The 57,671-nt window shown below is 60.8% G+C and carries 51 protein-coding genes (2 of these 51 running past the window's edge); 31 read left to right on the top strand and 20 right to left on the bottom strand.

Annotation, left to right across the window (positions count from 1 at the left end):
• The 3 genes in view from ACR0DO_RS11445 to dld are tightly spaced (at most 18 nt apart) and all read left to right on the top strand, a layout consistent with a single transcriptional unit that may run on beyond the window.
• A protein-coding gene (locus tag ACR0DO_RS11445; protein ID WP_480558824.1) for a TRAP transporter large permease subunit crosses the window boundary here: on the top strand, window positions 1-508 show its 3' end. The gene continues 1,556 nt to the left of window position 1, outside the view; only the last 508 of its 2,064 coding nucleotides appear in the window; the start codon falls outside the window, past its left edge; the stop codon is at window positions 506-508.
• A gap of 11 nt (window positions 509-519) precedes the next feature.
• Window positions 520-1,671, top strand: a complete 1,152-nt coding sequence (locus ACR0DO_RS11440) for an alpha-hydroxy acid oxidase (protein WP_480558822.1) — start codon at window positions 520-522, stop codon at window positions 1,669-1,671.
• Window positions 1,672-1,689: 18 nt separating this feature from the next.
• The gene (dld, locus tag ACR0DO_RS11435; protein ID WP_480558820.1) at window positions 1,690-3,384 is read left to right on the top strand and encodes a D-lactate dehydrogenase; all 1,695 of its coding nucleotides are present in this window, start codon (window positions 1,690-1,692) and stop codon (window positions 3,382-3,384) included.
• Here the strand turns inward: dld and ACR0DO_RS11430 are convergent.
• Window positions 3,381-4,466, bottom strand: a complete 1,086-nt coding sequence (locus ACR0DO_RS11430; RefSeq protein WP_480558818.1) for a LacI family DNA-binding transcriptional regulator — start codon at window positions 4,464-4,466, stop codon at window positions 3,381-3,383. The genes dld and ACR0DO_RS11430 overlap by 4 nt on opposite strands.
• 42 nt (window positions 4,467-4,508) lie before the next feature.
• Here ACR0DO_RS11430 and ACR0DO_RS11425 point away from each other — a divergent pair, with 42 nt between their 5' ends.
• The 4 genes from ACR0DO_RS11425 to ACR0DO_RS11410 all read left to right on the top strand — a co-directional run bounded on the left by ACR0DO_RS11425 (window position 4,509) and on the right by ACR0DO_RS11410 (window position 10,466).
• Window positions 4,509-6,824 carry a DUF1989 domain-containing protein gene (locus tag ACR0DO_RS11425; RefSeq protein ID WP_480558816.1) on the top strand — a complete coding sequence of 772 codons (2,316 nt, stop codon included), beginning with the start codon at window positions 4,509-4,511 and terminating at the stop codon, window positions 6,822-6,824.
• A 34-nt stretch (window positions 6,825-6,858) separates the two neighbouring features.
• Window positions 6,859-7,827: an ABC transporter substrate-binding protein gene (locus tag ACR0DO_RS11420; protein WP_480558814.1), complete on the top strand. Its 969-nt coding sequence runs from the start codon at window positions 6,859-6,861 to the stop codon at window positions 7,825-7,827.
• Window positions 7,828-7,888: 61 nt separating this feature from the next.
• Window positions 7,889-8,938, top strand: coding sequence for a betaine/proline/choline family ABC transporter ATP-binding protein (locus ACR0DO_RS11415; RefSeq protein ID WP_170446724.1), 1,050 nt, complete (start codon window positions 7,889-7,891; stop codon window positions 8,936-8,938).
• 10 nt (window positions 8,939-8,948) lie between these two features.
• Entirely contained in the window at window positions 8,949-10,466 is a 1,518-nt protein-coding gene (locus ACR0DO_RS11410) for an ABC transporter permease (protein ID WP_480558812.1), read from the top strand.
• A gap of 35 nt (window positions 10,467-10,501) precedes the next feature.
• Here ACR0DO_RS11410 and ACR0DO_RS11405 read toward each other — a convergent pair whose 3' ends face one another.
• Complete coding sequence (locus ACR0DO_RS11405; protein WP_170446720.1) at window positions 10,502-11,170, bottom strand: cupin domain-containing protein; 669 nt, start codon at window positions 11,168-11,170, stop codon at window positions 10,502-10,504.
• A 114-nt stretch (window positions 11,171-11,284) separates the two neighbouring features.
• Window positions 11,285-12,172: a LysR family transcriptional regulator gene (locus tag ACR0DO_RS11400; protein ID WP_480558810.1), complete on the bottom strand. Its 888-nt coding sequence runs from the start codon at window positions 12,170-12,172 to the stop codon at window positions 11,285-11,287.
• Window positions 12,173-12,297: 125 nt separating this feature from the next.
• Between ACR0DO_RS11400 and ACR0DO_RS11395 the strand changes: the two genes are divergently transcribed.
• The 13 genes from ACR0DO_RS11395 (at window position 12,298) to ACR0DO_RS11335 (ending at window position 27,529) form a co-directional block, all read left to right on the top strand.
• Window positions 12,298-12,921, top strand: a complete 624-nt coding sequence (locus ACR0DO_RS11395) for a glutathione S-transferase family protein (RefSeq protein ID WP_480558808.1) — start codon at window positions 12,298-12,300, stop codon at window positions 12,919-12,921.
• Window positions 12,922-12,981: 60 nt separating this feature from the next.
• Window positions 12,982-15,036: an FAD-binding oxidoreductase gene (locus ACR0DO_RS11390; protein WP_480558806.1), complete on the top strand. Its 2,055-nt coding sequence runs from the start codon at window positions 12,982-12,984 to the stop codon at window positions 15,034-15,036.
• Window positions 15,037-15,123: 87 nt separating this feature from the next.
• Entirely contained in the window at window positions 15,124-16,203 is a 1,080-nt protein-coding gene (locus ACR0DO_RS11385; protein ID WP_480558804.1) for a PLP-dependent cysteine synthase family protein, read from the top strand.
• A gap of 98 nt (window positions 16,204-16,301) precedes the next feature.
• Complete coding sequence (locus ACR0DO_RS11380; protein WP_480558802.1) at window positions 16,302-18,602, top strand: fatty acid cis/trans isomerase; 2,301 nt, start codon at window positions 16,302-16,304, stop codon at window positions 18,600-18,602.
• A 92-nt stretch (window positions 18,603-18,694) separates the two neighbouring features.
• The gene (gene trhA / locus ACR0DO_RS11375; RefSeq protein ID WP_480558800.1) at window positions 18,695-19,363 is read left to right on the top strand and encodes a PAQR family membrane homeostasis protein TrhA; all 669 of its coding nucleotides are present in this window, start codon (window positions 18,695-18,697) and stop codon (window positions 19,361-19,363) included.
• A gap of 195 nt (window positions 19,364-19,558) precedes the next feature.
• Window positions 19,559-20,959 carry a DUF4856 domain-containing protein gene (locus tag ACR0DO_RS11370; RefSeq protein ID WP_480558798.1) on the top strand — a complete coding sequence of 467 codons (1,401 nt, stop codon included), beginning with the start codon at window positions 19,559-19,561 and terminating at the stop codon, window positions 20,957-20,959.
• Between the two features lie 62 nt (window positions 20,960-21,021).
• On the top strand, window positions 21,022-22,023 hold the full coding sequence (locus tag ACR0DO_RS11365) for a sterol desaturase family protein (protein ID WP_480558796.1): 1,002 nt from the start codon (window positions 21,022-21,024) through the stop codon (window positions 22,021-22,023).
• 123 nt (window positions 22,024-22,146) lie between these two features.
• Complete coding sequence (gene bioB, locus ACR0DO_RS11360; protein ID WP_480558794.1) at window positions 22,147-23,127, top strand: biotin synthase BioB; 981 nt, start codon at window positions 22,147-22,149, stop codon at window positions 23,125-23,127.
• The gene (locus tag ACR0DO_RS11355; protein WP_480558792.1) at window positions 23,124-24,257 is read left to right on the top strand and encodes an 8-amino-7-oxononanoate synthase; all 1,134 of its coding nucleotides are present in this window, start codon (window positions 23,124-23,126) and stop codon (window positions 24,255-24,257) included. The genes bioB and ACR0DO_RS11355 overlap by 4 nt, the downstream gene beginning before the upstream one ends.
• Window positions 24,254-24,874, top strand: a complete 621-nt coding sequence (bioD, locus tag ACR0DO_RS11350; protein ID WP_480558790.1) for a dethiobiotin synthase — start codon at window positions 24,254-24,256, stop codon at window positions 24,872-24,874. Before ACR0DO_RS11355 ends, bioD begins: the two co-directional genes overlap by 4 nt.
• Window positions 24,871-26,157, top strand: coding sequence for an adenosylmethionine--8-amino-7-oxononanoate transaminase (gene bioA / locus ACR0DO_RS11345; RefSeq protein WP_480558788.1), 1,287 nt, complete (start codon window positions 24,871-24,873; stop codon window positions 26,155-26,157). Before bioD ends, bioA begins: the two co-directional genes overlap by 4 nt.
• Entirely contained in the window at window positions 26,154-26,774 is a 621-nt protein-coding gene (locus ACR0DO_RS11340) for a pimeloyl-ACP methyl esterase BioG family protein (protein ID WP_480558786.1), read from the top strand. The genes bioA and ACR0DO_RS11340 overlap by 4 nt, the downstream gene beginning before the upstream one ends.
• Window positions 26,771-27,529, top strand: coding sequence for a methyltransferase (locus tag ACR0DO_RS11335; protein WP_480558784.1), 759 nt, complete (start codon window positions 26,771-26,773; stop codon window positions 27,527-27,529). Before ACR0DO_RS11340 ends, ACR0DO_RS11335 begins: the two co-directional genes overlap by 4 nt.
• 6 nt (window positions 27,530-27,535) lie before the next feature.
• Here the strand turns inward: ACR0DO_RS11335 and ACR0DO_RS11330 are convergent, their stop codons facing one another.
• A complete protein-coding gene (locus ACR0DO_RS11330) occupies window positions 27,536-28,144 on the bottom strand; it encodes a GntR family transcriptional regulator (RefSeq protein ID WP_480558782.1) in 609 nt (202 codons plus the stop codon).
• 209 nt (window positions 28,145-28,353) lie between these two features.
• Here ACR0DO_RS11330 and ACR0DO_RS11325 point away from each other — a divergent pair, with 209 nt between their 5' ends.
• Window positions 28,354-29,595 carry an acyl-CoA dehydrogenase family protein gene (locus ACR0DO_RS11325; RefSeq protein ID WP_480558780.1) on the top strand — a complete coding sequence of 414 codons (1,242 nt, stop codon included), beginning with the start codon at window positions 28,354-28,356 and terminating at the stop codon, window positions 29,593-29,595.
• Window positions 29,596-29,599: 4 nt separating this feature from the next.
• Here the strand turns inward: ACR0DO_RS11325 and ACR0DO_RS11320 are convergent, their stop codons facing one another.
• The 3 genes from ACR0DO_RS11320 to ACR0DO_RS11310 all read right to left on the bottom strand — a co-directional run bounded on the left by ACR0DO_RS11320 (window position 29,600) and on the right by ACR0DO_RS11310 (window position 33,662).
• Window positions 29,600-30,379 (bottom strand): carnitinyl-CoA dehydratase, encoded by a 780-nt coding sequence (locus tag ACR0DO_RS11320; RefSeq protein ID WP_480558778.1) that lies wholly within the window; start codon window positions 30,377-30,379, stop codon window positions 29,600-29,602.
• 3 nt (window positions 30,380-30,382) lie between these two features.
• Window positions 30,383-32,398, bottom strand: a complete 2,016-nt coding sequence (locus ACR0DO_RS11315; RefSeq protein ID WP_480558776.1) for an acetate--CoA ligase family protein — start codon at window positions 32,396-32,398, stop codon at window positions 30,383-30,385.
• Window positions 32,399-32,501: 103 nt separating this feature from the next.
• Window positions 32,502-33,662, bottom strand: a complete 1,161-nt coding sequence (locus ACR0DO_RS11310) for an acyl-CoA dehydrogenase family protein (RefSeq protein ID WP_480558774.1) — start codon at window positions 33,660-33,662, stop codon at window positions 32,502-32,504.
• A 98-nt stretch (window positions 33,663-33,760) separates the two neighbouring features.
• Here ACR0DO_RS11310 and ACR0DO_RS11305 point away from each other — a divergent pair, with 98 nt between their 5' ends.
• Together ACR0DO_RS11305 and ACR0DO_RS11300 are read left to right on the top strand one after the other, a co-directional pair.
• The gene (locus ACR0DO_RS11305) at window positions 33,761-34,678 is read left to right on the top strand and encodes a GlxA family transcriptional regulator (protein WP_480558772.1); all 918 of its coding nucleotides are present in this window, start codon (window positions 33,761-33,763) and stop codon (window positions 34,676-34,678) included.
• 101 nt (window positions 34,679-34,779) lie between these two features.
• The gene (locus ACR0DO_RS11300; protein ID WP_480558770.1) at window positions 34,780-35,814 is read left to right on the top strand and encodes an NADP-dependent oxidoreductase; all 1,035 of its coding nucleotides are present in this window, start codon (window positions 34,780-34,782) and stop codon (window positions 35,812-35,814) included.
• 66 nt (window positions 35,815-35,880) lie between these two features.
• Here the strand turns inward: ACR0DO_RS11300 and ACR0DO_RS11295 are convergent, their stop codons facing one another.
• Genes ACR0DO_RS11295 through napF form a run of 8 tightly spaced genes read right to left on the bottom strand, consistent with a single transcriptional unit; the run spans window position 35,881 to window position 42,386 of the window.
• Window positions 35,881-36,138, bottom strand: a complete 258-nt coding sequence (locus tag ACR0DO_RS11295) for a hypothetical protein (RefSeq protein ID WP_170446678.1) — start codon at window positions 36,136-36,138, stop codon at window positions 35,881-35,883.
• A 12-nt stretch (window positions 36,139-36,150) separates the two neighbouring features.
• Window positions 36,151-36,852, bottom strand: a complete 702-nt coding sequence (locus ACR0DO_RS11290; protein WP_170446676.1) for a NapC/NirT family cytochrome c — start codon at window positions 36,850-36,852, stop codon at window positions 36,151-36,153.
• Window positions 36,853-36,881: 29 nt separating this feature from the next.
• A complete protein-coding gene (locus ACR0DO_RS11285) occupies window positions 36,882-37,319 on the bottom strand; it encodes a nitrate reductase cytochrome c-type subunit (RefSeq protein WP_170446675.1) in 438 nt (145 codons plus the stop codon).
• Between the two features lie 12 nt (window positions 37,320-37,331).
• Window positions 37,332-38,249: a quinol dehydrogenase ferredoxin subunit NapH gene (gene napH / locus ACR0DO_RS11280; RefSeq protein ID WP_480558768.1), complete on the bottom strand. Its 918-nt coding sequence runs from the start codon at window positions 38,247-38,249 to the stop codon at window positions 37,332-37,334.
• The gene (gene napG / locus ACR0DO_RS11275; RefSeq protein ID WP_480558766.1) at window positions 38,246-39,064 is read right to left on the bottom strand and encodes a ferredoxin-type protein NapG; all 819 of its coding nucleotides are present in this window, start codon (window positions 39,062-39,064) and stop codon (window positions 38,246-38,248) included. The genes napH and napG overlap by 4 nt, the downstream gene beginning before the upstream one ends.
• Window positions 39,065-39,091: 27 nt before the next feature.
• The gene (napA, locus tag ACR0DO_RS11270) at window positions 39,092-41,584 is read right to left on the bottom strand and encodes a nitrate reductase catalytic subunit NapA (RefSeq protein WP_480558764.1); all 2,493 of its coding nucleotides are present in this window, start codon (window positions 41,582-41,584) and stop codon (window positions 39,092-39,094) included.
• Window positions 41,581-41,874 (bottom strand): chaperone NapD, encoded by a 294-nt coding sequence (locus ACR0DO_RS11265; protein WP_170326570.1) that lies wholly within the window; start codon window positions 41,872-41,874, stop codon window positions 41,581-41,583. The genes napA and ACR0DO_RS11265 overlap by 4 nt, the downstream gene beginning before the upstream one ends.
• Entirely contained in the window at window positions 41,871-42,386 is a 516-nt protein-coding gene (gene napF / locus ACR0DO_RS11260) for a ferredoxin-type protein NapF (RefSeq protein WP_480558762.1), read from the bottom strand. The genes ACR0DO_RS11265 and napF overlap by 4 nt, the downstream gene beginning before the upstream one ends.
• A 483-nt stretch (window positions 42,387-42,869) precedes the next feature.
• Between napF and ACR0DO_RS11255 the strand changes: the two genes are divergently transcribed.
• The 3 genes from ACR0DO_RS11255 to ACR0DO_RS11245 are packed head-to-tail and all read left to right on the top strand — an operon-like array spanning window position 42,870 to window position 47,846.
• The gene (locus tag ACR0DO_RS11255; protein WP_480558760.1) at window positions 42,870-45,293 is read left to right on the top strand and encodes a DUF3141 domain-containing protein; all 2,424 of its coding nucleotides are present in this window, start codon (window positions 42,870-42,872) and stop codon (window positions 45,291-45,293) included.
• Window positions 45,290-46,684: a bifunctional enoyl-CoA hydratase/phosphate acetyltransferase gene (locus tag ACR0DO_RS11250; RefSeq protein WP_480558758.1), complete on the top strand. Its 1,395-nt coding sequence runs from the start codon at window positions 45,290-45,292 to the stop codon at window positions 46,682-46,684. Before ACR0DO_RS11255 ends, ACR0DO_RS11250 begins: the two co-directional genes overlap by 4 nt.
• On the top strand, window positions 46,677-47,846 hold the full coding sequence (locus tag ACR0DO_RS11245) for an acetate/propionate family kinase (protein WP_480558756.1): 1,170 nt from the start codon (window positions 46,677-46,679) through the stop codon (window positions 47,844-47,846). Before ACR0DO_RS11250 ends, ACR0DO_RS11245 begins: the two co-directional genes overlap by 8 nt.
• 6 nt (window positions 47,847-47,852) lie before the next feature.
• Here ACR0DO_RS11245 and ACR0DO_RS11240 read toward each other — a convergent pair whose 3' ends face one another.
• The 5 genes from ACR0DO_RS11240 to ACR0DO_RS11220 form a co-directional block, all read right to left on the bottom strand.
• Window positions 47,853-48,326 (bottom strand): hypothetical protein, encoded by a 474-nt coding sequence (locus ACR0DO_RS11240; RefSeq protein ID WP_480558754.1) that lies wholly within the window; start codon window positions 48,324-48,326, stop codon window positions 47,853-47,855.
• A gap of 10 nt (window positions 48,327-48,336) precedes the next feature.
• Window positions 48,337-48,594 (bottom strand): hypothetical protein, encoded by a 258-nt coding sequence (locus tag ACR0DO_RS11235; RefSeq protein ID WP_480558752.1) that lies wholly within the window; start codon window positions 48,592-48,594, stop codon window positions 48,337-48,339.
• Window positions 48,595-48,707: 113 nt separating this feature from the next.
• Entirely contained in the window at window positions 48,708-49,379 is a 672-nt protein-coding gene (locus tag ACR0DO_RS11230; RefSeq protein ID WP_480558750.1) for a D-lyxose/D-mannose family sugar isomerase, read from the bottom strand.
• A 16-nt stretch (window positions 49,380-49,395) separates the two neighbouring features.
• Window positions 49,396-50,322: a carbohydrate kinase family protein gene (locus ACR0DO_RS11225; RefSeq protein ID WP_480558748.1), complete on the bottom strand. Its 927-nt coding sequence runs from the start codon at window positions 50,320-50,322 to the stop codon at window positions 49,396-49,398.
• Between the two features lie 18 nt (window positions 50,323-50,340).
• Window positions 50,341-52,308, bottom strand: coding sequence for a family 1 glycosylhydrolase (locus ACR0DO_RS11220; protein ID WP_480558747.1), 1,968 nt, complete (start codon window positions 52,306-52,308; stop codon window positions 50,341-50,343).
• A gap of 332 nt (window positions 52,309-52,640) precedes the next feature.
• On the opposite strand from ACR0DO_RS11220, the gene ACR0DO_RS11215 reads away from it, so the two are divergent.
• The 5 genes from ACR0DO_RS11215 to ACR0DO_RS11195 form a co-directional block, all read left to right on the top strand.
• A complete protein-coding gene (locus tag ACR0DO_RS11215; protein ID WP_480558745.1) occupies window positions 52,641-53,348 on the top strand; it encodes a sugar phosphate isomerase/epimerase family protein in 708 nt (235 codons plus the stop codon).
• The gene (locus ACR0DO_RS11210; protein ID WP_480558743.1) at window positions 53,348-54,394 is read left to right on the top strand and encodes a LacI family DNA-binding transcriptional regulator; all 1,047 of its coding nucleotides are present in this window, start codon (window positions 53,348-53,350) and stop codon (window positions 54,392-54,394) included. Before ACR0DO_RS11215 ends, ACR0DO_RS11210 begins: the two co-directional genes overlap by 1 nt.
• Before the next feature lie 22 nt (window positions 54,395-54,416).
• Complete coding sequence (locus ACR0DO_RS11205; protein WP_480558741.1) at window positions 54,417-55,166, top strand: basic amino acid ABC transporter substrate-binding protein; 750 nt, start codon at window positions 54,417-54,419, stop codon at window positions 55,164-55,166.
• A 65-nt stretch (window positions 55,167-55,231) separates the two neighbouring features.
• Window positions 55,232-56,875 (top strand): amino acid ABC transporter permease, encoded by a 1,644-nt coding sequence (locus ACR0DO_RS11200; RefSeq protein ID WP_480558739.1) that lies wholly within the window; start codon window positions 55,232-55,234, stop codon window positions 56,873-56,875.
• On the top strand, window positions 56,872-57,671 hold the start of the coding sequence (locus tag ACR0DO_RS11195) for a beta-galactosidase (RefSeq protein WP_480558737.1). 1,165 nt of this gene lie beyond the right edge of the window; only the first 800 of its 1,965 coding nucleotides appear in the window; its start codon is at window positions 56,872-56,874; its stop codon lies beyond the right edge, outside the window. The genes ACR0DO_RS11200 and ACR0DO_RS11195 overlap by 4 nt, the downstream gene beginning before the upstream one ends.

Genomic DNA, 57,671 nt, shown 5'->3' with positions numbered 1-57,671 from the left:
GACCTTCAACACCACCGCTTACATTTTCGCGATCTTCCTTGGCGCGACCGTGTTCTCATATGTCCTGCGTGAGCTGGGCGGGGATGAGCTGATCGAACATGTGGTGCAGTCCACAGGGTTCGGGGCCAATGGCACCATCCTGTTCATCCTGTTCATCGTCTTCCTGCTGGGCTTTGTGCTGGACTGGATCGAGATCACGCTGATCGTGCTGCCCCTGATGCGCCCGATCGTGAACGGGCTGGGCATCGACATTCCGGGCTTTGGCGTTCTGGACGAGCCCGCGCTGGTCTGGTTCGTGATCCTGGTTGCGGTGACGCTGCAAACCAGCTTCCTGACCCCGCCGGTTGGCTTTGCGCTGTTCTATCTGAAAGGCGTCTGCCCGCCCGAGATCAAGCTGACGCACATCTACAAGGGCATCATCCCCTTCGTGCTGCTGCAGCTGACCGGTCTGGCGTTGGTCTTCCTGTGGCCGACCCTTGCCACTTGGCTGCCCTCGGTCGCTTACTAAGGAGCTGCACCATGCGTCTGAACCAATGTCATAACTTCCACGACTTCCGGCGGCTGGCCAAACAGCGGTTGCCGGGGCCGATCTTCAACTACATCGACGGTGGCGCGGATGATGAGGTGACCTATCGGGAAAACACCCATTCGTTCGACCGCTGCGACCTGTTGCCGTCGGTGCTGCGCGGGGTGAAGGACGTGGACATGTCCGTTACCGTGATGGGGCAAAAGCTGGACATGCCGATCTATTGCTCACCCACCGCGCTGCAGCGCCTGTTCCACCATCAGGGCGAACGCGCCGTGGCGGCAGCGGCCGAGAAATACGGCACCATGTTCGGTGTGTCTTCGCTGGGCACCGTGTCGCTGGAAGAGCTGCGCAAGAAGCACAAGAACCCGCAGGTCTATCAGTTCTATTTCCACAAGGACCGCGGTTTGAACGCGGCCATGATGCAGCGCGCCAAAGAAGCGGGCGTCGAGGTGATGATGCTGACCGTGGACAGCATCACCGGCGGCAACCGCGAACGTGATCTGCGCACCGGCTTCTCGATCCCGTTCCGGCTGACGCTGGGCGGCATGATCCAGTTTGCGATCAAACCGATGTGGGGCATCAACTATGTTACCCACGAGAAATTCCGCCTGCCGCAACTGGAAGAACACGTGGATATGGGCGGTGGTGCCAGCTCGATCGGTGGGTATTTCACCGACATGCTGGACCCGTCGATGAACTGGGATGACGTGGCGCAGATGGTGCGCGACTGGGACGGTCAGTTCTGCCTGAAGGGCATCATGACCGTCGAAGACGCCAAGCGCGCGGCTGAAATCGGCTGCACCGGCATCATCCTGTCGAACCACGGTGGCCGCCAGCTGGACGGCTCGCGCACGCCGTTTGATCAACTGTCCGAGATCGTCGACGCCGTCGGCGACAAACTGGACGTGATGATGGACAGCGGCATTCAGCGCGGAACGCACGTTCTGAAGGCGCTGTCGCTGGGCGCCAAGGCGGTCGGTGTCGGTCGGCATTACCTGTATCCGCTGGCCGCAGCAGGGCAGGCGGGTGTCGAACGTGCTCTTGGCCTGATGCGGGCCGAGATCGAGCGCGACATGAAACTGATGGGTGTCACCAGCGTCGATCAACTGAGCCGCGATAACATCCGCTTTCGCGCCGCATAAACCGTAACGGGGGCTGCCATGACCAATGAGGAACTAATCAAACATTTCCGTTCCATCGTTGGGCCGCGCCATGTCTTGACCGGAGAACGCGCGACGGAGCGGTTTCGTCGCGGGTTTCGTTCGGGCGAGGGTGAGGCGCTGTGCGTCATTCAGCCCGGTTCCCTGCTGGAGCAGTGGAAAGTGCTGCAGGCCTGTGTTGCGGCGGACAAGATCGTCATCATGCAGGCCGCCAATACCGGCCTGACCGAAGGCTCGACCCCTTCGGGCAGCTATGACCGCGACGTGGTGCTGATCAATACGCGTCGGATGGACGCTCTGGTACCGTTGAACAATGGCCAGCAGATCGTCAGCTTTCCCGGCGCCACTCTGTTCGCGCTGGAAAAGATGCTGGCCCCACTGGGGCGTGAGCCGCATTCGGTGATCGGGTCTTCGTGCATCGGGGCATCGATTGTCGGTGGCGTCTGCAACAATTCGGGCGGATCGCTGGTTGAACGAGGTCCGGTCTATACCGAACTGTCGGTCTATGCGCAGATCACCGAGGCAGGTGAGCTGGAACTGGTCAACCATCTGGGCATTGATCTGGGCAACACGCCCGAGGAAATTCTGGCCAGCCTGGATGCAGGCACGTTCGAGCGTAATCCGGGGGCAACGAACAAACGCGCCTCGGCCAGTGATTACGCGCAGATCGTGCGGGACGTAGACGCCGAAACTCCGGCGCGGTTCAATGCGGACAAGGCCAAGCTGTTCGAATCCGCCGGGTCTGCTGGCAAGATGGCGGTCTTTGCCGTACGGCTTGATACCTTCCCCAAGAATGCGGCCGAGAAGGTTTTTTACATCGGCAGCAACAGCGCGGATGATCTGGCGGCGCTGCGTCGCCATATCCTGTCTGAATTTAAGTCCCTGCCGGTGTCCGCTGAATACATGCAGCGCGAGGTGTTCGACCTCACTGCAAAATACGGCAAGGACACGGTTGTGATGATCGACAAGCTGGGAACCGACCGGTTGCCGATGTTTTTTGCCATGAAGGGGGCAGTCGATGCGCGGCTGCGGCGCATTCCGTTCCTGCGCAACTTCACCGACCGGTTCATGCAGGCGGCGGTCTCGGTCTGGCCTCGGGTTCTGCCAAAGCGGATGGTCGAGTTCCGTGACCGCTATGAACACCATCTGATCCTGAAAATGAAGGATGACGGTATTGCCGAGGCCAGTGACTGGCTGCCCGAATTTCTGAAAGACCGCGATGCGGATTTCTTCGAATGCACCGCGCGTGAGGCGAAAATCGCCGGTCTGCACCGCTTTGCCGCCGCCGGAGCCGCCGTGCGTTACATGGCGATCCACGCGAATGAGGTCGAAGACATCATCGCGCTCGACGTCGCGCTGCGCCGCAACGATCAGGACTGGCTTGAGAAACTGCCGCCCGAGATCGAGAATCAACTGGTTCACAAGCTGTATTACGGTCACTTCATGTGCCACGTGATGCATCAGGACTATGTGGTCAAAAAAGGGGCCGATCCCAAGGCGCTGAAAGCGGCGATGCTGGACCTGTTCGATCAGCGCGGTGCCGAATACCCGGCCGAGCACAATGTCGGGCATCTCTACAAGGCCAAGCCCGATCTGGCGGCGCATTACAAATGCTGCGACCCGACCAACTCGTTCAACCCCGGTATTGGCAAGATGTCCAAGGTGCGCAATTACGGTGAGGACAGTGCCGCCTAGCCGGTTTTGCGCCGACTGACCGATTGCCGTTCGACCAGCCGCGCCTCAAGCCGTTCCGCGCCGGGTCGCTTCTGTTCCGAGATCCAGCGCGCCAGGGCAATGGCGGCTTTCTCGCCCATTTGGGTTACGGGCAGATGCACCGTTGTAATCGGGGGCACTGCAACGGCGGAACTGGGCAGATCGTCGATGCCAACCAATGAAACGTCACCAGGCACGGAAATGCCCTCGGCCTGAAGCCCGAACAGGACACCCAGCGCAACCACGTCCGACAGGCAAAGAATGGCGTCCGGCTTTTGGGGCAGGGCGCAAATCTGTCTGGCGGCGTCCGCACCGCCCTGATGGCTGATATCGGTCTCGAAAGCTGTCAGCTCTGCGGTCATGGGCAGGGCGCGCAAACCGGACAAACGCGCGCGGGTCCGGTCGTTGTCATGGGTCGGGCCATGCACAACCGCAATGCGCTGATGGCGCAAATCTATCAGATGCTGCAAGGCAAGTCGCGCTGCGCCCGCGTTGTCGTATCCGATGGTCGGCAGCGGGTTTTCTGCATCGTAGAAAGAGGTGATGATCGTCGGCAGCATTGTCCGCTCAATCAGGTCATGAAGCGCGGTGCTGTGCGTGGCACCCGTGATGATCAGACCTTCGGCCCCGATATCCACCAGACTTTTCGCTTTTTCGGCCTCGATATCCGGGTCCGAGTCAGTTGTGGCTACAACAAGGGACAGTTCGTGCGCGGACAGGGTGCGTTCGAGCGCTGCAAGGAAACGGGCAAAGATCGCGTTGTCCAGAGTGGGCACCAAGGCACCAACAAACCGGGTTCGCCCGGAATTGATCGCCCGCGCAGCGGCGCTTGGAACGAATTTCAGCTGGGCAATTGCGGCCTGAACCTTTTCCAGCGTGTCCTTCTTGACCACGCCGGGCTCATTCAGGACCCGCGACACCGTGGCGACCGATACGCCCGCAGCTTTTGCTACATCTCTGAGATTTGCGCGTTTTTTGGGCTCGGGGGCTTTTTGCGTCACCGGGTTTTGCGTCCGTTTTTCAGGGTCTCTGAGGAAAGAGTTGACATATGTAACTAGTTTCATCAACCTCTGTAACTAGTTACATTAGCGAGAATCTGACACACCATGCTGGGATCTTCGGTCTTACATGCGTTTACGAATACCGGGTTTGACGGCCCTGGACGCCGGTTTCCGGGGTTCCCAAAGGCCTCGGGTACGCGGACCCACAAGCTGGCCCCGCGTGAGGCGGTCAGGTTGGCGTTGGTGCCGGGGGACTTGCTGTCGCTGGAGGGGCTGGGTCAGTCCTTGGACCTCGTGGTGTTCACCGAGGACGGGCAGGCCACGCCAAAAGCTCTGGGGCTTGAGGCAAACACACAGATCGACTGCGCCGATTTTGACAGCGCCCGCTTCGTCGGCTGGACCCAGGCGCAGGGCGGCAGGCTGCCGGTCTTCGGTCATCGGCTGGGTCAGATCACCGATCCGCTGATCCTGCGCGCGGATCAAAAGATAACTGTCTGGGCAATCCGGCCCGTGCCGGTTGCGGCTTTGGTCGAGGGCGCAAATACCGGCTGCGTTATTGTCCGGCACAAACCTGCGGTCTCGAGCGGTCCGCATCTACCGCCTCTGCTGGGTGATACGAGGGACGAATTCACCGTGCCGCGGGGCAGTGCCTTCGCCTATGAGCTCAAGGCAGGGGAATTCGTCCAGATCATCGATGTCGAAGGGCAGCAATGCTCCGATTTCATGGCGCTGCGGTCCGATGGTTTGGACCAAGGCGTTGAGCGGATGATCGACTCGACCGCGACCCGGTCGATGGTGCGCCGCGCCTATCCCGGCCCTGGTTTGCTGGACAAGTTCTTCGACCGTGAGATGCGGCCCCTGCTGAACGTCGTGCAGGATACTTGCGGGCGGCATGACACCTTTGGTCTGGCCTGCACTGCACGCGGTTACGAGGATCGGGGTTTTCCCGGTCATCTGAATTGTTCTGACAACATGTCGAACGCATTGGCGCCTTATGGCGTGGCGCGGCGGGCGGCATGGCCTGCGATCAACTTTTTCTGGAACACCTGGATCGACCCGGCGACCCACCACATCCTGACCGAAGAATCCCACTCGCGCCCCGGAGACTACGTCACCATGCGCGCCTTGACGGATCTGGTCTGCGTCTCGACCGCCTGTCCTGATGACATCGATCCGATCAATGGCTGGAACCCGACGGATGTGCATGTGCGCATCTACCGCCCCGAAACGCCGATCCGCCGCGCGGTTGCCTATCGTGAAAAGGAAGATGCCCCGATGTCGATCAGTCAGGAATCCGCCTTTCACGACCGCTTGGCCCCGCTGACCCAGCACTTTGCCCCGGCGCGGGATCTGTGGGCACCCGTCAGCTATCCGGCACATGGCACGCTGGGCGAATACTGGGCCTGCCGTCAGGCCGTAACCGTGCAGGACATGAGCGGTCTGCGCAAATTCGACATCATCGGTCCGGATGCCGAAGCGCTGCTGCAGCGGGCCACCACGCGCAACGTCGCGAAACTGCCGGTCTGGCGCGGGTTTTATACGCTGATCTGTGACGAGAGCGGTTCGGTCATCGACGATGGCACCCTGTTCCGCCTCGCGCCCGAGATTTTCCGCTGGTGTTGCGGGTCCGAGGAAAGCGGTCGCGTGTTACAGGCGCTGGCCGATGAACGCGGCCTGCAAGTTCGGGTCCATGCGTTGCGCGGCGCGATGCCGAACCTGGCCATTCAGGGACCAAAGTCGCGCGACCTGCTGCGCAAGATCGCCTTTACGCAACCGCATGTGCCCGCGTTGGACCACCTGAAATGGTTCGGCGTGACCGTGGCCCGCCTGCGCGATCGCGAAGGCGCTCCGTTCATGCTGTCGCGCTCCGGGTACACCGGAGAACTGGGGTATGAGGTTTTCTGCGCCAAATCCGATGCCGTCGCGATCTGGGATGCGGTTATGGCGGCGGGTGAGGAATTCGGGATCACCCCGATGGGCTCGGCCGCGCTGGACATCATCCGGATCGAGGCCGGGCTGGCCGCAGCGAACGCCGAATTCGCGCCGGGCGTCGATGCCTTCGAGGCCGGGCTTGGCTTTGCCGTTGATCTGAACAAGTCCGACTTTACCGGCAAAGCTGCTCTGGAACGCAATGCGCGCGACCCGCGCCGTACGCTCAAGGGGTTACTGATCGGCTGCGATGACGTACCGGCCCATGCTGCCCCGGTTTTTGCCGGTGAGCGGCAAGTGGGTGTGGTCACATCAGCCACCCGCTCACCCATGCTGGAACACGCCGTCGCCATGGCGCGGCTGTCGGTCGAACATGCGGAAAACGGCACCCGGCTTGAGATCGGCCAACTCGATGGGCGGATGAAGCGGCTGGGGGCCACCGTCACGGACATTCCATTCATAGACCCGCACCGTAAGCGGGCGCGCGCCTGACGCGCATGAACCTCAACCCAACGGGAGATTTAACATGAAGAAACTGACACTTACCGCAACTCTGGCCTTTGCCTTGGGCGCGACAGGGGCGTTGGCACAGGATAAAGTCATGGTCGGTGAGCCCAGCTGGCCCGGCGCCAAGATCATGAGCCGGGTGATCGGTCAGGTCATCGAAACCCGTTTGGGCGGCGAGGTGGGCTATGCTCCCGGTGCCAATGCGGTGATCTTTGCCGCCATGGATGGCGGGCGTGGCGATATTGACGTGCATCCGGATGTCTGGCTGCCGAACCAATCCTCTTTCACCGATGAATATGTCGACCAGAAAGGCACCGTCGCCTTGTCTTCGGGCAGCTATGAGGGCCGCGCCGGGATCTGTGTGCCGAATTACATGGTCGAGGATCACAACATCCGCTCGATCTACGATCTGGCCACCCCGATGGCGCAAGAGCTGTTCGATTCCGATGGTGACGGCATGGGTGAGGTCTGGGTTGGGGCCTCGGGCTGGGCCTCGACCAACACGTTCAAGGTGCGGGTGCGCGACTATGGGATCGAAACCTTCCTGACGCCGACCACCGAAGATGAAACCGTGTTCTATTCGCGGCTGAAGGATCAGATCGACCAGCAGAAAGGCGCGGCCTTCTACTGCTATGCACCGCATTATGTCCATGCGCTGTATGACGTGACTATTTTGGAAGAGCCCGAGCATGACGCGGCCACCTACAAGATGGTGCAGCCCGATCAGGATGCCGACTGGTACAACAAATCCCATGTCAGCACCGGCGAGCCGGTGAAGACCGTGACCGTGGCGCATTCCAGGTCGCTGGAGCAGCGCAACCCGGCGGCGGCCTCTTTCCTGGCCAATATCAACATGGACGCCGGGCAGCTGAGCGGCTTGACCTATGAGGTCGTGGTCAAGGGGCGCGACACCGACGAGGTCGTCGCGGAATGGATCGCCGCCAATGGTGAGACCGTGGATGGTTGGCTTGGCCTGACCACCAACTGACACCAGCGCCCCCGGGGTCTCGGGGGTGCCGCCAAACACACTCAACAGCGGTGGGACCAGTATGACAGCGGATATCGCAATTGACGCAAAAGGCGTGTGGAAAGTGTTCGGTACACGCTCGAACGAGGCTTTGAACGCCATTCATAGCGAAGGCCTGAGCAAGGCAGAAGTGCTGGACCGGTTCAACTGCGTGGTCGGTGTGGCCGACGCCAGTTTTGAGATCGAGCGGGGTGAGCTGTTCTGCGTCATGGGCCTGTCGGGTTCGGGCAAATCGACCCTCGTGCGTCATGTGAACCGCCTGCTGGAACCGACAGACGGTCATATCTATCTGGACGGCGACGATGTGATGGGCCTGAACGATGAGGGCCTGCGCGACCTGCGCAACCGCCGGGTCGCCATGGTGTTCCAGAATTTCGGCCTGATGCCTCACCGCACCGTGCGCGACAACGTGGCGATGCCGCTGGAAATTCGCGGCACCGGCAAGGCCCGCCGCTGGGAAGAGGCCGACCGGGTGCTGGAACTGGTGGAACTGAACGGTTGGGAAGACAAATACGCCCATGAACTGTCGGGTGGGATGCAGCAGCGTGTGGGCCTTGCCCGCGCCATCGCTGCCGATCCTGAAATCCTGCTGATGGATGAGCCGTTCTCGGCGTTGGACCCGCTGATCCGCAAGCAGTTGCAGGATCAGTTCATGGAGTTGAGCCACAAGCTGAACAAAACCACGATGTTCATCACCCACGATCTGGATGAGGCGATCCGCATCGGCCATCGCATCGCGATCATGAAAGACGGGCGCATCGTGCAGATCGGCACCCCGGAAGAGATCATCCTGAACCCCGCCGATGATTATGTGGCCGACTTCGTGGCCGGGATTTCCAAACTCAACATGATCTTCGCCCATGCGGTGATGAAACCGGTGGACGAGTTCGAGGCGCGTCATGGCGAAGTGCCCGATGACGCCAAGAAAGCGCATCCGGATATGGATTTGTCCGATCTGATGAACCTTTGCGTCGAGGGTCACGGCGTCGTGGCGGTGACGCAGGATGGCAAGACCGTGGGGGTGATCAACCGCGCCGGCCTGATCCGCGCGATTCAGGACAGTCAGGCATAAGGGGGCCGCTATGAAACATGTTGATATGCAACTGATCCAACCGGAAACCGCCGACCGTCTGAACGGGCTGATCGGAGAGTTTGTCGGGCAGGGTCAGGCCTACTATCAGAAGACTTTTGCCTACATGATGCAGGCGCCGGGCTATCGCTTTACCCTGAACAAGGCGGCAGCGGTTCTGGGGCCGATATGGTTTGGTGCGCGCGGGTTGTGGTCATGGTTTCTTGGGTTCCTGGTGCTGGAAACGCTGGCCTATATCCAGATCGGGCTGGGCCTGTTCGGTGATCTGGGTCGCGAGTTCCGTGAACGGGCCGAACAGATCGAACAGACGCTGGAACTGCGTCGGCAGCAGATCGCGGCGGCGGAACAGTCTGGTGCCGCATCGCTGGAGTCCCTGAAACGTGCCGCAGAATCGCTGGAGGGTGCGCTGGCCGGAGCGCAGGACGCTGCCAAAAGCGCGGATTCAACCGGCCTGACCTATCTGGCCATCGGGATCATCCTGTTGTTGGCGGTGAAATTCCTGTCGGCATCGCTGGCCAATTGGACTCTCGAGGGGCAGTTTGCCCGCTGGCGCTCGGACCCGAGCGTTGCGCATGGCTGGTCCTTGCCACGGCTGACCGTTGCTTCGGTGCTGACCGGAGTGGTCGTGATCCTGTCCATGATCAAGTTTGCACAGCCTGATGCTTTCACGGTTCTGAAAACGTTTCCAACCAATCGCGATTGGCGCCTGAACGTGGGGGATGGCGTGCAGGCGGTGTTTGAATGGACCAAAACCGCCGGGCGCGGCTTCTTCGATGGGCTGACCTATGGGATGCGCACCTTGCTGGACTGGATTGAGGTGGTTCTGGTCGATACACCCTGGCCGGTCGTGGCGCTGGTGATCATCATGCTGGCCTACCTGTCTGCTGGTGCACGCGTGGCGATTTTCACCGGCGCAGCGCTGGCCTATCTGGGTCTGCTGGACTTCTGGGAAAAGGCGATGACCACGATTGCCCTGCTGGGCGCGGCGGCGCTGATCTCGATCACGCTGGGCATTCCGCTGGGGATTTACTGCGCCCGCCGTCCGCGTGCCTTTGCCATCGTGCGACCCATTCTGGATTTCATGCAGTCGATGCCGTCCTTCGTCTATCTGATCCCGGTGGTGGCCTTCATCGGATCGGGCAAACCGGCGGGCGTGGTTGCGACGATGATATTCGGCAGCCCTCCGGTGATCCGGTTCACGGTTCTGGGTCTGCAACAGGTGCCGGAAACCGTACGCGAGGCTGCATTGGCCTTTGGCGCCACGCCCCGATATCTGCTGTGGCGCGTGGATCTGCCGCTGGCGCACAAGACGATCATGGCCGGTGTGAACCAGACCATTCTGATGTCGCTGGCGATGGTCGTCGTCGCCTCGCTGATCGGTGCCAAGGGGCTGGGCGAGGACGTGCTGGAAGCATTGCAATACGCAGCCGCGGGGCAGGGCATTCTGGCCGGTCTGGCGATCCTGTTCTGCGCGCTGATCCTGGATCGGATCGTGGCCGGTAAGAAATAGAGGTCTACTCAGACGCACACCCACAATGGGCGCAGCTAGACCTGCGGCGCCCGGGCGTAGGGAAGATGCCCGGTTTTCATCCAGACCTTGGCGCCGTCAGAACCTGCGGTGGCCGACAGGGCTTGACCCTCTGGCAAACGCAGCCAGTCGTTTGTGTTCAATACATCTTCTCCGGTGGTGATCGACCCGTCGATGATGAGGATCTCGATCCCGCCGGGTGCGTTTGATGACAGGGTCGCGCCCGCGTCCAGATGGCTATAGGTGACCACTTCGCGGGCGTCTTCGTGAAGGATCGCGGTGGCGACGCCGTTTATCGGCGCGGACAGCTCATCCGCCATGGTTTTGCGGAACTGCGTACGGTCATCCATGTCGAACTGCCAGAGCTTCACAAAGATGGTGCAGCCGGGTGCCGATCCCGGCGTATGCTGCGATGTCGGCGGGTTTCGCACATAGGTTCCGGCCGGAAAATCGCCGTGCTCGTCCTGAAACACGCCGTCCAGCACAATGAACTCCTCACCGCCGGTATGTGTGTGCGCCGAAAATTTGCTGCCCGGTGCGTAACGTACAATGGTTGTGGCGCGGGCGACCTCGCCCCCGATCCGGTCCAACATGCGCCGGTCCACGCCTTTCATGGGCGAGGCCTGCCACTCAAGCTGATCAGAGTGAACAACGACGCGGGCAGAAAAATCCGAGTTGAGTTCCATGAGGCGGGGTCCTTTCGACATATGGGATCGTGATCGGCGCGCGTCGTTTTTTGCACCACGTTTGAAGATGGGGCGGGCGTTCGGGCATTTCCACCTTTGCGCAAAGACAGAGTTTCAGGTTCCGCGCAGTTGCGCCGCCAGAAAGTCAATCAACGCTCGTATCCGCGCTGTCAGGTGACGGTTTTGCGGATAGGCCGCATAGAGGCCGACGGATACCGCCTCTTGTGCCTCAAAAATCAATTGCAACTGTCCTGCATCCACAAACGGCTGCGCGGTGTATAGGGGAATGCGCCCGACCCCCAACCCGTCCGCGGCCATATGGGCCACCGCGCGTGGGGAATTAGCGCGGAAATTGCCGGACACCGGAACCAAATACGCGCCGTCCGGACCCTTGAATGTCCAATGGTCGATATTGCTGCCGGTGGCCTGCAACAGACAGTTATGAGAGGCCAGCGCCGATGGCTCTTTCGGGGTTCCGAATTCGGCCAGATAATCCGGCGACACACAGCACACGATCCGCATGTCCATGAGCTTGCGCGCCACGAGGTTCGAGTCTTTCAGGACACCAAAGCGAATAGCCAGATCATAGCCTTCCTCGACCATCGGGACGTGGTGATCCGACAGGTGCAGCTCGATCGAGACCTTGGGATGTTCGGTCTGAAACGGTTTCAGCAGATGGATCAGTTCCGCAGATCCGAACCCGGTGGGCGCGGTGATCCGGATACGGCCCGCCAATTCGGTTTGGCGCTGCTGAACCAGGCCTTCCAGCTCATCGAACTGCTCCAGCAAGGGCAGGCAACGTTCGTAATAGGCGCGCCCGGTATCGGTCAGGGTGACGCTGCGGGTGGTACGGTTGAACAGTTGCGCGTTCAGCCGATCCTCAAGCTGGGCGACATATTTGCTAGCCAGCTTAGTGCTGATGCCAACCTGCCGAGCGCCTTCGGTGAAGGAAGAATGCGCTGCCACGGCCGCAAAGGCCCTCATGCCCTGAACAGTATCCATTATCTACGCTGCGTTCAAAGTAATTCACCAAATTGGTATATTATCGCCATGCGGAAAGCAAACTAAGTCTGGTGCTCAGATGCTGATCCTCAGCCGAACCCTTCAGTCATAGAAAGAGCTATCAGATGTCCAACGCCATCCGAATCCACAGTTTCCCGCTGTCCGGCCATGCCCACCGCGCGGTTTTGTTCGCCAGCCTCGCGGGTATCAAGCACGACGTCATCGATGTTGATCTGGCCGGGGGCGAACAAAAAGGCGACGCGTTTCTGGCGCTGAACCCGGCGGGACAGGTGCCGGTGCTGGAGGACGGCGATGTGGTTGTCAGCGACAGCAACGCGATCCTGGTCTATCTGGCCCGAAAATATGCGCCGTCCTACCTGCCGACAGATCCGGTGCTTGAGGCCGAGGTGCAGAAATTCCTGACCCTCGCCGCAGGCGAGATCGCCTTTGGCCCTGCCGCCGCGCGGCTGATCACCGTGTTCAACGCGCCGCTGGACGTGGAATTCACACATGCCACCGCTGCCAAGGTTCTGGGCAAGCTGGACGCCCATCTTGAGGGGCGCGACTGGCTGGTCGGCGGCGCGCCCTCAATCGCGGATGTTGCGATCTACAGCTACACTGCGCACGCGCCCGAAGGGGGTGTTTCACTGGAACCCTACGCAAATGTCCGCCGCCTGCTGAGCAATATCGAGGCGCTGGACGGATTTGTCCCAATGCCCCGAACGGCGGTCGGACTGAACGCCGCCTGACCCCGAACCTGACCGGTTGCGCATTGGCGCAACTGGTCCCTTTGCCCCATGAGGTCCGCCATGAATGTTCCGGTCGAAGCCAGCGCATCCCCCTTTCACACCGGCGAGCGCGCCATGCAGTCCCGTGTGGGGAAACGCGAACAGGTCGAAAAAATGGGTCGCGATTTTATCCGTCCCTACATGCCCGACCAGCATCGGGAGTTCTTTGGCCAACTTCCATTCATCGTTCTGGGCAGCGTGGATTCCGGTGGGTGGCCCTGGGCGTCAATGATCTCGGGCAGGCCGGGATTTGTCAGCTCGCCGCATGACCGGCAGCTGGATGTAGCGATCCAACCGTTAAAGGACGACCCGCTTGGTGGCGCATTGCAAGCCGGTGCACCGATCGGCGTGGTGGGGGTGGAGCTTTCCACACGTCGGCGCAACCGAATGAATGCAACCGTGCGCCGGGTGGATGAGAGCGGTTTCTCGTTGGATGTCGTGCAGTCCTTTGGGAACTGCCCGCAATACATCCAAACCCATGATGTGAGCTTTGTCCGGGACCCTGAGGCCGATCCCGTCCGCCCCGTCAGTGATCGGTTTTCCGCGCTGGACGCGCAGGCCCGCAAGGTGATTTCGACTGCCAACTCGTTCTACGTGGCAAGTTCCGCCGATACGCCAGAACACAAAGGCGTTGACGTATCGCACAGGGGCGGGCGTTCCGGTTTCGTCAAAGTGCAAGGCAACAGCCTGTTGGTACCAGACTTTGTGGGCAACAATTTTTTCAACACGCTGGGTAATTTCCTTGTGAACCCCCGGGCAGGTCTGCTGTTCCCGGACTACCAGACCGGAGATCTGTTGATGCTGACCGGAACGGTAGAGGTTCTGGACGAAGACCATCCCAATATTGCTGCCTTCCAAGGCGCAAGGCGGGGGTGGTGGTTTCATCTGCATCATGGGCTGCGTATCCATGACGCGTTGCCGTTCCGGGCCGAATTTCTGGAGTTTTCGCCCAATAGCTTGACGAGTGATGACTGGAAGACGCTCGCCGCTCGGCAAAAGGCCAAAACGCAGCGCCGCCAATGGCGCGCCCTGCGGGTTGCCTCGGTGCGTGACGAAAGCGAGGTGATACGGTCCTTTACCTTTGAGCCGACAGACGGTTTGCCCCTGCTGCCCTTTGAAGCGGGCCAGTTTCTGACGCTGCGCGTGCGGCCCGACGGCAGGGCGCCAGTGACCCGGACCTACACGCTGTCCTCGGCACCGGGGGAACCCAGTTACCGGATTTCGGTCAAGCGCGAGCCGGGCGGCGCCGTGTCGAACCACTTGCACGACACGTTGTCAGCCGGAGACCTTGTTGAGGTCCTGGCCCCCAAAGGCCAGTTCTTTCTGGACCCCGCCGAAACCCGCCCTTCCGTTCTGTTCGCCGGAGGGGTCGGTATCACGCCGATGATCTCAATGGTGCGTCACGTCCTGAACGAAGGCCTGCGCAGCCGCCACACCCGCAGGCTGACCGTTTTCCACGCCGCGCAAACCGTGGCGCAGCGAGCCTTCCATGCGGATTTGCGCGAGGCCGAGGCCATCAGCGACGGTAAGATCCGTTATGTGTCAATCGTCTCGCAGCCCGAACAAGGCCGGCGGGTGGGTGTGGATTATGATGCCGCAGGCTATATCACGCCCGCGCTGATCCGCGACACGCTGCCTTTGGATGACTATGATTTCTTTCTCTGCGGCCCGCCGCCGTTCATGCAGGCTGTCTACGACATGCTGCGTGAACTGGGTGTACGGGACGGTCGTATATTCGCCGAAAGCTTCGGCCCGGCGGCGCTGAAACGGCGATCTGATGACGGCGCACGCAACCCACAGCCCGAGGCCGGAGCGGCTCAGGTCACCTTTGTGGCCAGCGGGCACAAGGCGCATTGGGTGAAAGACGGGCCGACCCTGTTGGAAACGGCCGAGGGGCAGGGGCTGGAGCCATCCTTCTCGTGCCGCTCGGGCTCTTGCGGCAGCTGTGTGACGCGCAAAATCGCTGGTAAGGTCGCCTATCGCACGCAGCCGACAGCGGACCATTCCGAAGACGAGGTGCTGATCTGCTGTGCGGTGCCCGGCCAGGGGACAGACGAAGTGATCCTGGACCTCTAGCGCCGCCTCAGGGAAAGGGGTCGGGACTTTATCACGGACGCAGGTTAGAAAGATGGGATTGCACCTGTGATCATGTGAGGATTTCCAATGACCGACTCAAAGCTCAGAACCACCTCGGGCAATGGCCGTATTTATGACAGCGTGCTCGACACGATCGGCAACACGCCCACAATTCGCATCAACAATCTGGGGCCTGAAGGCGTCGACCTGTTCGTGAAGTTCGAGGCGTTCAACCCTGCCGGGTCGGTCAAGGATCGCCTTGCGGTGAACATCATCGAGGCTGCGGAGCGCAACGGGACCCTGAAGCCCGGTCAAACCGTGGTCGAGGCGACCAGCGGCAATACCGGCATCGGTCTGGCCATGGTCTGCGCGCAAAAGGGCTACCCTCTGGTCGTTACAATGGCCGAGAGCTTTTCCACCGAACGCCGCCAGCTGATGCGGATGCTGGGGGCCAAGGTCGTTCTGACCCCAAAAGAGGAAAAGGGCTTTGGCATGTATCGCAAAGCCGCCGAGCTGGCCGAAAAGCACGGCTGGTTCCTGGCGCGGCAGTTTGAAACCCAGGCCAATGCCGAGATCCACGCCGCCACAACCGCTCGGGAAATCCTGGGCGATTTCAATGGCGAACCGCTGGATTACTTCGTGACCGGCTATGGAACCGGCGGCACGGTTACCGGTGTCTCGCGGGTTTTGCGCGCCGAGTGGCCGGATACGAAGATCATCCTTTCCGAGCCTGCCAACGCGCAGCTGGTGGGTAGCGGCATTGCAACCGAGCGGGGCAAGGACAACGATCCCGTCTCAAGCCACCCGGCGTTTGAACCGCATGTGATACAAGGGTGGACGCCGGATTTCATCCCCTCGGTCCTGCAGGAATCCATCGACAACAGCTACTTCGATCAGCTGATCCCCGTGCCCGGTCCGACCGGTGTGGAATGGGCGCAGAAACTGGCCAGCCAAGAGGGGATTCTGACCGGCATTTCCGGCGGCGCGACCTTTGCTGTAGCCATTGAAATCGCCGAACAGGCCGAACCCGGCGCGTCGGTTCTGTGCATGTTACCCGACACGGGCGAGCGGTATCTGAGCACACCTTTGTTCAGCGACATTTCGGTGGGCATGACCGATGAGGAAACCGAAATCGCGCACTCGACACCGGGTTACACCATCGGCTGACGTCAAGTCGTGTAGATCCGCCCTGACGCGTTCCTTGCTTAAAGCCCCCCGTAACTGCAATGATATTGACAGGTTACGGGGGTTGAGAGGGGGCGCAGATGCACAAAGGTCGACTGTTGCTGCGGGCGGCGATCCTGCTGCTCTGCGCCTTCCCGTTTGCGGCCCGGGCGCAGACCCAGACTTGGGCCGAGGTGAAACCGATCATGGATCGCCGCTGTGTCGTTTGCCACAGCTGCTATGACGCGCCGTGTCAGTTGAAACTGACATCCCCGATGGGCGTTTTACGCGGGGCCAGCAAAGAGGCGGTCTATCATACCGAGCGTTTGCAGGACGCCCAACCCACCCGGCTGGGGATCGACGCGCAGACCGTTCCCGAATGGCAGGCACTTGGGTTCCATTCCGTCCTGCGCGGGCAGGATGCGGGTTTGCTTGAGCGCTATCTCGAACTGGGTCGTCAGAACCCGATGCCGGTTGATGCGCCCCTTCCAACTGAACTTGGTCTGGCAATCGACCGTCCTCTGGTCTGCCCGACATCCGATGAGTTCGACGCATTCAGCGCGGCCCATCCGCTTGCAGGTATGCCCTATGGCACGGCACCGCTTGCCGAGGCCGAATTTCAGACCCTCATGGGCTGGGCGCGCAACGGTGCGGCCCTGCCATCCACCGCGTCCGACATCCCCGATGCGATCCAAGCCCAAATTACCGAGTGGGAGGCGTTTCTGAACGCAAGCGACCCCCGCAGCCAGTTGATGAGCCGGTATCTGTATGAGCATCTGTTTCTGGCCCGTCTCCATTTTCAGGGCGATGATCCGCGTCGGTTCTTCCAGCTTGTGCGCTCGACCACGCCGCCGGGGGTTGAGATTGACGTGATTGCAACGCGACGACCCTTCGACGATCCGGGTGCGGCAGCGTTTTACTATCGCTTGCAGCAGGTCACGGAAACGATCGTGCATAAGGAGCATCTGGTCTACACGCTTGGGCCGGATCGTATGGTACGCTACCAGCAGCTTTTTCTCGACACCGGTTGGACGCTGGCGGACCTGCCCCCGTATGGGGATGCCGAGGGCGGCAATCCTTTCACCACCTTCATGCAAATGCCTGCGCGCAGCCGTTATCAGTTCCTTCTGGATGACGCGCTGTTTTTTGTCCGCAGCTTCATCCGCGGCCCCGTTTGCCACGGAGAGACCGCTGTAGATGTGATCGAGGACCGGTTCTGGGTCAGTTTCCTCGACCCGGACGCGGATTTGTCGATCACCGACCCCAGCTATCTGCAGGAGGGTGCCGCCTATCTGGAACTGCCCGTGTCCGGGGCTGATGCAGGTGTGCTGGGCATGTTGCAGGAGTTCTCGCACAAAAATCAGGTTGAGTATCTCGAATTCAGGGACGCGCGGTACCGGGCTGCTCCGGTGTATCAGACCGGGTTCGACTATGGCTCGATCTGGGATGGAGACGGGACCAATCCCAACGCTTTGATCACGGTGTTCCGGCATTTCGATAATGCCTCGGCCATGACCGGGTTTCACGGCGGCATTCCCGAAACCGCCTGGGTCATCGATTATCCGATTTTTGAACGCATCTACTATGACCTTGTGGCAGGCTACGACGTGTTCGGGCGGGTCGAGCATCAGCTGTCCACGCGGCTTTATATGGATGAACTACGGATGGAGAGCGAGGACACCTTTCTGGTCTTCATGCCACGGGACGTCCGGCCGCAAATGCATGAACACTGGTATCAGGGTGTTCTGGCCGAATTGCACACCTATTGGCATCGCCGCCGTGTCGATGACCGTTTCCCCACCGGTGTTTCCTACCAGACAGATCAGCCGAAGCAGGAGTTCCTTCTGACCTTGCTGAAACGCGGCAACGGGTTGTGGGCCGAGACGGACCCGATCAACAGATGCGCCACCGAAGAGTGCCCCGCAGGACTGCCTGCTGAAACGCTGCGCGATCTGGCCAATCAAACCGGCGATTGGGTGAAATATTTGCCGGACCTGTCTGTTCTTGCGGTCAAGCAAAATGGCGGAGAGATGGCACTGTTCACTCTTGCGCATGACAAAGCCCATTACAACGTCGCCTTCCTGTTCGATGAGGAGGCACGCCGGGACCCCGGGGCGGATGTTCTGACGATCCTTCCCGGGCTGATCGGTAGCTACCCGAATTTCTATTTCCACGTCGGGCAGGATCAGTTGGCGTCCTTTGTCGCGGCCCTGAAAGGCATACGATCGCAAAGCGACTATTTGGCCGTGGTGGAGGAATACGGTGCGCGTCGGACCAGCCCCGACTTTTGGGCGTTAAGTGACCGAATTCACGATATTTTCTTGCGTCAACATCCAACTCAGGCGGGTATTTTCGATCTGAACAGGTACAAGGACCCGAAACAGGGGGATGACCCCACTTAAGCGCAGGATTTCAGCCGGGCAGGCACAGAGCTTTGACCGGTCGCGAGGGGCGTTAACTTGTCCGAAATCCCTTTGGCGCTTAAGTTAAGTCTATGTGGTCCTTTGCAGATATCCGTCCTGCCTATAGCCGCGCCGAGCGGGTGAGCGACGGAATTGTGCACGTTCTGGGCATCACGTCGGCCCTTGTTGCGGTGCCCATCCTGATCACGATCACTGCCTTTCACCGGTCCGAGCCCGAGGCCATTCTGGGTGTCTCGGTCTATGGTGTGACGCTGCTGCTGATGCTGACGTTTTCTGCGCTTTACAACATGATTGAAAGCGACAGGTGGACAGAACTTCTGCGCCGTCTTGATCACTCGGGCATTTATGTGAAGATTGCCGGAACCTACACGCCGTTCCTTTTGCTGTCGGTCGGGCAGGGGCCGGGGCTTTTGATTGGCCTATGGTCCTCGGCAACGCTGGGTTCGGTGCTCAAGCTGATTGATCCGGCCCGGTTTCGCTGGTTCGGGCTTGTCCTGTACCTGATGATGGGCTGGGCTGTCGTCTGGGCTGGTCCCGCCATGCTGGACGAGCTGCCCACTGTAGTAGTTTGGCTGATGATCGCAGGCGGTGTGGTCTATACCGTCGGAGTCGTCTTTTACCTTCTGGATCACCTGCCTTTTCACAATACAATCTGGCACGTGTTTGTTCTGACCGGTACGGTTCTGTTTTTCATAGCAATTTCTGCCAGGGTTCTACTGGGACCGCATCCGGTCGCCTGACGGGTTTTCGAGGTTGGTGCCTTTGTGGTGCAGAGCTGCGGGCGGTTTTTTGCATATCAAAGACCGCAGGGCCTTCTTTCTGAGGAATGGGACGAGACGTGAGCAATTGGGGGGTTGACTTGCCTCGGTAGTAATCGACTAAAAGGGTCGGAAATAATTCCCGATAAAAAAAGTCGGACAGAACGAGGACTCCCCATGCTGAAACCCACACTCAAATTTACATCGGCGCTTGTTGCTGTGGCCCTGATCGGCGGTGCCGCCATGGCCGATCAGGCTTATGGTCCGTTCCCGGTCACCGTAAAAGGCTATGAAGGTGACAAGACCAATTCGGTCTCGTATTCCGGCCAGATCGCGCGCCACGTGCTGCATGACAGCCTGAAAAAAGCGGCTTCCAAAGGGGATGGCGGCAACAACGCGGCCCAGGTCGAGGCGCTGATGCTGGCCTATTTCAACGGCTCCGAAGAAGATCTGGAAATCATTGCGCCGGTGTCAAAAGACGGCTTTCCGGTCAAGCAATCGACCGTGAATGAAATCTCCAAAGGCAAGAACATCTCGGGCAAGTTCTACAATGGCGCGATGCCTGCATGGCCGGGCAACCAGTCGGGCGTCGATGTTGCGCTGCAGATGATCAAACTGGCTGCGGCGTCCGAGCAGGGCTATGACCCGGTGAACGGCATGGATTGGGGGCAGCTGATCTCGAAATTCACGCTGGGTGCGATGGCCTATAATCAGGCGGTCGACAACTATCTGGACGAGAAGCTGGAAGCCGACAACAAGCCCAACGACCAGCCCTACAAAGAAGGCGCGCATTACACAGGCAAAGAGCATTCCTGGGATGAGGCGTTCGGCTACTTCGGTGCCGCGGCGCATTCTGTGACCCTATCGCCCGAGCAGAACTATGGCGTGTCCAAGCTGAAAGACATGGCTGCTGCGGATGCAAACGGCGACGGTGTCATCGACCTGAAAACCGAGATGGTCTTTGGCCCGGCCTATTATGCCGCTGGTGCCGACAAGGGTGGCAACCAGAACACCCAATACATGACCACCATCTTCAACGCTTTCCGCGATGGTCGTGCGCTGATCGCCTCGGCCAACGGTGAGGCGCTGACCGACGCACAGCGCGCCGAACTGAAGAACTATGCCGATATCATTGAAACCAACTGGGAGAAGACGCTGGCAGAAGCCACGTTCAAATATGCCGGTTCGGTTTACAAAGATATCGACAAGATCAAATCGGGTGAAGATACCGACGAGGCGCTGCGCAACTACGCCAAGCACTGGGGTGAGTTGAAGGGCTTCTCGATGGCGTTGCAGTCGGGCAAGAACAACCTTGGCGCAACTGCGATCGACCTGAACTGGATGATCGGCTTCAGCCCGGCGATGCCTGACGGTAAGATGGTTTCGGACATCGATGCAGACGGCAACTTTGTTCGTGACCGCGAGATGTCTCTGGATGACTATCAGGTCAACATGTTGAAAGTGCAAAAACTGCTGATCGACAAGTTCGGCATCGAAAGCCGCGCCAATGACGCAACCGCCGATCTGGCCGCGCTGGCCGAAAAGCTGGGCGCCACCGAGGCGGCCGAAACCGATTGAGGATCCTCTGATCCCACCCCGGCGGCTTTAGGGTCGCCGGGATTTCCATTGAAAGAGACCCTTTGGAATTTCTCGATCACATAGGCGCGGTCTTTGCCGATTTTTCCAACCCCAAGAAGCGTGTCTTCGTGGGGTATCTGTTTTTGACGGTCCTGCTTGCGCTGGTGTGGCTGGTGGCGGTGCGGCGGTCCTCGATCCGCGCGGCGGTGCGAGAGGTGTTTGATCGTACGATCCTGTTCTCACCTTCGGCGCGAGCGGACTGCAAGATATTTGTGATCAACCGTGTTTTCACCCTGTTCATCTCGCCGCTGTTGGTGTCGCAGCTGGCGATCGCAACCGCGCTGTTTTATGCGTTGCACGACGTCGATTTCCTGCGGCGGGGTTTGTTCGCGGATACGCCAAAGGCATTGATTGTGGCGCTGTTCACAGGGGTGATCTTCCTGGTGGATGATTTCACCAAATACATCGTGCACCGCTGGATGCACCGTTGGCCGGTACTGTGGGCGGTCCACAAGGTCCACCATTCGGCCGAGACCATGACCCCGATCACCGTTTACCGCGTTCACCCGCTCGAAGGCGTTCTGTACGGTCTGCGCGCGGCTGTGGCGCAGGGCACGGTGATGGCGGTGTTTCTGTTTTTCTTCGGTAGCGCGGTCGATCTGTACACGGTGCTGGGCGTCAATGTCCTGTCGTTCGTTTTCCATGTGACGGGCTCGAACCTGCGGCATTCGCATATCTCGATCCGGTACTGGCGCTGGCTGGAACATATCCTGATCTCTCCGGCGCAGCATCAGGTGCACCATTCGATTGCACGGAAACATCATGACAAGAACTTTGGCGTTGCCTTTGCGGTCTGGGATTGGCTGTTCGGATCGCTGCATCTGTCCGAACGGGACAGCAAGCTGACCTTCGGGTTGAAACCGTCCGAGGCGCACGCCTCGAACCTGATCGACATCTATTTCCGCCCCCTTCGCGATATCGCGAATGTTCTGCGGCGACGGGTCGGCAAGCTGCGGGCCGGACTGGCAGGACGGCCGGAGCATGAACGCGATCCCATAGCGTAACCCCTCAAACAGCTCTGGTGCGCCGAGCGGTTCCGCGCTGACCGGGCAGTTAGCAGTTGAAATTTTCCGGTTTATCGATATTAGACAAGGCAGGCATGGAGTTTTGGACAGATTATCGATAAAATGGAAAACACCTCTCCCACATGGACCCGCGAGGCGGCGCAGGCCGTTTATGATCTTCCTCTGATGGACCTGCTGTTCCGCGCGCAGACCGTGCATCGCGAGAACTTTGATCCCAACAAGATTCAGACCTCCAAGCTGCTGTCGATCAAGACGGGCGGCTGCGCCGAGGATTGCTCCTATTGTTCGCAGTCGGCCCGGAACGGCTCAAAGCTGTCGGCGTCGAAACTGATCGAGGTTCAGCGTGTCCTGACCGAGGCCCGCAAGGCCAAAGAGGGCGGTGCGACCCGGTTCTGCATGGGCGCGGCCTGGCGCGAGCCGAAGGATCGCGACATGGACGCGCTGGTTGCCATGGTCGAAGGCGTCCGCGACATGGGGATGGAGACCTGCATGACGCTGGGCATGCTGGACGACAATCAGGTGTTCCGCCTGCGCGATGCGGGGCTGGACTATTACAACCACAACATCGACACCTCCGAGCGGTATTACCCCGAAGTCATCACCACCCGCACCTTCGCCGATCGGATCGACACGATGAACCGCGTGCAGGACGCCGGGATCAAAGTATGTTCGGGCGGTATTCTGGGCATGGGTGAACAGATCGGCGACCGCGTCGATATGCTGGTGACACTGGCCAATATGGGCCCCGCGCCCGACTCCGTGCCGATCAACATGCTGATGCCGCAGGAAGACACGCCGCTGGCCGATGCCAAGCCGATCGACCCGATCGACTTTGTGCGCGTGATTGCCACCGCCCGCATCATGATGCCGAAATCCTATGTGCGCCTCTCCGCTGGCCGCAGCGACATGACCGAAGAGATGCAGGCCATGTGTTTCTTCGCCGGTGCGAACTCGATCTTTGTGGGCGAAACGCTGCTGACCGCGGAAAACCCCGAAGAAGACACTGACGCGATCCTGTTCAACAAGCTGGGGCTGCAGGCCGAAACCGTTGCCGGGCAAAGCTGTGCGGAAGCGGCTGAATGAAAGCATTGAGTCGCCTGCACTCGATGCTTGAAACGCTGGACGCCCGGCATCGTCGCCGGGCGCTGGCCCCGAGGCGTGGGCTGGACTTCGCCTCGAATGACTATCTGGGCCTTGCGGACTCACCGCTATTGCGCCGCGCCGCGCAAAAGGCGCTGGAGCGAGGTGTGCCGCTTGGATCAGGCGGTTCGCGGCTATTGCGCGGGAACCATCCGGAACATGAGGCGCTTGAGGAAGAGGCCGCCGCCTTTTTCGACGCCGAGGCCGCTTTGTTCATGGGTGGCGGATTTCAGGCCAATCAGGCGATTTTCTCGACCCTGCCTGCAGCGGGGGACCTGATCCTATATGACGATCTGGTCCATGCCAGCGCCCATGAGGGGATGCGCACGGGCCGGGCCGAAACCCGGTCCTTTGCGCATAACGACGTGGCCGATGCCCGGCGCGTTCTGGCGGATTGGCAGGCCACCGGCGGAGCGGGACAGGTCTGGATCGCGGTGGAAAGCGTCTATTCGATGGAAGGCGACATCGCGCCCTTGACCACACTGTCCGAACTGGCCGTCGAACACGGGGCCATTCTGGTGGTGGACGAAGCCCATGCCACCGGCGTTTTTGGTCCGAACGGAAAAGGCCTGGCCCATGGGCTGACGGCTGAGGTTCTGACCTTGCACACCTGCGGCAAAGGTCTGGGTGTTGCGGGCGGTCTGATCTGTGGGCCGCGGGTGATGATCGACGCGCTGATCAACCGTGCGCGGCCGTTCATCTTTGCAACCGCACCGTCGCCGTTCAATGCGGCCCTCGTACGGGCGGTGTTGGACCATCTGCAAGCAGACACCAGCCTGACCGCCGCCGCAACCGCCCGACTGCACCACGCCCATGCCGAGGCACGCCGTACGGGCGTTCCGCAGGATGTGCTGAACAGTCAGATCATTCCCGTCATTCTGGGCGACGAGGCGCGGACGATGCAAATGGCCGCAACCCTGCAAGCGCAGGGCTTTGACGTCCGGGGTATCCGCCCGCCGACGGTTCCGCGCGGCACCTCGCGACTTCGGATCTCGGTCACCGGCAATGTGACCAATGCCGATATCAGCGCCCTGTGCGAAACACTAGCCCAGCACCAAAGCGAGGCCGCATGAGTACCGTAATTGTTGTCGGCACGGATACCGGCATTGGCAAAACCGTCTTTGCTGCAGGTCTGACTGCCGCCCTCGGCGCGCAGTATTGGAAGCCAGTGCAGTCGGGGTTGGAAGAGGCAACGGACTCGGAAATCGTCGCAGAGCTGACCGGGGCCGAGGTGCTGTCCGAGGCCTATCGCCTGAACATGCCCGCCTCGCCGCATTTGTCCGCCGAGGATATGGGGATTGAGATCGACCCGGCCCGTCTGGCCTTACCTCAGGTGTCCGGCCCTCTGGTGGTTGAGGGCGCGGGCGGGCTGATGGTGCCGTTGAACCGACAGGTCTTTTTCCTCGACGTGATTGCCCAATGGCAGGCACCCGTTGTGCTGGTGGCGCGAACCGCTCTGGGGACGATCAACCACACGACCCTGTCTCTGATGGCGTTACGCAATGCCGGGTGCGATGTGGTCGGCGTGGCCTTTGTGGGCGATGCTGAACCGGATGTCGAACAGACCATCACTGAAATGGGCAACACCCGGCATCTGGGCCGACTGCCCTTTATCGACACCCTGTCCCGAGACACTCTGACCGACGCTTTCGCCGCCATCGACGTTGACACAATCCGGAGCGCCCTGTGACCCCGCTTGAGTTCGACGCCCGCCATCTGTGGCACCCCTACACCAACGTGCTGAAGCCCGGTCCGATGCATCTGATCACCGGGGCTGAGGGCGTCTGGCTGACGGCCGAGGACGGGACGCAGATGATTGACGCCATGTCCTCGTGGTGGTGCGCGGTACACGGGCACCGTCACCCGGCCATCATCGCGGCGATGCAGGCGCAACTGGATCAAATGCCGCATGTGATGTTTGGTGGCCTGACCCATTCCCCGGCGATCGAACTGGGCCGCAGAATGATCGACCTTTTGCCTGATGGGCTGGACCGTATTTTCTACAGCGACAGCGGCTCGGTCGCCACCGAGGTGGCGCTGAAGATGGCGGTGCAATACCAGATGGCACAGGGCCGTACCGGGCGCACGCAGTTTGCCACCATCCGTGGCGGCTATCACGGCGACACTTGGAAAGCGATGAGCGTCTGTGACCCGGTCAACGGGATGCACGGGCTGTTCGCCGGGGCGCTGTCGGTTCAGCATTTCCTGCCCCGCCCGCAGATCGCCTTTGGTCAGGACTGGTCCGAGGATGGTGACCTGAACGGCTTGAACGCGCTGGAAGAGTTGCTGGAAACCAAGGCCGACCAGATCGCCGGCCTGATCCTTGAGCCCGTCGTTCAGGGCGCGGGCGGGATGTATTTTTATCATCCGACATGGCTGCAACGGGCGCATGAGCTGTGCAAGGCGCATGACGTGCTGGTCATCTTCGATGAGATCGCCACCGGTTTCGGCCGCACCGGAGAGCTGTTTGCGCTGCACCATGCCGGTGTGGTGCCGGATATCTTGTGTCTGGGCAAAGCGCTGACCGGGGGCCACATCACGCTGGCCGCGACGGTCACGACCGAAACCGTTGCGCGTAGGATCGGCGAAAGTGAGGCAGGGGTCATGATGCATGGCCCGACCTATATGGCCAACCCGTTGGCCTGCGCGGCGGCGGTTGCCAGTCTGGAGCAGCTGTCGACCCGGGATTGGCGGTCCGAAGTGGCCGGGATTGCGGACCAGATGGAACACGAATTGGCACCCGCGCGCGAATTGCCGGGAGTCTCGGACGTGCGTGTTCTGGGTGCCATCGGTGTCATTGAAATGGAGGAGTGGGTCGATCCGTCGATTGCACATGGGCTGGCACCGGAAACCGGCGTCTGGCTACGGCCCTTCGCACGAAACATCTATTGTATGCCGCCCTACATCATCTCTCCGGACGAGCTGAGCCGTGTGACATCGGCCATGGTATCCTTGGCGAAAGGCGCGTCATGAAACAGCAATGGTTGTCCCGCTCGGGCACCCAGGAGGTGCTGTTGGTCTTCGGAGGCTGGGCGCTTGGGCCTAGGCCATTTCAGGGGCTTTCCGGCGATGCAGATGTGTTGTTCGTGGATGACTACACCCGGCTGGACAACCCGCTGAACGACCTTGCGCAATATGACCGGATCACCCTGATTGCCTATTCCTTTGGGGTGGCCTCGGCGGCGCATTGGCTGACGCAGACAGCGTTGCAACCGGATCGGTTGATCGCCGTCAGCGGCACTCTGTCCCCAGCCGACGCCGAGCACGGTATCGCGCCAGACATGATCCGCGCCACCGCAGATCAACTGAACACCGACAGTTTCGCCAAATTCTGCCGCCGCGCCGGATTGGAGGGGCCAGCCCCCAAAATCGATATCGGCGCCGCGCGGTCTGAACTTTACGCGGTGATCGAACGTGGCACCGCACCGGATCGCAAGTTCGACCGTGTATGGATTTCACAGCGGGATCGGATCATCCCCACCCGCGCGCAACAGGCCGCATGGGCCGGGCAGCAGGACGCCGTGCGTGAGATTTCCGCGCCGCATGTTCCCTTTGCCGCAGGTCAAAGCTGGAAGGAATGGATCGCATGAACGCCCAGTTGACCGACCGTGTCCAGCGCAGTTTCAGCCGCAGTTTCATGACCTATCACGACTCGGCGGGTCAGCAGGCCAAGATTGCGGACCGTTTAGCGCAGGATCTGCGCGACTGTGGTGCGCCGCAGCATTTCGCATCTGCGTTGGAATTCGGCTGCGGCACCGGTCACCTGACCCAGCAGCTTTGCGAGCATTTCGCGTTTGACAGCCTTACGATCAATGACCTGTCGCCCGAGGCCGATGAAACCGCTTCCACCTATGGGGCCGCGTTTCTATGCGGGGACGCCGAGACTGTCGCATGGCCCGCGCAACCGCATCTGATTGCGTCGGCCTCGATGATCCAATGGCTTCCCGATCCCGCCGCGTTCCTGCGCCGGGCTGCGATGGCATTGGCACCCGGAGGCTGGCTGGCCGTTTCGGGGTTTGGTCCGCAGCAATACCGAGAACTTGTTCAGGGCGGGTCGGCGTCGAAAGCGCCCGGGCTGTGCGGGCCGGACGCTCTGCGCGCTGCTGTCGAGGGTCTTATGGACGTTGTCTCTGCCGGGGAAGTGGAACGGCAGATGCACTTTTCTTCGCCGCGAAAAGTGTTGGAGCATCTGCGTCGGACCGGCGTGAACGGGCGGGCGCAGAAAACCTGGACCAAGTCCAGCCTGATGGCCTTTACCAATGAGTACATCCTGCAATTCGGGGGCGAGTCCGGCGTTTCGCTGACCTATCACCCGACATGGATCATCGCCCGCAAACCCGGCTGAACTGGCCTAGGCCAATCGTGTCAGGTGGCGCTGCATCACCGAATGGGCCTTGGCGGCGTCACGGTCCTTGATGGCGGCCAGAATGGCGGCATGGTCCGGATCGGCGCGCTGACGCCATTTGGCGGTGTGCAGATTGTTGAAATGCCACGCATACAGCACTTGCAGGTTTCTGATCTCGGCGATCATACGCGGCATGTTGCAGGCGGCGATGACGGCCATGTGAAAGCGCTGATTGGCGTCCTCCCAATCATCAGCGGTGGTGGCACCGTCGCATTCCTCGTGAATCTGTTCGATCGCCGCGATCTGGCGGGCCGTCAGATTGGGCACGGAATGCAGCAACGCGACCGGTTCCAGCGCGCGCCGCATCACCCGAAGTTCCTGAATGGCGTTCTGATCCATCGGCGCCACGCACATCCCCCGGCGCGGAACGGCAACCGTCAGCCCCTTGGAGGCGAGGTTCAGCAGAGCTTCGCGCACAGTCACCTGGCTGACACCGAACTCGCGGGCAATAAGGTCCTGCCGTAGCTTTTCACCGGGCTTCAACACCCCCTGAACAATTCGCGTCGACAGCTTGTCGGCGATATCATCCGATTTCTTGATCTGCTGCTCGGACACCTGACCCTCGGTTCATTGCACGTGTTCACAGACGCTTACCGTCATGGAGAGGGTTGGGCAACAGAGCTGTGAACAGGTGGGTTTTGGTGGCGACCAGAGTGACCTCGCGGCAGTTGCGGCTTAGACCCTGCACGCAGGTTTCACAAATGCCGGTGGCACGGCTAGGGTACGAGGGGCAGCCTGCCGTAACAGCCTGAAAAGGGATCACAATGGATTTTGCCCCATCGCCGCGCGCCGAGGAATACCGCGACCAGCTGAAACGCTTTATGCAGGCGCATATCTATCCGCGTATCCGCGACCACAAGGAAGAGATCGAGGCGGGTAATTTCCCGGTGTCCTTCATCGAGGACCTCAAGGCGCTGGCCCGGTCCGAGGGGCTGTGGAACCTGTTCCTGCCCTCTTTGCGCGACGACGAACCCGGCACGCGGCTGACCAATCTGGAATACGCCCCGTTGGCCGAGTTGATGGGGCAGGTGACGTGGTCGTCCGAAGTGTTCAATTGCAGCGCGCCGGACACCGGCAATATGGAGCTGTTGCACATGTTCGCCAAGCCTCAGCAGCGCGAGGAATGGCTGGTGCCGCTGTTGAATGGTGAAATCCGGTCGTCTTTTGCGATGACCGAACCCGACGTGGCCAGTTCGGACGCGACCAATATCACCACCTCGATCCGGCGTGAGGGGGATGAGTATGTCATCAACGGCCGCAAATGGTTCATCACAAATGCCTGCCACCCGAACACCAAGATGTTCATCGTCATGGGCAAGACCGACCCGAACGCGGACCGGCACAAGCAACAAAGCATGGTGATCGTGCCCAAGGACACGCCCGGCCTTGAGATTGTACGCAACCCCACGATCCTGAACATGCACGATCCCGAGGGCCATGCAGAGCTGGTCTTCAAGGACGTGCGCGTACCGGCCAGCAATCTACTGGGGGAAGAGGGCAGCGGTTTTGCTCTGGCGCAGGCGCGTTTGGGGCCGGGGCGGATTCACCACTGTATGCGCTCGGTTGGTGCAGCCGAGATGGCGCTGTCACTGATGGTCGAGCGCGCGCAGGAGCGGAAGACGTTCGGCAAGCAGCTGTCAGAGCAGGGGGTGATCCGGGAATGGATCGCGAAGTCACGGCTTGAGATCGATCAGGCGCGGCTACTGACATTGCAGGCGGCATGGAAGATCGATCAGGTCGGGGCCAAGGCCGCCCGGCGCGAGATTTCGCTGATCAAGGTGGTGGCGCCCAATGTGCACGCCACCGTAACCGACCGCGCGATGCAGGTCTTTGGTGCGATGGGCATGACGCCAGACACGCCTTTGGCCGACAGTTACACTTGGGCGCGGGCGCTGCGCTATGCGGATGGCCCGGATGAGGTGCATCTGCAGGCCATCGCAAAGCAAGAGCTGAAAGAGTCGAACTTCGGCATGTCAGCGCAATGGCTGACACCGCCGAAGCGTTGATCTTTTACTTGCCCGTCCAGACCGGGTCGCGTTTTTCCGCAAAGGCGCGCGCGCCTTCCAACTGGTCCTCGCTGGCGTATAGAACGTCAACGGTGCGCAACTGGCGCTTGGTAATGCGGTTCATCGCGTCCTGGAACTTGCTGTCTTCGGCGTCGCGCACGACCTCCTTGATCGCGGCGTAGACCAGAGGGGGACCCGAGGCCAGCAGGCGGGCCAGCTCCCATGCGCGATCCATCAGCTGATCGGCGGTGACAATTTCGTTCACCAGACCCCAGCGGTTGGCTTCCTCGGCATCAAACCAGCGGCCGGTCAACAGCAGCTCCATGGCGATGTGATAGGGGATGCGTTTTGGCAGCTTGACGCTGGCCGCATCGGCCACGGTGCCCGAGCGGATTTCAGGCAGGGCAAAGGTGGCGTGCTCAGCAGCCAGGATCATGTCCGCCGAGATCGCCAGTTCCAGCCCGCCACCGCAGGCGATGCCGTTCACCGCGGCGATGACCGGCTTGTTCAGATCGCGCAGTTCCTGCAGGCCGCCGAAACCACCGACGCCATAGTCACCGTCAACGGCATCGCCGTCTGCGGCGGCTTTCAGGTCCCAGCCGGGGCAAAAGAATTTCTCGCCCGCGCCAGTCAGGATGGCCACGCGCAGGTCCGGGTCATCGCGGAATTCGGCAAAGACCTCGCCCATTCTGCGGCTGGTGGCCAGGTCGATGGCGTTGGCCTTGGGCCGGTCCAGCGTCACCTCAAGGATCACCCCTTCGCGGCGGGTTTTGATCGGGTCCATTTCTCAGGCCTTTCTGATGAGGGCATCCACGGCAACGGCCTTGTCGGGCGTGCAGAGGAGCGGGTTAATCTCGACCTCGCCAAGCGTGTCGGCATTTTGCATGACATAGGCCTGAACGGCCTCAATCGCGGTGATGATCGCATCCATATCAGCCGCCGGTTGGCCGCGATAGCCTGCCAGCAGCGGCGCAATCTTCAGCTTGCCAAGGGCGGCGCGGATATCATCGGGCGTGCTGGGTACCAGCAAGGATGCTGTATCGCGCAGAACCTCGGTCAGCACACCGCCAGCACCCAGGGTCAGCACAAAACCGTGGGCCGGGTCGCGGACCACACCGACCAGCAGTTCAGCGATGGTTCCAGTGATCATCTCTTCGACCAGAATCTCGTCGGTGCCGATATCGGCGGCCACATCTGCCACGTCTTCGGCCTGAACGCCCAAGCGAACGGCGGAATGTTCGGACTTATGCGCAAGACCAACGCCTTTGACGGCGAAGGGCGCGTCCATTTCCTGTGCTACGGCTTGGGCTTCGTCCGGGCCGCGCACGGTGCGGTTTTGCGGGATGCGCAGACCGCAATCGGCCAGCGCCTGTTTGGATTCGCCCTCGGTCAGGGTCCGGTTGGCCTCGGCGGTGCCCGGCAGCCAGACCGGATGCGTGGACGGTGCCGTGACCTGAGCCGCCGCGCGGGTGGCGGCCAGTGCTTCGCGCAGACCCATGAACGGCACAACGCCACCGGCCATCAGCTCCTGCGCGACGTTTTCCGGCAGCAGTTCCGGCAATGTCGCGGCTATCGCGAACCGCGCGCCGGTTTCTGCACGAACCTTCATTGCCGCACGCGAGGCGCAGGCCCAGTCGGTCGGATCGGTGGTTGGATAATCGACGATCGAGAAGGTCAGGTCGATATCGTCGCCGGTCATGCCGGACCATGCTTTGGCCATCGCCTCTTCGTCACGCCAGATATAGGTGTGATAATCCAACGGGTTATTCAGCGCGACCATGGGTCCGAGTGCATCACGCAAGTGGGCTTTCTTGTCGTCAGTCAGGCGCGGGAAGGTCAGGCCCGTACCCACGGCCATGTCCGCGATCAGGCTGGCTTCACCCCCCGAACAGCTTATCGAGGCGATATTGCCGCCCGGCAGCGGGCCATAGCAATGCAGCAGCTTCAGCGTTTCAAGGAAATCGGGCAGGGCGGACAGGCGCGGGATACCCAGACGCTCCAACAAGGCCTGCGCCCCGGCGTCGCTGCCCGCCAGCGATGCGGTATGCGAAACGGTCGCCGCCTGCGCCTGTTCCGACGCGCCGACCTTGAGCGCGACCAGCGGGATGCCTTTGCTGTGCGCCTTGGCGGCCAGCGCTTCCCATTCGCGGATATCCTTGAAGCCTTCGATATGCAGGCCCACGGCGGTTACACGCGGGTCGTCGATCAGGGCCGACGCGATCTCGGCTTGGCTGGTCTGCGCCATGTTCCCGCAGGTCACCATGTAGGCAATCGGCAGGCCGCGTTTCTGCATAGTCAGGTTGATCGAGATGTTTGAACTTTGCGTCAGGATCGCAACGCCTTTTTCGACCGGGGTCGCCCCATGCTGATCCGGCCACAGCAGCGCGCCGTCCAGCGCATTGATGAACCCATAGCAGTTCGGCCCCAGAATGGGCATGTCCCCGGCGGCTGCGATCAACTGGTCCTGCAGGTCTCTGCCCATGTCATCCTCGGCCAAAGCCTCGGAAAAGCCCGAGGCAAAGCAGACGGCGCCACCGGCACCCATGCTGGACAGGATATGCACCGCCTCGATCGTGGCGTGGCGGTTAATGCCGATGAACACGGCGTCGGGGGCTTCTGGAAGGTCTTCGAGGTGCCCATAGACCGAATGGCCTGCGATTTCCGTGGCCTTGGGGTGCACCGGCCATATTTGACCCGCATAGCCCATGCGCTCGGATTGCAGAATAACCTGTTGGCACCAGGCGCCGCCCCCAATGACGGCAATGGTTTTCGGGCGCAGAAGCCGGGTAAGATCTCTGTTCATCGACAATCCTGATCGAGTCGTTGGAAATGCCCCCGGCGGCAAGCGGGTCTGGACGGGATGAGAGCGTAACCTGCCAGAACCCACTTACCGCCGGGACGTGGTCTTATGCGCCGAGGGGGCGCAGAAGATCGCGGCTGATGATGTGACGCTGAATCTCGCTGGTGCCGTCCCAGATGCGCTCAACGCGGGCATCGCGCCAGAAGCGTTCGATCGGGAAGTCATCCATCAGGCCCATGCCACCATAGATCTGCAGTGTCGTATCGGTGACCCGCGCCAGCGTTTCCGAGGCGTACAGCTTGGCCGAGGCGATCTCGCGGTTTGAAGGCAGATTTTCGTCCAGACGCCATGCGGCGGACAGGGTCAGCCAGTCAGCGGCGTCGATCTCGGTGATCATGTCGGCGATCTGGAAGCCGATGCCCTGGAACTTGCCGATGGGTTGTCCGAACTGTTTGCGCTCGGCGGCATAGTTCAAAGCGTAGTCAAAGCAACGGCGCGCACGGCCGACCGAGAAGGCCGCAACCGTCAGGCGGGTGGCGTAGAGCCATTCGTTCATCACCGCAAAGCCGCCATCGACCTCGCCCAGAACCTGTGCGTCGGGCAGGCGGCAATTGTCGAAATACAGGATGTAGTTCTTGTAACCCTTGTGGCTGACCGAGTTATAGCCCTCGCGCACCTCGAAGCCGGGTGTGCCGCGATCCACCAGGAAGGTGGTGATGCGCTTTTTGGGGCCTTTCGGGGTCTCATCCACACCGGTTGCGATGAACACGATGAAGAAATCCGCGTGTTCCGCGCCCGAGATGAAGTGCTTGGACCCATTGACGACCCAGTCACCACCGTCGCGCACTGCCTGACATTTCATGCCACGCACGTCGGACCCTGCGTCCGGTTCGGTCATCGCCAGGGCGTCCATTTTCTCACCACGCACGGCGGGCAGCAGGTAGCGTTCACGCTGCTCGTCATTGCAGGCCATCAGGATGTTCTGCGGGCGGCCAAAGAAATGGGTCAGCGCCATTGAACCACGGCCCAGCTCGCGCTCGACCAGAGTAAAATCGAGATGCGATAGGCCGGCGCCGCCGACCTCTTCGGGGAAGTTGCAGGCGTAAAAGCCCAGATCGATGCACTTCTGCTTGATCTGCCCGCCCAGCTCGTGCGGGACCTGACCGGTGCGTTCAACCTCGGCCTCGTGCGGGTAGATTTCGTTTTCAACGAAGCTGCGAACAGTCGAAACGATCATTTCCTGTTCTTCTGACAGACCAAACTGCATGGCGCGTATCCTTAGATAGGTGATTGACGCAGGAAACGGCATTGCGCAGTGTCACGACATGCAGAGTTGGCGCAGAATCGTGCAGAGTTGGAAAAAATTTGACCCGGCAATATAACATATTGCTGTTCGATGGGTTCTCGAACCACTGCTTGGCCAACATGGTCGAGCCGTTGCGCGCCGCAAATACACTGGCACGGCAGGCCCTGTACGCGTGGCGATTCTGTTCGATTGATGGAGGGATGGTTGAAAGCTCCAGCGGTCTTGCCGTCACGCCGAATGGGGCCCTGAGCGATCAGCGCGGAGACGTGCTGGTGGTCATGCCGTCTTATGGTTTTCTCGAACTGGACACGCGCGAAACCACCCGCGCGGTGCTGACGGCTGCGGGAAAACACACGCAGCTGGCGGGTCTGGACACCGGCAGCTGGCTGTTGGCGCGGGCCGGGTTGCTGAATGATCATCGGGCGACGATTCACTGGGATGAACTGGCCCGGTTCGAAGAGACCTTTCCTTTGGTCAACGCGGTTCAGGAGCGGTATGTCATCGACGGTAACCGGCTGACATGCTCCGGGGCGATGGCGGCGTTTGATCTGGCCTCGGCCCTTATTCGCCGCGATCACGGGCCGCTGCTGTCGATGGAGGTCGCGCATCTGCTGATGAGCCGGGGTAGCGCGGATCATTATGCGCTGCCGCTGAAATCCGAAGACACTCTGGTCAACCGGGCGCTGACCTTGATGCAGGCGAATCTGGAAACACCGCTGCCGATCAAAGAGATTGCCCGCAAAATCGGCTGTTCGCAAAAGCGGCTTGAAGGGCGGATACAGGCCGAATTGAAAACCACGCCGCAGGCGCTGTATCGGCGTCTGCGCCTTAATCTTGCCCGCAAGCTGGCGGAAGAGACGGAACAGTCCATCGCGGAAATCGCCGGGCGCTGCGGTTATGAAAACGCGAGCGCCATGACCCGGGCGTTCAAGGCCGAGTTCGGGCAAACGCCGACCGCGTTCCGCAGCGGCAGTTGAGGCAGGGGCAGGGTTTATAACATTGCGGACCAGAGAGCTTTCTGCACAGTAGCAAAGCAACCCAAAGTCGCAGGACGAGACCTTAGCACAGGAGTCAGAACATGGCCCAATCCCGAGACGTCAACAGACAGATCGTTCTGAACGAACGCCCCAGCGGGCAACCAGACGAAAACACTCTGCGCCTGACCACGACCGAGGTTCCGACCCCCGGTCCGAATGACATGCTGGTGCGCACGGTTTACCTGTCTTTGGACCCCTATATGCGCGGGCGTATGAACGATGCCAAGTCCTATGCCGAACCCGTTGCCATCGGCGGTGTCATGACTGCGCAGGTCGTGGGGCAGGTCGTGACGTCGAATCTGAAAGGGTTTGAGGCCGGGGACTATGTCCTGTCGGGCAGCGGTTGGCAGGACTATGCGATTTCGGATGGGGCCGAGGTTATGAACCTTGGCAAGTTACCGCAGAACCCATCCTGGGCTTTGGGAATCCTTGGGATGCCCGGCTATACCGCCTATGCCGGTCTGCTGAAAATCGGTGAGCCGAAGCCGGGTGAAACCGTGGTGGTAGCGGCGGCTGCCGGGCCAGTGGGGGCCACTGTGGGGCAGATCGCAAAGCTCAAAGGTTGCCGGGTTGTCGGCGTTGCGGGTGGTGCGGAGAAATGCGCGTATATCGTTGAGAATTTGGGTTTCGACGCCTGTATCGACCACAAGGCGCCGGATTTTGCCGAGCAGTTGAAACAGGCCTGCCCGGACGGGATCGACGTCTATTTTGAAAACGTCGGCGGCAAGGTGCTGTATGCGGTATTGCCGCTGCTGAACCCGTTTGCGCGGGTACCGGTCTGCGGTGTTGTCGCTTGGTACAACCTGCCGGGGCTGCCCGATGGGCCGGATATGGGCCCTGCAATCATGGGCACCTTGCTGCGCATGAAGGTGAAAATGCAGGGATTCATTATTTTCGACAGCTTCACGCGTGAGGTCTACGAGGAGTTTCGCCGCGACATGACCGGATGGATTGCAGATGGGTCGATCCAGTACAAGGAACACATGGTCGACGGGTTGGAAAACGCGCCCGAGGCCCTGAACCAACTGCTGAGCGGCGGTAATTTCGGAAAAATGGTGGTCAATGTAGGGGCGTGATACTGCCCCGGAAAACACGTTCACCCGACGCAGGGCGCCGGGTGAATGATTCTCGGGCCGGTAGATTTACGCGGTCGTGCCCTTGATGCGGATGGCTGAGCCCAGCGAACCGGCGCACAGACCGACAACCACGGCAATCAAAAGCTCGATCGTTTCGACATTGGCAAAGTTCCAATGGGCAAAGACCAGCGTTTCCAGCACGCCGACCGCACCGCCCATCAGGCCGCCCAGCCACACACGCCGTGTCATCATCCCCAGCGCAAGTCCCAGAATACCCGGCAGGCTGATGACGTTGGCCCCGATTGTTCCAAGAAATTCCAGCATGTCTTGCCCCTCTTATTCCGCCTGATCGGCCAGGAATGACCGGATTTCTGCGCTGCCATCCGCCACCTGTTGCTGCAGCTTGCCCGAGGGTTCGCCAGCCAGCTCTTCGGTAATTTCCTGATAGGTCTCAAGGTAGTTTGGCGGCAGAGTGTGCGCGATACCCTGGTGACAGTCGATGCAGGTCATGTTGTTGTCGATCGCGCGCTGGTGTTCAGACGCGGCGCGGGTTTCCTGAATGGTAAAGTCCATATAGTCGAAGTTGTGGCAGTTGCGGCATTCGCGGCTGTCAGACGCCTTCATCTTTTTCCACACGGCCGAGGCCATGCTCAGCCGGTGTTCTTCGTATTTTTCAGGCGTGCTGATGGTGCCTGCCAGCTCGTGATAGACGTCCTTGACGGCCATGATCTTGGCCTTGATCTTGTGGTTCCACTCATGCGGCACGTGGCAGTCGGAACAGATCGCGCGCACGCCCGAGTGGTTGTTGTAGTGGATCGTCTCGCGATATTCGCCCAGATTGGTTTCCATCGTGTGGCACGAGGTACAGAATTCCTCGGTATTGGTCAGTTCAAGGGTCCAGTGGAACCCGCCCCAGAACAGGATGCCGGCCAGAAAACCTGCCAACACCAGAAAGCCCGAGCTGAACATGACAGCCGGAGTCCAGATTGCGTTCCAGATGCGGCCTATCCATCCGCGTTTTTCGGGGGAGTCTGCCATGTCGGTGCTCCTTTCAGACTTGCGTTGGATTAGTTGCCGGACGAGGGTTCAAACACGTTGTCGACCAACGCAGGAGCATCCGCCTGAGGGACGTGGCACTGGTTACAGAAATACCGGGTGCCTGCCACTTGGTCCAACTCGTTGCCGTCGCGATCCAGGTAGTGGGTCATCGACAAGGTTGGCGCGTTGCGGTCGCCGGCCTTGGTCCAGTCATGGCAGGACAGGCACTGGTTGGTGCGTACGTCGATCTGGTACTGCTCGACCGAGTGCGGGATCAGCGGCGGTTGTTGGCGATAGTTGCGCTGCATGCGCCCTTCGACATCCTTGTGGATCTGATGCAGGGGGATGGGCTCATCTACATCTGCCCCGCGCAGGGTTTCCACCTGGGCTGACTGGGCAAGGGCGAACCCGCTCAGGAGCAAAACGGGGATCAGGGCAATTCCGCCTGTCACGATTGATTTTTTCATCTTGGCACTCCCTTAGATAGGTCTGGCTTCGCGCGGCTCGGGCGCGGGAACTGGATCGGAAGGTGCGACGACATGATCGTCGAACCGGTGAGTAAATTGGAAAACATCGACGGCGCAGACATCGATGCAGCGGCCGCAATTGGTGCAGTCCGGCGACAGGATCAGCGGTGTCGTGCCGGGCTTGCCCTTCAATGCGGGCGAAATGATCTGGTTTTCGGGGCAGACCGCGTAGCAGTCCATGCAATCGTCACAGGCCGTCCGGTTGGCAGCGCTGACCCGCAGCAGGCTTTTGCTGCCGATAAGGCCATAGAAAGCACCGACCGGGCAAATATGGCCGCACCAGCCGTGGCGCGCGACGATCAGATCAAAGATGAAGATTGCGGCAATCAGGGCCCAGACGAAACCTGCACCAAAGATCAGCCCGCGGTGCAGCATGGTGATCGGGTTCACCAGTTCCCACGCGATCACGCCGGTCAGGCCCGAGACGATCAGCACCGTCGCCAGCACCCAGAGGCGCGTGTTGCGCTTTGGCTGCCAGCCTTTTGGCAGGTCCAGCCGACGGTGCAGCCAGTTTGCGGCATCGGTCACCGGGTTGATCGGGCAGACCCAGGAACAATAGACACGGCCCCCGATCAGCGCATAGGCGACCAGAACGATCACCCCGCCGATCAGGGCGGTCAGTTCGGGCCAATGCCCGGCCACGGTGCTTTGCAACAGAACCAAAGGATCGGTCAGAGGAAGCACCCCGAGGGTCAGCGACCCGGCCAGCGTGCCTTGAACGATCCAGATGCCGAACCAGGGGCCCAGCAGGAACAGTGCCAGAAAGAACAGCTGGCTGGCGCGGCGCAGCAGCAGGAAACGGTGCGCGCCGATCCAGCCTTTGGTGGCCATGGCCTCTTGTCCGACCGGCAGATGGGTACGGGCGCTCATTGTCCAGTCCCCGGAAGATTATAAGATGGCGTGAAGCCGCCCGGCGCGGCCAGGTTGTCCGTACCCGGTCCCGGCAGGCGGTCGGGCAGGTCGATGAGACCGTCCACAAGGGGGCCGCCGTGGGTTTCTTTTTCTTCCCATCCTTTGCGGTAGTGATCCGCGCTGCTGCCGCGCGCCAGTCGGGCGGGCAGAACCTTGATCGCGGCTTCGGGAAGAACGCAGCTTTTTTCGCACATGCCGCAGCCAGTGCAGTGATCGGCATGCACGGTGGGAATGAACATCGCATGATGACCCGAGCGGTTGTTGTGCGCAGTCTCCAGCGTGATCGCCTCGTCAATGACGGGGCAGACGCGGTAGCAAACGTCACAGCGCAGGCCGAGGAAGTTCAGGCAGTTTTCCTGATCTACCAGAACCGCAACGCCCATATTGGCATCGTCGATATTGTCCAGCCCCGGATCCAGCGCACCGGTGGGGCAGGCGGCGACGCAGGGGATGTCGTCGCACATTTCGCACGGCACATCGCGTGCCGTGAAATAGGGCGTGCCGGTTGCAACGGCATCGACCCCAAGTTCAGCCAGTTTCAAGGTGTCGTAAGGGCAATCCCGCACGCAGAGCCCGCAGCGGATGCAGGCCGACAGGAACTCTTTCTCCGGCAACGCGCCGGGCGGGCGCAATGCCTCGGCCGGCAGCGCGCGGGCATCGCGGGCCAGCCAGGCCAGCAACGACCCGGCGACCACGCAGCCGCCTGCCGCGCGCGCCGAATCCTGCAGGAATCGGCGCCGTTGCGGCGAGAGAGGAGTACCGGTCAGACACATGGGGACTACCTTTGCGATCCTTCCCGGTTACGCGCGTTCGATCTTACACGCGCATTTCTTGAAGTCGGTCTCTTTCGACAGCGGGCAGGTTGCGTCCAGCGTCAGCTTGTTGGTCAGCTGATGTTCGTCGAAGAACGGCATGAACACCAACCCGCGCGGGGCCTTGTTGCGTCCACGGGTCTCGACTCGGCTGGTGACCTCGCCGCGACGGGTCGAGATCACGATCTCTTGCCCGCGCCGCAGGCCGCGGTCCTTGGCGTCCTGCGGATGCATGTAGACGACGGCCGACGGGAACGAACGGTGCAGTTCCGGCACGCGGCGAGTCATCGAGCCCGTGTGCCAGTGTTCCAGCACGCGCCCGGTGCAGAGCCACAGATCATATTCTTCATCCGGCTCTTCGGCGGCGGGCTCGTAGGGGGCAAAGATGATATTGGCCTTGCCATCCTTCTTGCCATAGAATTTCACGCCTGCACCTTCGGGCACGTAGGGGTCATAGCCTTCGCGGAACCGATAGAGCGTTTCCTTGCCATCCACGACCGGCCAGCGCAGACCACGCGCCTGGTGATAGGTTTCGAACGGCGCCAGATCGTGCGCGTGGCCGCGCCCGAACTCGGCATATTCTTCGAACAGGCCTTTCTGGACGTAATAGCCAAAGTGTTCGGATTCGTCGTTGTCGAACCCTTCGGCGGTCTCGGACAGCGGGTATTTGTCGATTACGCCATTGGCAAACAGCACGTCATACATGGTCTTGCCGCGATGTTCGGGCATGGTGGCCAGCAATTCCTCGCCCCAGACTTCTTCGACGGTGAAGCGTTTCGAGAATTCCATCACCTGCCAGACATCCGACTTGGCCTCACCCGGTGCCTTGACCTGCTGGCGCCAGAACTGGGTGCGGCGTTCGGCGTTGCCATAGGCGCCTTCTTTCTCGACCCACATGGCGGTGGGCAGGATCAGGTCGGCAGAGACAGCCGTGACGGTCGGATAGGGGTCCGAAACGGTGATGAAGTTTTCCGGGTTGCGATAGCCGGGATAGCCTTCTTCGTTGATGTTGGGTGCGGCCTGCATGTTGTTGGTGCACTGTACCCAATAGGCATTCAGATCGCCGTCTTTCAGTTTGCGGTGATGCAGAACAGCGTGGAAGCCGGGTTTGGGCGGGATAGTGCCTGCGGGTACGTTCCATGCGGTTTCGCAAATCTCGCGGTGCTTGTCGTTCATCACCACCATGTCGGCAGGCAGACGGTGGGCAAAGGTGCCGACCTCGCGCGCCGTGCCACAGGCCGAGGGCTGACCGGTGAGCGAGAAGGGCGAGTTGCCGGGTTCCGAGATTTTACCAACCAGCAGGTGCACGTTGTACATCAGCGAGTTCACCCAGGATCCGCGGGTGTGCTGGTTAAAGCCCATGGTCCACAGGCTCATGATCTTGCGGTTGGGGTCGGCGTATTGCTTGGCCAGACGCTCCAGCTTGTCGGCAGGCACGCCGGACAGTTCCGAGGTGTATTCCAGCGTGTATTTCGAAACCGCCTCGGCATATTCCTCAAAGCTGATCGGTTCCATCTTGCCGACATTGGGGTTCGCGGCGGCTTCCTGCAGCGGGTGATTGTCGCGCAGGCCATAGCCGATATCGGTGGCGGTCTTGGTGATGTTGACGTGGTTCTGGACGAACTCTTCGTTCACCGCGCCGGTTTGGATGATGTAGTTGGCGATATAGTTCAGGATCGCCAGATCGGTTTGCGGCGCAAACACCATACCGTTATCGGCCAGCTCGAACGAGCGGTGCTCGTAGGTCGACAGCACGTGCACCTCACAGCCCGGCTTGGTCAGGCGCGTGTCGGTCAGGCGCGACCACAGGATCGGGTGCATCTCGGCCATGTTCGAGCCCCACAGAACAAAGGTGTCCGCGTGCTCGAGGTCGTCATAGCAGCCCATCGGCTCATCGATGCCGAAAGTGCGGATAAAGCCCACAACGGCCGAGGCCATGCAGTGCCGCGCGTTCGGGTCGATATTGTTCGACCGGAACCCGGCCTTCATCATCTTGGCGGCGGCATAGCCTTCCCAGACGGTCCATTGACCGGACCCGAACATGCCGATGCTGGTCGGGCCTTTCTTGGCCAGCGCCTCTTTCCACTTGGCGGCCATGACGTCAAAGGCTTCATCCCAGCTGACCGGCTCGAATTCACCATTCTTGTCGTATTCGCCGTTGGTTTTGCGCAGCAGCGGGGTGGTCAGGCGGTCCTTGCCGTACATGATCTTGGACAGGAAATAGCCCTTGATGCAGTTCAGGCCGCGGTTGACCGGGGCGTCAGGGTCGCCCTGGGTGGCGACCACACGGCCGTCCTTGGTGCCAACCAGGACCGAGCAGCCGGTGCCGCAGAACCGGCAGGCTGCCTTGTCCCAGCGGATATCGGGGGCACCGGTTTGCGCAACGGCCTGACCGGTGGCCAGAGGGATGCCTGCGGCAGACGCAGTTGCAGCGGCCGCAGAGGCCTTGAGGAAAGTCCGGCGAGATTCTGAAGTAGTCATAGCGTGAGCCTCCGGCTGGTGGTTTGGCTTGGGGCCTCGGGATGCGGAGCGCTTTCCGCGAGATCCTCGAAATGGTGATAAGTCAGCGTCAGAGAAATCACTCCGGGGATCTGATGCAGATCCATGATGATCTCGGACGCAAGGCGGTCGGGTGTATCTTCGACAACGATGACGAAACGGCCGTCTTCGGCCTGGGCGTGAACTTCGACGCCCGGTGTGTCGCGCATGGTTTGCGCCGCGGCGTCGGTCTGTTCTTGTGCAACATGTGCAAGGCAACCGCAGATATTCATTGAACCGTTTCCGTTTGAGTTATGGGCCGACGTTCAAACGCGACAGCATCGGCGGGGCAGAGCGCCACGCAGGCACCGCATCCATTGCAGGTATCGGTATCCAGCGACGGTTCGGCCCGTCCGCCCAGTTGCAGCCTGAACCGGATGGCGTCCTGTTCGCAATTGTCCTGACAGACGCGGCAGCTGACTCCGTTCATGGACAGGCACGAGGCCTCCTGAATGGCGGCCCGCCACGGCCAGTCGGCCAGACGTTCGATCTGCAGGGCCTCCGTCGGGCAGGCCTTGGCGCAATCGCCACAAAAGGTGCAGGGATCGTCGCCGGGCTGAAACACCGGGAAACCATCCTGGTCAGTCGCAATCACGTTTTCGGGGCAGGCCTCGGCGCAGTCACCGCATTTGGTGCATTGATCCACAAAGCCCGGCACAACCGAGCCCGGAGGGCGGACGGTATTGCTGCCCTCGCGGAACATGCTGGCGCGTAGAAACGCTCGGCGGCTCGTCATCTGGCTCATGCGGCTGGACTGTTCGCGTTTGATTCTTCTTCTATGGTACCTCAATAGCGTTTCTAAGTTTGATGAATTTTGATCCAGATCATAAACGTCTGCTTTATTTTTCATCCTTTTGTGGACCCTTTGACGGGTCAAAGCTGTCGGCTGGGTTGTCGAGGCAGGGATGAGTCACCGATTCGGCCTTATTTTCAGGCGGATATCCTGCCAAACGGCCTTGTCCCACGTGTCCGAATTATGTTGTTGTGATTTCTTGCTATGCGGCATTGCAGCAGTGAAATTGAGTCCCATATTGAAACTCGATATGCTGCACCGCAGAATGCGCGAAAGGACCGGCCCGAATGTTCAAGCTGGACGGGACCAATCACCAGTCGATCGCCAAGGCATCGCCCGCGCCGAATTTCTGGCCAGCGGCGCGGCCATCAACCTCATCGGCGGCATTCACCTTGTTGACGGCGGTAGTGGCATCGTCGGGAAAAGGACAGGCTCATGCTTTCAAATGTGCAGAAGACCTCGTTGAAACTTGGGTCCGAGATGGCGCAGGATGCGGCCGCAGTTCAGGATCGGACCTTTGATATTGTGACCCGCGCGCTGGATCAGTCAGGCGTGCAGTGGCACCTGCTGTCGCAGTCCTTTCGATTGCAGTCGCAGAAGATTGCCGAAGCCCACGCGGAACGCACCCGGAACCTGATGCAGGGATTTGCCGATGTGTCACAGCGCCTTACGCGTTCGCACTCCATGGCAAAGGACTGGGCCGCGTATCTGAAAGACGCCTCGCAGCGGGTGGTGCTGACCATGGATGCGCTGCGTGAACGGGGTGACGTGTTTCTGCAGCATGAGGCTGCGGGCTGCCCGCCGGTGCTGATCTATGACTATGAGGTCATCGTTGACGGACAGACCCTGAAACGCGCCTGCAACTACCAGTTGCTGCGCATTCTGCCGCCCAAGGGTGTCACTATTGAGGATACGAAACGTCCTTATATCATCATTGATCCGCGCGCAGGGCACGGTGGCGGGATCGGGGGTTTCAAGCCGGACAGTCAGGTGGGCGTTGCCCTGTCCAAGGGTCATCCCGTCTATTTCGTCAGTTTCGGGCGTGATCCGGTGCCCGGCCAGACCCTTGCAGATGTCATGCACGCCGAGGCCGGGTTCGTGCGCACCGTGCGGGCGCGCCACCCGAACAGCCCGCAGCCCGTGGTGACCGGAAATTGTCAGGGCGGGTGGGCAACCTTGCTGATGGCTGCCTGCAACCCGGACCTGACCGGGCCGCTGATCCTGAACGGCGCACCGGTTGCACCGTGGTCAGGCGAGGTAGGCGAGAACCCGATGCGCTACAACGCCGGTGTCCTTGGGGGCACATGGCAGCCGATGTTCTGGTCCGATCTGGGCGCGGGCAAGTTCGACGGCGCCAATCTGGTGATGAACTTCGAACAACTGAACCCCAGCCGCAACTATTTCGGCAAATATTTCGACCTATACCGCGACCCCGAAGCGGGCTGGAAACGCTTCATCGATTTCGAGCGCTGGTGGGGTGGCTATTTCATTCTGAACGAGGCCGAAATCCATTGGATCGTCGAGCAGCTGTTTGTCGGCAATCGGCTGGTCAAGAACACCGCTCAGCTGGAACCCGGCGTACCGGTGGATATCAAGGCCATCAAAGGCCCGATATTTGTGTTTGCCAGCCAGGGCGACAACATCACGCCGCCGCAGCAGGCGCTGAACTGGATCGCGGCCACCTACGCGGATGAAGAGGAAATCCGCCTGCGTGGCCAGCGGATCATCTACATGCTGCATGACGAGGTCGGTCATCTGGGCATCTTCGTCTCGTCCAAAGTGGCGCGGAAGGAACATACCGAGCTGGCCTCGACCCTGGAAACGGTCGAGGCGATGGCACCGGGTCTTTATGAGATGGTGATCGAGAACACCGAAGGCGAGGGCCAGGACAAGCAGTTCGAAGTCCGGTTCTATGACCGAAACCTTGAAGACCTGGCCGCGCTGGATGATGGTCAGGAGGACGAAGCCAGCTTTGCCGCCGTGGCGCATATGTCCGAAGTGCAGGCCAATATCTACGAAACCTTCGGGCGTCCTCTTGTCCGGTCCCTGACCACACCGATGGGGGCGAAGACGCTGCGCGACCTGCATCCGCTGCGGGTTCAGCGGGCTGCCATGTCATCGGTGAACCCGGTGATGAAGGGCGTGGAGCATCTGGCCGATACGGTGCGCGAACAACGTGACCCCGCCGCGCCGGACAATCCTTTCCTTGAGCTTGAGAAACTGACCGCCGACTGGATCGAACAGGTCATGGATCTGAACCGCGACCTGCGCGATGCGTGGTATGAGGCCACGTTCTTTACCCTCTGGGGTGGGCCGCTGGCTGCGTGGTTCGGCAAGAAATACGCGGCGCATCGCACCTTGCCCGATCCCGAAACCCTGCGGTCCCTGCCGCAGGTCGAGGCTGCGTTGGCGCATATGAAGCAGGGCGGGCTGCCCGAAGCGGTGATCCGTCTTCTGATCCTGCTAGGCGACAGCAATCAAAGCTTCCGGGCCGAGATTCTGCATCGCTGGGCGCATGTGTTCCGCAATGAGGCGCCTTTCAAGGACTTGACCGTCGAACAACGTCAACGGATGCTGCACGAACAGACCGTGATCGTGACCTTTGACGAACAGGGCGCGATGGATTCGTTGCCCGATCTGCTACCGCGCGTCTCGGACAGAAAACAGGCGGTGGATCTGATCAAACGTGTCCTGGGCGATATCCCGAACCCGTCGCCCGAGCTTGTAGAGATGGCGCAGGCGCTGTACGACACACTCGATCTTGCTGAGGTCGAACAGAAATCCGATGCACCGGCCAAACCTGCCCCCAATTCCCGGGCGCGCAAGGCTGCCGCAGTGAACAAGGCCAAGCCGCTATGAAGATAGAACAAAACCGCACTTATGCGCAGGTCGAAGTCGGCGACGAAGCGCAGGTGACACGCCTGTGCACAATCGACGATCTTTACGCCTTTGCCTCAGCTTCGGGCGATCACAACCCGTTGCATCTGGCGGGGTATGACGGCGATGGCGACGGACGCCCCGAGGCGGTCGCCCCGGCCCTGTGGCCTGCTGGTCTGATTGCGGCTGTTCTGGGCAATATCCTGCCCGGCGCCGGGACCCAGGCCCGTTCGGCCAACCTGACCTTCCACCTTCCCGTCGTGGCGGGTGACGAAGTCACCGCCTTTGTCACCGTGATCGAAAAACGCGCGGATGGTGACTTGCTGTGTGCCGCCAAGGTGCGCCGCGTTGGTGACAACGCGCTGGTCCTCAGCGGTGAGGTGCAGGTCACGCCTCCGGCCAAGCAGATGGCCTTTGACTCGGTCGAAGTGCCCGGCCTGATCGTTCAGCGCCACCGTCACTTTGATGCGTTGATCGCAAAGGCCGAGCCGATGGACCCGATGCCCACTGCGGTGATCGCGCCGGAAGAGCCGAATTCGCTGGGCGGTGCGCTGCTGGGCAAGGCCAAGGGCATCATCACGCCGATCCTGTTGGGTGACCCGGACAAGATCGCCGCTGCTGCCGCTGAGCTGGGCGCTGATCTGTCGGGAATCGAAGTTATCGAGGCCAGCAGCCACGAGATCGCCGCCCACCGCGCCGTCGACCTGGTTGTCGAAGGCAAGGCTGAGACCCTGATGAAGGGGCATCTGCATACGGATGTGCTGCTGCACGCGGTGTTGCGCCGCGACAGGGGGCTGCGGACCGGGCGGCGCCTGTCACATGTGTTCGTGATGGACGTGCCGGGCATGTCACGACCGATCATGGTGACGGATGCGGCGGTCAACATCGCCCCCGATTTGGAAACCAAGGCCGATATCGTGCAGAACGCCATCCACCTGGCGCATTCCATCGGGATCGAAACGCCCAAGGTTGGCGTGTTGTCAGCGGTTGAGACGATCAACCCGCATATGCCCTCGTCCGTCGATGCGGCACTGCTGTCGAAAATGGCCGAGCGGGGTCAGATCACCGGCGGTCTGGTTGATGGCCCTCTGGCGATGGACAACGCGGTCGATCTGAACGCGGCGCGCACCAAGGGGATCACCTCCGAGGTTGCGGGGGTGGCGGATATCCTGGTGGCGCCGAATATCGAAGCGGGCAACATGGTGGCGAAACAGCTGACATTTATCTCACATGCCGAGGCAGCTGGGATTGTTGTTGGCGCCACCGTGCCGATCATTCTGACATCGCGGTCGGATGACGATGCGTCGCGTCTGGCCTCGTGCGCGGTGGCGGCGCTGCACGCGCATGCGAACAAAGGTAAATTGCATGGCTGACTATGTTCTGGCGCTGAATGCCGGATCTTCTTCGTTGAAATTCGGATTGTACGAACTGGCCGAGGGCAACCGCCCCAGTATGCGCTGGCATGGCCAGATCGAACGTCTGGGGGACGCGCCCAAATTGCTGGCGCAATCTGCCGGAGGGCGCTCTGTCGACCGGCCGCTCACCAATGCCAAGAGCCATGATGAGGCCATCCAGGCCTTTTTGGATATGGCCCAAGAGTATCTGCCGAACATCAACATCCGCGCGATTGGCCACAGGGTCGTGCATGGCGGGACCGTTTATTCCGAGCCTGTGCAGATCGATGACAAAGTCATTGAAACTCTGACAGGGTTCATCCCCTTTGCGCCGCTGCACCAACCCTACAGCCTGGCCGGTATCCGCGCCGCCAGCGCCGCCTTTCCCGACACCGTTCAGGTGGCCTGTTTCGACACCGCGTTCCACCGGACGCATCCATGGGTCAACGACACATTCGCCCTGCCGCAGGGCTACTATGAAAAAGGCGTGCGCCGGTACGGTTTTCACGGTCTGAGCTACGATTATATCTCGCAGAAGCTGAAAGAGATCGCCCCGGGGCTTTACGACGGTCGCGTGGTCATCGCGCATCTGGGCAACGGGGCTTCGATGTGTGCGGTCTCGGGCGGGCGGGCCGTGGCGTCGACCATGGGCTTTTCGGCGCTGGACGGGTTGCCGATGGGCACCCGCTGCGGTCAGCTGGACCCCGGTGTTGTGCTGTATATGATGCAACAGGAAGGCATGTCGGCGGACGAAATCGCCGAGATGCTCTATCGCAAATCCGGCTTGCTCGGCCTTTCGGGTATCTCATCGGATATGCGTACCCTGTTGGCGGCTGACACGCCCGACGCGCGCAAGGCCATCGACTATTACGTGTTCCGCATCCGCCGCGAACTGGGCGCGCTGTCAGCCGCGCTGGAAGGCATCGACGCGCTGGTCTTTACCGGCGGGGTTGGCGAGAACTCGGCCCAGATTCGTCAGCAGGTGTGTGACGGGATGCGCTGGATCGGGATTGATATGGACCACAACAGAAATGCCGATGGCGGCACGGTTCTGTCGACCGATTTCAGCCGCGTTCGGATTCTGACGATCCCCACGAACGAAGAGATGGTGATTGCCCGTGCCGCAGCGCAGATAATGTAACCGTCGCTACTGGTCCGGCTTGTTTTTACGCCGCCGGGCATACCGGACCAATGTCCCCAGGATCGCGCTGATGACATCAGGCGTCAGTGCGCCCAGCGGATCGCGGCGGAGGCCCGTCACGGTGCCGCGCACCTCGGACAGGGTGTCTGTTACCTCGGTTTCGATGTCCTGCAAGGCCATGTCGCGCAGTTCAACTGCCGCTGTCGTATCGGCCTGTGCACTCTGCGTGTTGGCCAGCAGGGCAAGGATCAGCGCCAGCAGCAGGTTGGCCCCGGCCATGATCAGCGCCGCCAGCGGTTTCGACAGGCTTGCCGACAGCCAGAAGAACCCGGCCACATTCAGCATGATGACGGCCAACCCGACGGCGAGCCCCGCAGCAGCGTAGAACCCGGTGCGCCGTGCGGCCACCGCCAAATGGCGTTGCGCAATCAGCCTTTCGGCGCGCAGTACGATTGAAATATTGCGGGAAATGCGGCTCATGATCGGGCTCCTACCGGGACCGGCCTAGCAGATAGCCAAGCGTGAAAATGCCAAGGGCAAACAGGATTGGCCGCTTGTGGGGCAGGTCTTCCAGCTCGGTCAGGGCTTCTTCCAACTGACCGGACCAATTGTCGAAATTTTCGGCTATCCTGTCGGCCACCGTGTCATGCGGTTCGGGATCGGTTGCCTTTGGACTGGCCGCGGTTTGCTCGGCCAGTTGGCGCCGCAGTTCGGCGACCTGGGCTTCAAGCTCGGCTTTCGTGACCATGGGACCGGTCCTCTTGCAATGGGTGCGCGTGGGTTGAGGCGAACACTCCAACCCCGGCTTCAAAGACCATGTTAATGCGCTTTTCCGGTTTAGGAAAAGGGACTTATCATTTTTCAGGCATAGTAGTCCGCAACCAGAAGGAAATCGGGTGCGGCGTCTTCCTCGATAGTGGCGAAACGCGGGATCGGGTCTTCGAAGACATTGTCGGTGCGGTCGTCATTCACGGTCGACACTTCGCCGATCAGGCAATCGCCCTTTTCGGCCCAGAACGCGTGCCAGATGCCGGGCATAAGGGTGACGCTTTCCCCCGGTTTCAGGCGCAGCAGTTCACCGGGTTTGATCGTGACCGGGCAGCCATCGCTGGGCACGACAACGGGAGTGTCGCGGTCTATGCCGCCTTCCGAGTCCGAGGCATAGATCTCCATCACCAGATCGCCGCCGCCCCGATTGATGATATCCTCGGCCTTGACGATATGACGGTGCATCGGCGACAGCTGTCTGTCGCGCGAAACCAGCAGCTTTTCGGCATAGAGCATACCGCGACCGCTGTTCAAATCTCCTACATCGCCATTGCGCAGGGTGAACAGGAACAGACCCAGCTCGTCAAAGCGGCCCTGCCCATAATCGGTGATATCCCAACCCAACCCGCGTTCGCGAATGCCGGCGGCTTTGTCGCTGCCCATCTGATCCGGTGACCAGTTGGCAAAGGGTGGCAGCACCGCACCGAACGAGCGGATAAAGGCTTCGGCCTCGGTTTTGATGGTGTTTATGTCGGATCGTTTCATGTCGGTCTCTTATGGGTCAAAGCTCGTGCGACCAGGGCGGGTTTGCCCCGGCGCGGGATACGGTAACGGCGGCAACCTCAGCTCCTTTGGCGAGGGCGGACCGCAGCTGGCCGGGGGTCAGGGCGCGTAGGGCAGGTTTGCTCAGGTGCCCCGCGCGTTCGAATTCTGCCAGAACGCCGGCGTTGAAGGTGTCGCCTGCTCCGACAGTATCGACCACTTCGACAGGTGGAACAGGGACTGACGTCTCGGACCCATCCGCCAGATAGCCGGACGCACCGTCGCTGCCTCGTGTCACGATGACAACTGCAGGCCCCGCCTGCAGCAGCAGCGGCACTTTCTCGGCAATGGTTTCCGGGCCGGGGACGATCCAGTCCAGATCCTCGTCCGAGACTTTCACCATATCCGCCTGCGCGATCATGCGGTTCAGCCGGGTGCGATAGCGAGTCTGATCCTTGATGAAATCCGGCCGGATATTCGGGTCGATCATCACCGCCCGATCCGCCCCATGCTTGTCCAGCAGCGCGGCATAAGCATCTGCGCAGGGTTCACAGGCCAGGCTGATCCCGCCGAAATACAGCGCCGACACGGCGGGCAACTGGTCGGGCATGTCTTCGGGCATCAACATCCGCCCGGCCGAGTTCTCATCCATGAAGCTGTAGGTTGCCTGCCCGTCCTTCAACTGCACAAAAGCCAGCGTGGTGGGGCGATCCGCGTGGATCACATGGCTGTTGTCCACATGGCTGGCCTGCAGGGCCTCGGCCAATTGTTGTCCGAACATATCCGAAGACAGCCCCGTCAGCAGCCCGGCCGGAGCCCCCAATCGACCCAGCGCAATGGCCGTGTTGAAGATGGCGCCGCCGGAATGGGGCACGAACCCTTTTCCGCCCGAAACGGTCGGGGTGGGGATCATGTCGATCAGGGCTTCACCGCAGCATAGAATCATGCCGAGGTCCTTTCTGTTTCATGGGGTCGGGCGCGCATTCTGCCGCGCGAGCACACTTTTGCAGAAATTGTTAGCGCCAACAATGCCAAATTCATCCTGTTCCGAGACATAGAGGTTGAACGACCGCCGCAAATCGCTGAATCGCCCTCCGGCGTTAAAAGCGTCGCGAAATGCGTCCTTGAACAGCCAGCGGTTCTTTTCGGCGACACCGCCCACAAGGAACACACCGCCCGAGGGCATGAGCACCACGGCCAGATCACCCATCACCGCGCCCAGATGGGTGGTGAACATATGCGCTGTTTTCACCGCGACCGGGTCGGTTTGCGTGCGGGCGTCTTCCAGAATGTCCCGGGCGCTGCGCTGTGGTGTATTGGCCTGCCCGGCGGCCATTCCGGCGGCCTGATACAGGATCGGCAAACCGGTGCCGCTGAGGAACATTTCGGCCTCAAGCACAAGGGAATCGTCGAAAAAGCAATCCGGCGCGATGTGACGGGCGGCGCGGAAAATCTCGACCTCATCAACGTGACGAGGCGCTAGGCCGACATGGCCGCCTTCGCCGGATGCAGTGTGGTAGCGGCCGTCGGAATAGAGCAGGGCGCCGACACCAAGCCCGGTGCCCGGTCCCACCACCAGTCTGGTGCCGGGGGGCGGGGTTGCGGTGCCTTGCAGAACCTCGACATCATTGCCGGTGATCTCGGCAACCGACCAGGCCGCAGCGGTGAAGTCATTAATTACAAAGGTGTGCTGCGCGCCGGTTGCCTTGCCGATATCACCCTCGGACAGATCGAGATTGGCGTTGGTCAGGCGGATCGTCCCGTCTTTTACCGGTCCGGCGCCGGCAGCAACCACGGCGCGCGGATCGGTGCCGATCTCGTCGCGCAGGCCGTGAAACGCCGCGAGCAATTCGGGCAGGGCGCCTGTCGGGTATTTGCGCAAGTCGGTCAGCTTGCCATTCGAGATTACACCCAGCCGTGTATTGGTGCCGCCGATATCGGCAACCAGATTCCAATGCTCGCGTATGGCTCCGGCGGGCTGCGCAAGCGGCAACGACACCGACCCTCCTGCCAAAGCGGGCAGGTCTTCAAGCCCAGATGTCCGGATGAACAGACCCTTCACCGGCACGCCCTGTTCCAGAGCCTCGCCCACGGGTGACAGATGCTGATTGAGTCCGGCAGGATCTTTCAGGCGTCCCGAGTTGTCGTTTTCGATAAGATAGATGGGCAGGTCTTTGGTGTAGCTCTGCTGGATGTTGATCAGGGCTGCGGGGTCGATCAGCCCGTTGGCTTCGCACTGCAGGCCGCACCAATCGACCGGAGTACCGATAATGTCGAAGTCGTCTTGCCAGCCTGCGGGCAGGTAAGGCTCCAAGCGATCCAGCGCGCCCTCGGGGTAGGTCTTGTTGAATACTCCGCCTAACAGATCGGCGGTCCAAGGGCTGTTTTCCGGCCATCCCAGAGGCGTTTCCACGCCCAGATTGGTCATGCCCAGCCCACGCATCGCCTCAATCGAGCGACCATGCGCCAACAGCATGTGATGCATTCCGCGCGTGGCGGTGCGGACATCGCACAAATCCAGGTCGCCGAAGCACGCAAGTGCATCCATGGGCGCAACACTGAACATGCGATCACCGATGCGACCTATGAGGGTCTCGGTGTAATCGGCAAACCAATCTGCAATATTGCGGTTTCGCCAGCCTCCCAGATCGGCCAGCGCCAAGGGAAGATCGTTGCCACAAAGCGTTACACAAGGGCGCATACCATGCTCCAGCAAGGCATCGGCCAGCCGGTCGTAATGGTCCAGCCCGCTGTGGTTCACCAGTCCCCGGCCTTCGGGCAGGACATGCGCCCAACGGGTCGTAAAACGGTAGCAATCAAACCCGGCCATTTGCACCGGACCAAGGTTCAGCGGTTCAGAATCGTGATGGCCACCAGAGATCGCAAAGCCAAAGAGGAAGTCTTTGGGAAAATCAGCGCGGATATCTTGCATGATCAGTACCTGTTGCGGCGGGACCGGTAGGATCGCCACCTATCAGCTTGGCCTCCGGCATTCCAGTTTGATGCGGGTTTCGTGGTGTTATTGGGCAGTCCGGTTCTGTTTCATGAGAGCGGCGATATCAGGAAATGATAGCGCTAACAACACTGAATCCTGACCGTTTGCCGGGTAAGGCGGGTCGCAAAGTGACGCTAAGTGCGTTGTTGAACCCTTTTCTTGACAAATGCGGCCGTGCTGTTTCAACCTGATTGAAACGTTTCAAATAGGGATAATTCCGGGACGTGCGAATAGCGGCGCAGTTATATACCGTCCGGCAGGTTGGGGATTTGGCATCCCAGCTTGATCTGGTTGGCGCTTGCGGCTTTGCAGATATCGAGACGATTGGATTCCACGACCTGACCCCTCGGGAGATGGCAAAACAGGTGGCGCGATCAGGTCTGGCCTTGCGATCGGCACATTTCGACTGGGCAGAATTCGAAACGCGGTTCGACGATATCGTGGAGTTGTTGCGCCTTTTGCACTGCCCCGTGGCCGTCATGCCGTGGCTGGAACCAGAGGAACGGCCCGCCACGCCCAGGGAATGGGCAGCGATGGCGGATCGGCTGACGGGCTGGGCGTGGAAACTTGCGTCACAGGGTATCCGCCTAGCCTATCACAATCATGATTTCGATCTGGTGGGCGGCACCGGCGAAACGCCTCTGGATCTGATCCTGTCGCACGAAAACCTGTGCTGGCAGCCCGATATCGGGTGGCTGCAGGTGTCGCAGCAAGACCCGGAAAAGCTGCTGCAGCGCTATGCGGCCCGGATCGTTTCGGTGCACGCCAAGGACGCAGATCCGTCAGCAGGGCAAGGCGACGAGCGCTGGCGCAATCTGGGTCAGGGCGTGGTGGACTGGCCCCGCATGCTGCGCATTCTGGCTGGCAGCCCGTGCAGCGATCTGTTCGTCGAACATGACGAAACGCCCAACCACGCTCAGACCTTGCGGACGGGGCGGAGCTTTCTGATGCGACAGCTTGCGGCGAAGGTCGGGTGATGGCGCGCGCAACGATCAAGTCCATCGCGAAAGAGACGGGATACTCCGTCGGTACCGTCTCGAACGCGTTGCGCGGGGCGGCCTCGGTTAGGGAACAGACACGGCAAGAGATTCAGGCCGTTGCCGCCCGGCTTGGCTATCGCGTCAACATGGACGGCCTGAAACTGCGCACCAACAAATCCTACCGCATCGCGGTTCTGGTCAGCGTGTCGCCGGACGCGGCAGAGGAATGGGAAGGGGTCGAGTTCACGCGCATTCTGGCCGGAATCTCTGCGGCGCTGCAGGATTCGCGGTATGAAATGAGTGTGTTCAACGTGGCCGATATTCCGGATGCCATGACGGTATTGGCGCGGATCGTTCAGGATGGGCTGGCCGATGGGATCATATTCTCGGGCACGCTGCACGATGATCCGCGCATCGCGTATCTGCAACAAAACGCGTTCCCCTTCGTAACCATGGGGATGAGCGACAGCGCAATTCCTCATGCCTATGTCGATTTCGACAGTCAGGCCGCGGCCTTCGACGCCACGGCGCGGCTGGTGCGGCTGGGGCATCGGCGTATTGCTTTGGTCAACCCTCCGGACACGTTGATCTATGCGAGCCAGCGCCAAACCGGATACGAACAGGCCTTGGCCAATGGCGGAATCACTCCGGACCCGGCCCTGATCTTCAACGGCCCGACCACGGCGCGCACCGGGCAGCACAGCTTTGACGCGCTGATGCGGCTGCCGGATCGCCCCACGGCCTGTATCTGCGCCAACGAAGCGATGACGTTGGGCGTGCTGTCCGCCGCCCACGCCGCCGGAATCCGGATTGGCCGTGATCTGGTGGTGATTTCCACCGACGATCTGCAGCTCAGCCGCTATTTCGTGCCACCGCCCAGCACCTATTACGTGCCGATCGAAGAGACCAGCCGTCTGCTGGGCGAATACATGTTGAAAGCTTTGGATGGGGCTGACCCGTCCGAGATCCAGAAGAAGATCAGGGCCACACTTATCGAGCGCCAACCTGACACACCTGCGCCGCAAACGGCGCCCGTCAAATAGACCAACAGAAGGAGAAATGAAGATGTTCAAGAACCTACTGGCCGCCGCCGCGCTGACCGCATTGGCCGCGCCTGCGGTCTTTGCCGCCGACCTGGAAGGGCGCGTGCTGAAAATCGGAACCGATGCCACCTATCCGCCGATGGAAACGGTCGATGAAACAACTGGTGAGATCGTGGGCTTTGACGTGGATGTGATGACTGCGATCTGCGAAAAGGTGAATTGCGTTCCGAACTTCGTCAACACCGCCTGGGACGGCATCTTTGCCGCGCTTCAGCAGGGGGAATTCGACCTCGTGATCTCGGGCGTGTCGATCACGCCGGAACGCGAAGAGACGATGGACTTCTCGGAACCTTACATCGTGGTTAGCCAGGCGATCCTACTGCAGGTCGACAATGCCGACATGACGCTGGACGATTTCAAGGCCGGTGGTCAAAAATTGGCGGCGCAAACCGGCACCACCAACGCGCAACTGGCCGAAGACCTGGTCGGGCGTGAGAATGTCAGCCTGTATGACAATTTCTCGGCCGCCATTCTGGCGCTGCAGAACGCAGACGTGCAGGGCGTGATCATCGACGGTACCTCGGCCGCTGCCTATGAACAGGAATTCGCGGGTGAGTTGACCGTCGGGATCACCGGATTGCAATCCGACCCGCTGGGCATCGTGTTCCAGGAAGGCGATGCCACCGTGGACGCCATCAACGAGGGGCTGGCGGCGATCAAGGCCGACGGCACTCTGGACACGTTGATCGGCAAATACTGGGGCACCGAATAACCCGGTCTGACCCTTAACGGCCCGGCGCCACCGGTGGCCGGGCCGCATATCTGCAGAGAGGTCCCATGTCGCGCCTAAGCTCGATCCGCCCGAGCAACCTCGTGTTGCTCGCCGCTGCCCCGTTCATCATCTACCTGTTTGCCACCTCGTCGAAATACCTGCGCTCGCTGATTGCGATCCTGGGGATCGGCAATAACGCGGGGCCGATATTCGTTGGGTTTCTGATCATTCTCGCGGTGGCCATCTTGGGCTATCTCTGCGCCCGCAAAGCGCGGTTCCAGACAGCGCCGAGGTGGTTGCGTGTTTCGGCGCTGGCGGCATTGCCGGCGGCTGGCGCCTTGGCGGTTCTGGGGTTTGTCGCGCCGCAGGTGCTGATGCCCTTTGCCGAGTCCGTCTTCTTTCACGCGCTCAGCGAGAATACATCGACCCTGATCGACCGGTCCTCGCAAACCTGGGTGCTGTTCCCCGAGGTTGTCGAGGCCGTTCAGACCGGTTTGCAGATCGTGCTGGTGATCTATGCGCTTGCTGTGGCAGCCATCCTTTTGTCATCGCGCCTGCCGAATGGATCGCGGGGCTATGTGCAACTGGGGTTTGAGATTCTGACCGGTGCGGTGCTGTTTTACCTGATGTTCATGGCACATTGGCAATTCGCAACCGGCGTGGCGATCACGTTCCGCGCGGCCATCTTCGCCTATATTTTTGCGGCCATTCTGGGTCTGATCTGGGTTGGGCTGCAATCGTTCAAGCCCAAGGCCCGCACGACCGTCACCTATGGCTGCATCAGCCTGGCCTTGCTGGCCATCTCGGCGTTTTTCTTCATGCAGCCGCAGGTCAAATACGAACTTATCGGTACGCTGGACGCCCGCATCGCCATCGTGCGCGGCACCCCGCAAGCGCAGGCCGACGTGATCCGCTTTGGCGAGTTTCAGGAGGGCGAAAACCAGCAATACCGTATCCGCAGCGCCCCGGATGCGACCAGCGCGCTGGAGCAGATTGAAACCGTGGACAGCGTATCCGGTGCCTTTGTTCCGGTTGGCACCAACACCAAGGGGTATCCGGTGATCTGGCAGACGCAATTCCTGCCGGACAAATACCGCAACCCGGCACTCGCCTTTGCCGTCTTTGGCTTTCTTCTGCTGACGCTGACCGTTGGCGGCGCCCAGCACAAACTGCATCCGCTGGCCGTGGGGGCCGAGTTCTTTGTCGACACGATCCGCGGCATCCCGATGCTTGTGATCATCCTCTATATCGGCCTGCCTTTGGCCGGTGCGGTCAAGGATGCTACCGGCGGCGGTATCGACATGACCAACATGACGCGCGGGATCATCGCGATTTCCGTAGGCTATTCCGCTTATATGGCCGAGATTTTCCGGTCCGGCATCGAAGCCATCCCCCGCGGGCAGATCGAGGCGGGTGGCTCGCTCGGCCTGTCGCGTTGGCAGACCGCGCGGCTGATCATCCTGCCGCAGGCGTTGCGGATCGTGACACCGCCTTTGGGCAACGAATTCATTGCGATGATCAAGGATACTTCGCTGCTGTCGATCCTGTCGGTGCGCGACATGACCCAGCGGATGCGCGAGTTCCAGGCGGCAAGCTTCCTGCCTTTTGCTCCGTTTAACACTGCGGCGATCCTTTATGTCGTGATCACGCTGGGTTGTGCCAGTTTCCTGAAATGGATCGAACGCCGCACGGCAAGGGAAGACCGATGAGCAAACTGGAACTGGGGGTTTGTTATTACCCCGAACAATGGGATCGGTCGCTGTGGCGCGAGGATGCACGTCGGATGGTCGAGATGGGCCTCGATTGGGTGCGCATTGCCGAATTCACCTGGGGCCTGATTGAACCCACGCGCGGCAACTTCCAATGGGGCTGGCTGGACGAGGTGATAGACATTCTGGGCGATGCGGGCCTGCGCGTGATGATGTCCACGCCGACAGCGGCGCCGCCGAAATGGCTGATTGATGCGCACCCCGAAATCCTTCCGATCAGCCCGGATGGGCGCGTGCGGGGTTTTGGGTCCCGCAGGCACTATTGCTTTTCAAGCGAGGTCTATCTGGCCGAGTCGCGCCGTATCGCCATCGAATACGCCCGCCGCTATGGTGAGAACCCCTATGTTCATGCCTGGCAGATCGACAATGAGTATAATGATCACGACACGGTGCTCAGCTACTCGGACGCGGCGCGCGACGGATTCCGGCGCTGGTTGGAACAGCGTTACGGCACCATCGACAACCTGAACCAGACATGGGGCACCGTGTTCTGGGCATCCGGCTATAGCAGCTTTGACCAGATCGATCTGCCCAATGGGCTGGTGGCCAGCCCCAATCCGACCCACGCGTTGGATTTCGCGCGCTATTCCTCGGATCGGGTGCGGCTGTTCAATCGGGCTCAGGTGGACATTCTGCGGCAGTTTTCTCCGGGGCGGGATATCACGCACAATTTCATGGCAGGCAGTTTCGAGTTCGACCACCACGCCGTGGCGGCCGATCTGGATATCGTCGGGTT

The organism is Ruegeria sp. AM9, assembly GCF_056540565.1.
Note: the sequence above shows the minus strand (reverse complement) of the source record. Positions and strands in the feature narration are given on the sequence as shown.

Bases quoted from the DNA above. Each gene is read 5' to 3' on its own strand.
- ACR0DO_RS11220 (WP_480558747.1), bottom strand. From the start codon at position 52,308: ATGCAAGATATCCGCGCTGATTTTCCCAAAGACTTCCTCTTTGGCTTT.
- ACR0DO_RS11400 (WP_480558810.1), bottom strand. From the start codon at position 12,172: ATGGATACTGTTCAGGGCATGAGGGCCTTTGCGGCCGTGGCAGCGCAT.
- ACR0DO_RS11285 (WP_170446675.1), bottom strand. From the start codon at position 37,319: ATGAAAAAATCAATCGTGACAGGCGGAATTGCCCTGATCCCCGTTTTG.
- ACR0DO_RS11225 (WP_480558748.1), bottom strand. From the start codon at position 50,322: ATGATTCTATGCTGCGGTGAAGCCCTGATCGACATGATCCCCACCCCG.
- ACR0DO_RS11255 (WP_480558760.1), top strand. From the start codon at position 42,870: ATGCTTTCAAATGTGCAGAAGACCTCGTTGAAACTTGGGTCCGAGATG.
- ACR0DO_RS11315 (WP_480558776.1), bottom strand. From the start codon at position 32,398: ATGAACAGAGATCTTACCCGGCTTCTGCGCCCGAAAACCATTGCCGTC.
- ACR0DO_RS11205 (WP_480558741.1), top strand. From the start codon at position 54,417: ATGTTCAAGAACCTACTGGCCGCCGCCGCGCTGACCGCATTGGCCGCG.
- ACR0DO_RS11235 (WP_480558752.1), bottom strand. From the start codon at position 48,594: ATGGTCACGAAAGCCGAGCTTGAAGCCCAGGTCGCCGAACTGCGGCGC.
- ACR0DO_RS11230 (WP_480558750.1), bottom strand. From the start codon at position 49,379: ATGAAACGATCCGACATAAACACCATCAAAACCGAGGCCGAAGCCTTT.
- ACR0DO_RS11440 (WP_480558822.1), top strand. From the start codon at position 520: ATGCGTCTGAACCAATGTCATAACTTCCACGACTTCCGGCGGCTGGCC.
- ACR0DO_RS11420 (WP_480558814.1), top strand. From the start codon at position 6,859: ATGAAGAAACTGACACTTACCGCAACTCTGGCCTTTGCCTTGGGCGCG.
- ACR0DO_RS11395 (WP_480558808.1), top strand. From the start codon at position 12,298: ATGTCCAACGCCATCCGAATCCACAGTTTCCCGCTGTCCGGCCATGCC.
- ACR0DO_RS11290 (WP_170446676.1), bottom strand. From the start codon at position 36,852: ATGGCAGACTCCCCCGAAAAACGCGGATGGATAGGCCGCATCTGGAAC.
- ACR0DO_RS11265 (WP_170326570.1), bottom strand. From the start codon at position 41,874: ATGAATATCTGCGGTTGCCTTGCACATGTTGCACAAGAACAGACCGAC.
- ACR0DO_RS11200 (WP_480558739.1), top strand. From the start codon at position 55,232: ATGTCGCGCCTAAGCTCGATCCGCCCGAGCAACCTCGTGTTGCTCGCC.
- napA (WP_480558764.1), bottom strand. From the start codon at position 41,584: ATGACTACTTCAGAATCTCGCCGGACTTTCCTCAAGGCCTCTGCGGCC.
- bioD (WP_480558790.1), top strand. From the start codon at position 24,254: ATGAGTACCGTAATTGTTGTCGGCACGGATACCGGCATTGGCAAAACC.
- ACR0DO_RS11340 (WP_480558786.1), top strand. From the start codon at position 26,154: ATGAAACAGCAATGGTTGTCCCGCTCGGGCACCCAGGAGGTGCTGTTG.
- ACR0DO_RS11405 (WP_170446720.1), bottom strand. From the start codon at position 11,170: ATGGAACTCAACTCGGATTTTTCTGCCCGCGTCGTTGTTCACTCTGAT.
- ACR0DO_RS11390 (WP_480558806.1), top strand. From the start codon at position 12,982: ATGAATGTTCCGGTCGAAGCCAGCGCATCCCCCTTTCACACCGGCGAG.
- trhA (WP_480558800.1), top strand. From the start codon at position 18,695: ATGTGGTCCTTTGCAGATATCCGTCCTGCCTATAGCCGCGCCGAGCGG.
- ACR0DO_RS11385 (WP_480558804.1), top strand. From the start codon at position 15,124: ATGACCGACTCAAAGCTCAGAACCACCTCGGGCAATGGCCGTATTTAT.
- napF (WP_480558762.1), bottom strand. From the start codon at position 42,386: ATGAGCCAGATGACGAGCCGCCGAGCGTTTCTACGCGCCAGCATGTTC.
- bioB (WP_480558794.1), top strand. From the start codon at position 22,147: ATGGAAAACACCTCTCCCACATGGACCCGCGAGGCGGCGCAGGCCGTT.
- ACR0DO_RS11370 (WP_480558798.1), top strand. From the start codon at position 19,559: ATGCTGAAACCCACACTCAAATTTACATCGGCGCTTGTTGCTGTGGCC.
- napH (WP_480558768.1), bottom strand. From the start codon at position 38,249: ATGAGCGCCCGTACCCATCTGCCGGTCGGACAAGAGGCCATGGCCACC.
- ACR0DO_RS11310 (WP_480558774.1), bottom strand. From the start codon at position 33,662: ATGCAGTTTGGTCTGTCAGAAGAACAGGAAATGATCGTTTCGACTGTT.
- dld (WP_480558820.1), top strand. From the start codon at position 1,690: ATGACCAATGAGGAACTAATCAAACATTTCCGTTCCATCGTTGGGCCG.
- ACR0DO_RS11430 (WP_480558818.1), bottom strand. From the start codon at position 4,466: ATGAAACTAGTTACATATGTCAACTCTTTCCTCAGAGACCCTGAAAAA.
- ACR0DO_RS11210 (WP_480558743.1), top strand. From the start codon at position 53,348: ATGGCGCGCGCAACGATCAAGTCCATCGCGAAAGAGACGGGATACTCC.
- ACR0DO_RS11250 (WP_480558758.1), top strand. From the start codon at position 45,290: ATGAAGATAGAACAAAACCGCACTTATGCGCAGGTCGAAGTCGGCGAC.
- napG (WP_480558766.1), bottom strand. From the start codon at position 39,064: ATGTGTCTGACCGGTACTCCTCTCTCGCCGCAACGGCGCCGATTCCTG.
- ACR0DO_RS11425 (WP_480558816.1), top strand. From the start codon at position 4,509: ATGCTGGGATCTTCGGTCTTACATGCGTTTACGAATACCGGGTTTGAC.
- ACR0DO_RS11295 (WP_170446678.1), bottom strand. From the start codon at position 36,138: ATGCTGGAATTTCTTGGAACAATCGGGGCCAACGTCATCAGCCTGCCG.
- ACR0DO_RS11380 (WP_480558802.1), top strand. From the start codon at position 16,302: ATGCACAAAGGTCGACTGTTGCTGCGGGCGGCGATCCTGCTGCTCTGC.
- ACR0DO_RS11410 (WP_480558812.1), top strand. From the start codon at position 8,949: ATGAAACATGTTGATATGCAACTGATCCAACCGGAAACCGCCGACCGT.
- ACR0DO_RS11355 (WP_480558792.1), top strand. From the start codon at position 23,124: ATGAAAGCATTGAGTCGCCTGCACTCGATGCTTGAAACGCTGGACGCC.
- ACR0DO_RS11300 (WP_480558770.1), top strand. From the start codon at position 34,780: ATGGCCCAATCCCGAGACGTCAACAGACAGATCGTTCTGAACGAACGC.
- ACR0DO_RS11415 (WP_170446724.1), top strand. From the start codon at position 7,889: ATGACAGCGGATATCGCAATTGACGCAAAAGGCGTGTGGAAAGTGTTC.
- ACR0DO_RS11245 (WP_480558756.1), top strand. From the start codon at position 46,677: ATGGCTGACTATGTTCTGGCGCTGAATGCCGGATCTTCTTCGTTGAAA.
- ACR0DO_RS11335 (WP_480558784.1), top strand. From the start codon at position 26,771: ATGAACGCCCAGTTGACCGACCGTGTCCAGCGCAGTTTCAGCCGCAGT.
- ACR0DO_RS11320 (WP_480558778.1), bottom strand. From the start codon at position 30,379: ATGGACCCGATCAAAACCCGCCGCGAAGGGGTGATCCTTGAGGTGACG.
- ACR0DO_RS11240 (WP_480558754.1), bottom strand. From the start codon at position 48,326: ATGAGCCGCATTTCCCGCAATATTTCAATCGTACTGCGCGCCGAAAGG.
- ACR0DO_RS11325 (WP_480558780.1), top strand. From the start codon at position 28,354: ATGGATTTTGCCCCATCGCCGCGCGCCGAGGAATACCGCGACCAGCTG.